Below are 56073 nucleotides of genomic sequence, written 5' to 3'. Positions count from 1 at the left end.
ACCCCCGGTCGTCGAGCTTCGGGTAGAGGAACTTCGGCTCGCGGTCGTTGAGCTGGACGAACACGGTTTCGCCGTCGAGTGCGGCGAGGCGGTTCATCGTCTCCGTGAGCGGTTCCGGCGGCGGCAACTCCCGCACGTCGAGGAAGTCCACCGGTCGCTCGCTCGGTGCGTCGAGTCCGTCGAGGTACGCTTCGTGCTCCATACGGGAGTCGTGGGGCCGCCGGAGCAGGAAGCTCACCCCGAACGTGTTCGTCTCGGTTCCCCCGGCCAGTCGGCCGAACACGTTCGGGGTGTGGCTCACCTTCCGGGCCTTCGAACCACCCGACCAGAGCCATGTCTCGACCGCCACACGCCGACATCGACGCGGGCGCGGGAAGCGACGCGGACGCACCGCCGACCGCGACCGCCCCGCCGGACCCGTCGAGCATCGACACCTCGCGGCGGCCGTTCGTCCTCATCTGGGAGGTCACGCAGGCGTGCGGCCTCGCGTGCGACCACTGCCGTGCGGACGCGACGCCCGCGAGACACCCCGACGAACTGACCACCGCGGAGGGAAAGCGCCTGCTCGACCAAGCCCGTGAGTTCGGCCCCGGACAACTCGTTGTCCTCTCCGGCGGTGACCCGCTGGCGCGCTCGGACCTCGTGGACCTCGTCGAGTACGGGACCGACTTGGGCCTCCGGATGACGCTCACCCCGAGCGGGACGTCGTCGCTGACGCCCGAGACGGTCGCCGACCTCGCCGATGCGGGAGTCAAACGCATGGCGCTCAGCCTCGACGGCGCGACGGCGGCGTCGCACGACGCCTTCCGGGGAGAAGACGGAAGCTTCGACCAGACCGTCGCGGCCGCCCGCGCGGCCCGCGAGGCCGGCCTCCCGCTCCAGATAAACACGACCGTCTGCGCCGAGACGGTCGACGAACTCCCCGCGCTCTGCGACCTCGTCGCCGACCTCGGCGCGGTCCTCTGGTCCGTGTTCTTCCTCGTCCCCGTCGGGCGCGGGCGCGTCCTTGACTCGATTTCCCCCGAGCGCGCCGAGCGTGTCATGAAGTGGCTGACCGAGGTGAGCGAAGAAGCGCCCTTCGGCGTCAAGACGACCGAAGCGCCCCACTACCGTCGGGTCGCCATCCAGCGCCGGCGGGACGCGAGCGACGCGCCCCCGACCGACGGCATCGGCCGACGGCTCGGCATCACCGCAGGCGACGGGTTCGCCTTCGTCAGCCACACCGGCGAGCTGTTCCCGTCGGGCTTTCTCCCCGCGTCCGCCGGCAACGTCCGCGACGGCGGACTCGTCGAGGGGTACCGCGAGAGCGACCTCTTCCGGTCGCTCCGGGACCGCGACGCCCTCCGCGGGAAGTGCGGCGCGTGCGAGTTCCGACACGTCTGCGGCGGCAGTCGGTCGCGAGCGTACGCCCACACCGGCGACCCACTAGCCAGCGACCCGCTCTGCGGGTACGTGCCTGCCGACTACGACGGCCCGATGCCCGCGACCCGGTCGGCGGGCGACTGACGCCTCGGGAATGGCGGCGTGCGGGAGCCGACCCGAACACGTTCGGGATAATCGCTTGCATCCGTCGCCGCCGAGGTACAGTTGATGACGCGCGACACCAACCTCACGAGACGGCGCTTTACGGCACTAACTGCGACGGCGGCGCTGTCCACGGCGCTCGCGGGCTGTTCCGGCTCCGGCGGCGACGCCGCGAACGCGGCCGAGGCGGACGGGGGCGACGCGACGACCGCCGAATCGACCGCGGAGTCGACGACCGAGTCCGGCGAAACGACCGGCGCGGATAGCGGCTCCGGTGGGAGCGCCCCGCAGTTCGACGGCTGGTTCGACAACGTGGACAACTACGACGGCGTCGCCGACGAGACGGGGAGTTCGACGGTGACGGTGACGGTGGGTGCGGAGGCCAACGGCGGCGCGTTCGGGTACGGCCCGGCCGCCGTGCGAGTCTCACCGGGCACCACGGTCGTCTGGGAATGGAACGGGAAGGGTGGCTCGCACGACGTCGCCGCCGCGGACGGCGGGTTCGAATCGGAGTTAGCGGGCAGTAGCGGCCACACGTTCGAACACACCTTCGAGGAGACGGGGACGTACAGATACGCCTGTACGCCCCACGAGACGCTCGGCATGAAAGGCGCGGTCGTCGTCGAGTAGCGTCCGACCGCGTCGTTTTTCGGTCTGTTTTGCCCGTCGTCGGTCGGTTCCCCACCGCCCGCGAACTTCTTCTCCCGGTGCGCCGAATCTCTCGTATGCCTCGGTCCTCGGTCCTCGCCGCCGCACGCCGCCGCCCGTCGCTCACGTTCGCCCTCGCGGGCGGCGCGTTCGCGCTCTGGTACGTTCTCGCCGACCCGGTGGTCGAATTGCTGACCGGCGGCGACCCCACCGTCCTCTCCGGACCGATGGCGGTGCTCGTCGCCGGGGGCTTTCTCGGCGGGGGGCTCCTCGCCAGCCTGCTCTGGCGGCGACTCGGCGGGGCGAACTCCCGGGGACGCGGCGCGCTCGTCGGCGGCCTCGTCGGCTTGCTCGCGCTCCCGGTCCCGATGTACCTGCTCGAACTCGCGGTCGTCGTGATGGAGGGGACCCCGTTCGAAGCGCCGGTCGGGATGAGTCCGGTGGCGGCGCTCGTGAGGGGCGTTGTTCTGTTTCTCGTCGTCCCGCTGTTCCTCGGGGCGCTGGGCGTGATTGCGACCCTCGGTGGAACGGTCGTCGTCGGGGCCGCGACGGGGCTGGTGCTCGCGTGGGAGTGAGTCGGCAGTCCGATGTCGGCGAAAAGCAGAGACGGTGAGTCAGTCGCCGGCTGTGCTGTTGTGCATCCGTTATCTGATGGGGTGGTGTGACACAGACAGAGGATGAGTTCAGCACACGAGCGTGATTCGCTTGCGTGGGTATCTGAATCGTTCTGGGGAAAATTCTTGAATCTGCCCACGCAATATGAGCGTATGTCCGAAGCAACGCTGGATGGCCGAGGGCGACTGACGCTCCCGAAAGAGGTTCGAGAGCGGTACGGTGAACACTACCGTATCGTCCAACTTCACGACGGTATCAAGTTGATTCCAATCGAGGATGACCCGCTCGATGCCCTTCGCTCTGAGTTCGCAGACGTCGAGAAGACGGCGGCAGAACTCCGTCAAAGAGCACGTGACGGAGCGATAGACGAGGCTGGACGCTGAATGTACGCGGAGACAGACTTCCTTCTGGCACTCATCAAGGACGAAGACTGGCTCGGTGACGCCGCAGAGGAAGTATATCGCGACCACCGGGATGAACTATGGACGTCCCAGTTCACACTCATCGAACTCCTCATGGTTGCATACCGTGAAGAACGAGATACAGAGCGAGTCGTCACAAATGCCGCTGCTCTGTTGGAAGTACGTGGTGACGTGGACACCGTTGTCACAGCTGCGACCTACGTCGAAGACCACGGGTTCACCCCGTTCGACGCGCTTCACCTCGTTGAATCAGATGGTGATACCATCGTTTCGAGCGATAAGACGTACGAATCGTTTGCTCCACGGCTCGACCTGAAGACAATCCAAGACGAGTGAGACTATGGAGTGGAATCTCACGTTCGTGCATACTGATGCGCCCGACTCAACACTCGCTAGTCGAGTGCTATTCTTTCTCGTATCGCGGGGAGCACGCGATGAATAACGTTCTACAACGCTGACCTTGCGGACCAGATTGGCCGTGAACGACTGCTGTCGGTTCCCGCTGGACACGCTGAAGAACTTTCCAACGGAGGCGTATTTCTCTATATCTGTGACAATCAGTTCGGTGGATGTCCAGAACTCGACGAAGTGAGACAGTTCCTCGAAGAGACCAAAACTGACTAACGGACGAGCAAAATCACTCTACTCGCTGTCTGTTCGTGGGTCTCGTTCCGTTTTCTCGGTATTCTTGGTTGCTAGTGGTGTTGTTGTCGGGGTCGATTCCGAACGAACGTGATGACCGACTTGCGCTTTCTGTGCAGCACGACTTCGAAAAGCTAGCAGAAAATGCGAGGTTCGACGGAGCCTCGCTCGTTAGTCGTCGCCCAGGATTCCCTCGGCGACGGCCATGTCCTCGACGCTCGGGTCGTCGGCGGACTGCCGGAGGACGAACCGCTTTCTGACGAGGTCGGCCGCGTAGATGACCGTCCCGAGGATGATGAGGGTGTCGCCGGGGAGCCGCGCCCAGAACAGCGTCTGAATCAGCGGCTGGTCGTAGAAGGCGACGCTCCGGGCGGCGGCGTAGCTCCCGGTGAACGCCGTCTCCAACTGGAGGAAGCCGACCGGGAGGACGGAGACGAACACCATCAACACGAGGCCGACGTTCCAACACCAGAAGGCGGCGCGCAGCCACGAGCCGTCCCAGCGCTCGGCGTCGATGGAGAGCTGGAGCATGTAGGTGACCATGCCGAGCGCGAGGAAGCCGAACGCGCCGAACATCGCGGCGTGGGCGTGGCCGACCGTCAGGTACGTCCCGTGCTCGTAGTAGTTGATGAGCGGGAGGTTGATGAAGAAGCCGAGCACGCCCGCGCCGACGAAGTTCCAGACGCCGCTGGCGACGATGAACATGAACGGCAGGCGGTACGGGAACGACTCGCCCGACATCGCGCGGTACTGCCCGAGCGCCTCGTAGAGGATGAACACCAGCGGGATGAGTTCGAGCGTCGAGAAGACGCTCCCGATGGGCACCCACATGTCGGGCATGCCGACCCACCAGTAGTGGTGCGAGACGCCGATGATGCCCGTCCCCATGACGAGCAGCGCCTGGAGCATGACGGCCTTCTCGGCGCTCCGGCGCGACAGGAGGTTCATCGACACCAGCGTCAGGCCGACGATGGCGACGATGAAGAACTCGAAGGCCCCCTCGACCCACATGTGGACGACCCACCAGCGCCAGAACTCCGTGACGGCGATGTTCGTCTCGGGGGTAAACAGGAAGCCCGCGGTGAACAAGAGGGCGATAGAGCCGCCGGCGTACAGAATCATGTGCGCCAGCCCGTACGGCGGCTCCTTGTCGAGAAGCGGCTTCAGGCCGCGAACGGCCAGCCCCGCCCAGATGAGGAAGCCGGCGAGGATGCCGAACTGCCAGAGCTTCCCGACTTCGAGGTATTCGAGCCCCTCGTTGCCGAGAATCCACCACAGCGAGCCGTCGATGTAGCCGTTCGCTCCCAGCCAGATGCCCGACAGGCCGCCGACCACGACGACGACGATTGCGCCGAGGAGGACGTTGATGTACGTCGACTGCTTCGGCGGCTCGTAGCCGGTCAGAAGCGGCGGGAGGAACAGCCCCGCGCCGAGCCACGTCGCGGCGATCCAGAGGATGCCGAGGTCGATGTGCCACGTCTTGGCGATGGCGAACGGGAGCAGTTGCAGGATGGGCACGCCGAATATCGACTCGATGCCGAAGAACCCGGCGCGCTCGATGTAGAAGTGCGCGAGTAAGCCGCCCAACAGCACTTGCGCCAAGAACAACCCGGCGGCGACCGGGACGAACCGGAGCGCCGCCCGCTGGCTCGGGAAGACGCTCACGTCACCCGGTTCGGGCACCGTGATATCCTCGGCCGACGGCTCGGGGAGTTCGACCGACTTGTACAGCCAGATGCCGAGGCCCGCCCCCGCGACGAGAAGCACCATGGCGATGACGCTCCACGTCATCGAGGCGGCGGTGGCGTCGTTCCCCGCGCCGGGTTGGTACGGCCAGTCGTTCGTGTACGAGTGGGTGCCGTCGGAGCGGTCGGTGTGCGAGAACCACGCCGTCCACATGGCGAAGTCCGCGAACGCCCGCGCCTCCTCCTCGGAGTCGATCATGTTCACGGGGACGCCGCGCTCGTGGTCGCCCTCGTGGTAGCGCTCGACGTACTCCTGGCGCACCTGCTCGTGGGCGTACACCTCGGCCGCGGTGTACTGAATCGCGCCGCCCTCGTAGCTGTCGTCGAGGTCTGATTTCACCACGTCGGCGACTGCCGCTTGGTCGGCGGAGTCGAGTTGGTCGTAGGATTCACCGTACCGCTCTTGGGCGTAGTAGTTCCGCATGAACTGGACTTTCAAATCCAGCGCGTCGGCGGTGTAGTCCGCGCCGTAGTACGCGCCGTTGCCCAGTATCGACCCGTGGTTCATCAGGCCGTCTTTCTGGAACACCGTCTTGCCCTCTCGAATCACGTCGCCGTTGGCGACGACGTCACCGTCGGGTCCGACCACCTCGTCGGGAATCGGCGGGGCCTCCTGGTAGGCGAACCACGCGCCCGCGCCCATCACGACGAGGTTGAAGACGAACACGACGACGATTGCCTTCGCGATGGTCTTGCGTTGAATCTCCATACAGGTCGTGGTTCACACGCCTGCTATAGGCTACACGCGCCGCTTCCCGGGGTCTCACAGCCCGGACGAACATGTTCGGATAGCCGCTCTTTGAGTCGGAAGCCGTTCCTCGAATCGTCATGACGACTGACTCGCGCCCCGCCGACCACGACCACGAAACGCCCGACTCGGCGACCGACCGCGTCCACGACACCTCGTGGTCGGCGAACCTCGAACTCCCGCGGCACGCCGCCGACCGCGACCTCGTGGTCTCCGAGGCGGTCGCCGCGGTCGAACACACGACCGCCGGCCACCACGTCAACCTCGTCACCCACGGCGACCACGGCCACCCGGAGACGTACCTGTACGACGCGCTCGCCGAGCGGTTCGACGGTGACTTGGCGTACGAGTACGTCGAGCAATGCGGCTGTGGCGGGCACGTGACGCGGGTGTACGTGGAGTAGTCGCGTCTCGGTCTCGAACGTCCAGACCGGTGCCTGCACTCGCGGCGAGCAGGCGTCTAGCTACCCCGCCGAATCCGGTGTTTCAGCGGTTCCGTCGCCAGTATCCGCTTCGACGAAGAAGTCGAACGCCAGTTCGCCGTCGAGGACGTGCGTGTGCTCGAACGTCCCCGTCTCGACGAGTTCCACGGTACTGTCGACGACGAGTCTGCGGGCCGAGTCCGGCCATTCGGTGACCGCGAGGTTGATGAACGCGGTCTCGTCGGCGAGCTCGCCGAACCGGTGGACCTCGAAGACCGTGGCCGTATCGTCTCGGAACAGCGACACAGACGGGTGGGGCTCGTGGCCTCCCTCGAATGGCCCTCGGAGTGAGAGTTTCGGCGGAGACCCGTCGCCGTCCGGTGCCACGAACCGCTGTGTGAGCGACCGGAGTTCCGTGTCGTCTGTATGCGAAATCGAGACGGCGAGCGGTCTCGGAAGCGGGCCGGAAGTGGGGTCGACGCCCACGGTGGCGAGGTCACCGTCGTCTCCGGCCCCGAATTTGAGGTATTTTCCCCTGTCTCGGGGGTTGTCGTCGGTCTCGACAAGCGGGTCCGTGTGTTCGGTCGGTGACCCGATGGAACCGCATCCCGCGGTCAGGGTGGAGGCGGCGGTCAGAGCGGACGCGAGGAACACGCGACGGCGCATACGGAGTAACACACCGGAGTGAGTAACAGTTTTCTGGACGGTGACACGCGCTGTGAGCGCTTCGGCAGCGTCCCGGTGCTGTTCGCTGTCGTCCGGTCACAACCGCGGCACGCCGACGACCGCGGCCTCGTGGTTGCGGAGGCGGTCGCCGCGGTCGCGGCGATAGCTGTACTTATTTACCGAGGAACGCGGATGACTCACCTATGGCCTCGCAACTCGTTTTGGCCCTGCTGGCAGGCGTCTTCGCCGGAGCCCTGTTCGGCCTCATAGAAACACCGATTCCGGCCCCACCCAACCTCGCCGGGATACTAGGTATCGTGGGTATCTACCTCGGCTACAAGGGAGTCCAGCGGCTGGGGTTCCACGTGGATATCACGGGGGTAATCGCGTCGCTGTTCTGAGCGCGTAATTCGAGAAAACGATTCAACACGGTATCGACTTCCCCGACTCCTCCTGCGGGCGACTTACTCCGACTTCTCCTTCGGATACGTCTCGCCCGCCGACTCGCCGCCCTCGCCCTTGAGCCACATGAACGCGCCGAACAGCGCGGGCGACGCCAGCATCGCGCCGAACGTCCCGGCCAGCGCGATGCCGCCGAGGCGCTCCGTCTCGGAGTCACCGAACGGTTCGGCCACCTGCGCGTTCGACCCGCCTTCGTCGTCGGTGACGACGACCGCGCCCTTCATCCCGAGCGTCTTGTGCGGCGTGCAGGCGTAGGTGTACGTCCCGGCCTCCTCGAAGGTGTGTTCGAACGTGTGGTCGCCGGCGCTGACGAGGTCGGACTCGAAGCTCCCGTCCTCGGCGACGACGTTGTGCGACCCGCCCTCGCCGGTCCACTCCCAAACGACGGTCGTCCCCTTCGAGACGCGAATCGCCGCGGGGCCGAACCCGAACGCGCCACCGTTAGCCTGTGACCCGACCTCGACCGTCACGCGCTGGAGGCCGGTCTGCGCGTCCACACCGTCGAAGTTCGAGGTGTTTTCGAACCACGCGTCGAGGTCCGCGTCGCCTTCGGCGGCGCTCTCGGTGGACTCCGACTCGCCCTCGCTGGCCGAGTCGGCCGCCTCGGTCGCGGTCGCGCCGCCGGCGTCGCCGACGACGATTGCGCCCTTCATGCCGAGCGTCTCGTGCGGCGTACAGACGTACGTGTAGACGCCTTCCGCGTCGAACGTCTGCTCGAACGTGTGGCCGCTGTCGCCGACGAGGTCGGACTCGAAACTCCCGTCCTCGGCGGCGACGTTGTGCGAGCCGCCGTTCCCGTTCCACTCCCAGACGACGGTCGTTCCGGGGTCGACGCGAACGGCGGCCGGGCCGAAGCCGAACGCCCCGCCGTTGGCCTGCGACCCAACCGTCACCGTCACCGTCGAACTCCCCGTCTCGTCCACCACCCCCTCGTAGTTCGAGGTCTGTGCGAACCACGAGTCGAGGTCGGTCCCCGACTGCGCTCGCGCGGAGTCGGCGACGCCTCCCAGCGCGGTCGTGGAGACGGCCGCGCCGCCGAGGAGTCGAAGTACGGTTCGCCGGCCGAGCGTCGGAGATGTGGCATCGTTCGAACTCATGATTGAGTGCGGCGAGGCGGTGGACCCGCCCCGCTCGACACTCGACGGTCGGGGTTCCGGTGAAAAACCCGCCTCGCTGGTTCCCGAAACGCGGCCGGTGCCCGAACATGTTCGGAACTATCTTTGTGCGGCGGGGACGACTTCGTTTCACTACCGATGCCCCGGGCTACACTCTCCATCACGCTCCCCGAGCAGGTCTGGGTCTCCGACCTCTCGGGCCGCTATCCGGACGCCGAGTTCACCGTCCTCGCGGCGATGCCGGCCGACGAGACGGGCGTCGGCCTCGTCGAGATACAGGCGGCCGACATCGAGCCCGTCGTCACCACCATCGACGAGTACGACTCGGTCGTCTCGGTGACGATTCTCGAAGCACAGCCGGAGCGCGCGCTGGTGCAGTTCGAGACGACCGAGCCGCTGTTGATTCTCACGCTCAGCGAGGTGGGAATCCCGCTGGAACTGCCCATCACCATCGTCGACAGCGAGGTGACAGTCGAGGTGACCGCGCCGCGGGAGAACCTCTCGGAGTTGGGCGAACAGCTCACCCAGTTCGGCATCCCGTTCGACCTCGTCTCCATCCACCAGTCGATAGACACGGAGTCGCTCCTCACCGACGACCAGTACGCCCTCCTCGAGACGGCGGTCGCCGAGGGGTACTACGACACGCCGCGGACGTGCACGCTCACCGGGCTCGCCGAAGCCGTCGGGCTGGCGAAATCGACGACGAGCGAGAAGCTCCACCGGGCCGAGGGTAAAGTCATGAAGGCGTTTCTCGCGCGGGACGACGCGACGGTCTAACCCTCAGTCGTCGGTCTGGTCGCTGACGGCCGACCACATCGTCGAGAGCTGGTCCGAGGCCGACCGCGACGGCGACGACACCGAAAGCGAGAGGTCGCCCGGCTCGCGCGTCACGACCACCTCTTCGAAGCCGAGCGCGTAGCGGGCGGCGTCGCGGCCGCGGTCGCGTTTCTCCAAGAGCCCCGCCTCGACCATCTGTTCGAGCTTCCGGTACACCGTCGAGCGCGGGAGGTCGCACGCGTCGGCGATGTCCGAGGCGGTCATCGGCCCGTCGAGCCGTCGGAGCACCGTCCGGCACTGCGAACTGGTGAGGGCGTCGAACACCGTCTCGAAGTCCGGTTCGAGCGCGTCTGAGAGTGGGTTGGTCGACATCTGCGTGAGAGTTGATTTCGCGGCGCGACCCGCGCGCCGTCGGTTCGGACCCCGATACACCTCCGGGGCGTATGAAAGTCGCGGCGTGCCAGCGTCGGTGCGGTCGAACCGATGGCCGTCGATTCGGACTGGCACGCCCGACTCGACTGTTCCCCCGCCCGGTACGTATCGACCACGCCGAACATGTTCGGACAACTCCTGTGAGACGGGAACCGCCGAGACGGTATTCCACTCCCCCGGGCCAACGACCGACTGTAATGAGCAACTACGTCGGTGCACCCGGTTCGACGGTGTCGCGTCGCGAATTCCTCGCCGCAACGGGAAGCGTCGGAGCGCTCGGTCTCGCGGGGTGTGCCGCGCCCACGAACGGCGACGGCAACGCCGCCGTCGGCGCGGACGAGACGACGGTCTCCCAGACGAGCGAATCGAGCCTGCCGTACACCAGTCCGCCGGAGGTCGTCCAGGTGGACGAACAGGGCGGGCAGGTCACCCTCAAGAGCGCGCCGGCGCGCCACGCGGCCCACCCCCTCGAAACGATGGGCGGGCCGGTCGAACTCCCGCAGGTGTGGGCGTTCAGCGCCGACGACGGCGAGCCGAGCGTCCCCGGGCCGATTCTCCGGACGACCGAGGGCAACGACATGGAGGTCACGCTGGACAACACCGACGGGATGCGCCCGCACACGGTCCACTTCCACGGCGTGCGCAAGGCCTGGAAGGACGACGGCGTGCCGACGACGACGGGCATCCGCGTCGACCCCGGCGAGAAACACACCTACACCATCCCGGCGAACGTCCCCGGGACGCACCTCTACCACTGTCACTACCAGACCCACCGGCACATCGAGATGGGGATGTACGGCATCCTCCGCGTCGACCCGGAGGGGTACGAACCGGCCGACAGGGAGTACTTCATGACCGTCCGCGACTGGGACTCGCGGCTCCCCCGGCAGATGGCCGGCGAGAACGTGGCGTACGACCCCCGGAACCGGAAGCCGGACGTGTTCACCGTCAACGGCAAGAGCGCGCCGCGGACGCTCCACCCCGAAGACGGCTCGCCCATCATCGTCGAACAGGGCGACACCGTCCGGGTCCACTACGTCAACGCGGGCTACATGAGCCACCCGATGCACATCCACAACCACCGCTTCCAGGTCGTCGAAAAGGACGGCGGCGTCGTCCCCGAGGCCGCCCGCCACGACATGGACGTGACGAACATCGCGCCCGCGGAGCGCCACACCATAGAGTTCACGGCTGACGCCCAACCCGGTATCTACCTCATGCACTGCCACAAGGTCAACCACGTCATGAACGGGAACTTCTACCCCGGCGGCATGCTCAGCGGCGTCGTCTACAAGGAGGCGATGGACACCGACATCTTCGCGAAGTTGATGGAGTACGCCGGCTACGAGGGCTGAACGAGTCGGGTCGTCGCGGCGCTCACGCGCGCCTCCGTCTCCTCACGTGAGAACGGCTGCGTCCTGTCGCTTCGGTGGGGTCGCCCGACTCGCTCGCAGTCTCTCGGCCGACATCACGTATCTGGCTCGGTACTCGCCCGGGACGCCTCCGAACGGTGCGTCTCACCGTCGAGTTCTTCGCCCAACTGCTCGCCCGATATATACACCGACGATAATGGAGGTCCGATTTCTTTTGAATAGCGACGCGAGGGGCGGCCGATGGGACTCCCAGAGATGGACTCGGCTGTGTTGTTCGGCCTGATTACGATGGTGACGTGGGGGATTTGGATCATCTTAGGCAACGCCGCGTCGGAGTCCATCGACCCGAGGACCGCCGCCGCAATCTCGTATCTCGTCGCGGCGCTTCTCGCGTTCGGCTTCATCATCGTCTCAGACGCGTCGCTCGCAGTCACCGCGAGAGGGGGACTACTCGCCGGCGTGGCCGGGTTGTTCACCGGAATTGGCCTCATCTCGATGTACATCGGGTTCACGCGTGGGTCGACGACAGTCGTCTCCACGCTCGGTGCGATGTACTTCGTCGTCGCGGCTGTCATCGGGATGATCGTTCTCGGAGACGAACTGACCGTGACGAAACTCACGGGAATCGCGTTCGCGGTCGTCGGAATCGTCTTGGTCACCCAGTAAGTCGGCGGACGCTCTCTCGGTAGAGTCGTGTGACTCGCGGCTGTCACAACTGTTATTATCTAGTTGTATCACTAGGTAATACATGGCGTCAACGCAACTCCAGCACGCCCGGGAGGGACGCGTCACCCCGGCGATGGAACGCGTCGCAGAGCGCGAGCACCGCGACCCCGAGTTCGTCAGAACGCAGGTCGCCGAGGGGCAGGCGGTCGTCCCCGCGAACCGCAACCACGACTCGCTCGACCCGATGATTATCGGCCGCGAGTTCGCCACGAAGGTCAACGCGAACATCGGCAACAGCGAGACGACGAGCGACCTCACCGAGGAGTTGGAGAAACTCCACACCGCGGTCCACTACGGCGCGGACACGGTGATGGACCTCTCGACGGGGCCGAACCTCGACGAGATTCGCGAGGCGAACGTCGCGTACTCGCCGGTCCCCATCGGCACCGTCCCCATCTACGAGGCGGTCAAGCGCGTCGACAGCCCCGAAGACATCACCCGTGACCTGCTCCTCGACATCATCGAGAAACAGGCCGAGCAGGGCGTCGACTACATGACGATTCACGCGGGCGTGCTGATGGAGCACCTCCCGCTCACCGACGGCCGGAAGACGGGCATCGTCTCCCGCGGCGGCTCCATTCTCGCCCAGTGGATGGAAGAAAACGGCGAGCAGAACCCCCTGTACGTCGCGTTCGAGGACATCTGCGACATCTTCGCCGAACACGACGTGACGTTCTCGCTCGGCGACGGCCTCCGCCCCGGCTGTCTGGCCGACGCCGGCGACGACGCGCAGTTCGCCGAACTCGACACGCTGGGCGAACTCACGCAGACCGCGTGGGACTACGGCGTGCAGGTGATGGTCGAAGGCCCCGGTCACGTGCCGATGGACCAAATCGCCGACAACGTCGAGCGCCAACAGGACGTCTGCGACGGCGCGCCATTCTACGTCCTCGGGCCGCTCGTCACCGACGTGGCTCCGGGCTACGACCACATCACGAGCGCCATCGGCGCGACCGAGGCGGGCCGCGCCGGCGCGGCGATGCTGTGTTACGTCACGCCGAAAGAACACCTCGGCCTCCCCGACCGCGAAGACGTGCGCGAGGGGCTCGCAGCCTACCGAATCGCCGCCCACGCGGCCGACGTTGCGAACGACCTTCCCGGCGCGCGCGACTGGGACGACGCGCTCTCGGAGGCCCGCTACGAGTTCGACTGGACGCGGCAGTTCGACCTCGCGCTCGACCCCGAGCGGGCACGGTCGTACCACGACCAGACGCTCCCCGGCGACAACTACAAGGAGGCGCGCTTCTGCTCGATGTGCGGCGTCGAGTTCTGTTCGATGCGCATCGACCAGGACGCCCGCGAGGCCGACGGCGAGATGGAGACAATCGCGTCCGCGACCGACCTCGACGCGTCGCCCGCGGCCGACGCGAACCTTCCCCCGGTCGGCGCGCACGACACCGACCGCGTCCCCGACGAAATCGAAATCGGCGGCGTCACGTTCACGCCCGAATCGGCCCACGGCGACGACTGACGACCGGCGACGAACGGGCCACCGACCGAAACCGCGCGCGACCACCCCGTGTCGGTGGCTTCTTTTTCCGCGTCGCTGAACGGGCTTCCAATGGTCCTCGGCAGTCTCGTCCCGTCGTCGCCGCTCGCGAACGTCGTCGTGATTCTCCTGATGACCGGCCTCATCTGGGTCGGCAGCGACTGGCTCGAAGCGTCGGCCGACCACCTCGCGGCGTACTACGGCCTCCCCGCGGTCGTGCAGGGCTCTATCATCGTCGCCCTCGGGTCGAGCTTTCCCGAGTTCGCCAGCGTCGCCGTCGCCGCCGCCGCGGGCGTCTTCGACATGGGCGTCGGCGCAATCGTCGGCTCGGCCATCTTCAACATCCTCGTGATTCCGGCGCTGTCGGGACTCGCCACCGACGGCGACCTCGAAACCAGCCGGCTCGTCGTCTACAAGGAAGCCCAGTTCTACATGGTCGCCGTCGCCACGCTCGTCGTCACCTTCTCGCTGGCGGTCATCTACTTCCCCATCCCCGACGGCCCGGCGCTGACGGGACAACTCACCCGCCCGGTGGCGCTCATTCCACTCCTCCTCTACGGTCTCTACCTATTCATCCAATGGCAGGACGTCTCGGAGTACGAAAGCGAGGACGCGGGCGTCGGCGACGGCATCGGCCGCGAGTGGGCGCGCCTCCTCGGCGGCCTCCTCGTCATCCTCGTCGGCGTCCACCAACTGGTCGGGAGCGTCGAGTCGCTCAGCGCGACCTTCGGCGTTCCGACGTTCCTCGCCGGCGTCACCGTCGTCGCCGCCGCGACGAGCCTTCCTGACACGCTCGTCAGCGTCCGCTCGGCCGCCGACGGCAACAGTGCGACGAGCCTCGGCAACGTCCTCGGGTCGAACACGTTCGACCTGCTCGTCGCCATCCCCGTGGGCGTCCTCATCGTCGGGAGCGTCCCGGTCGACTTCGCCGTCGCCGTCCCCATGCTGGGCGTGTTGACGCTCGCGACCGTCTTGCTGTTCGGCTTGCTCCGGACGGACCTGTCGCTCTCGCGGCTGGAGTGCTACGCGCTCGGCGCGGCCTACCTCGTCTTCGTCGGGTGGATTATCGCCGAGACCGCGGGTGTCACGAACCTCATCCGAAACTGACGGGCGGCGGCCGCCGCCCCCGTTGGCCGACACTTGCGCCGCCGACCTACTCGTCTCGCGGCTCTCTGACCGTCATCACCGGCACCGGCGAGGTGCGAACCAGTTTCTCGGCGACGCTCCCGAGCATGTAGCGGTCGAAGCCGGTGTGGCCGTGAGTGCCCATCACCACGAGGTCCACGTCGTGTTCGTCGATGTACGCGAGGATGCCGTGGTGAATCGACACGTCGCGGCCGACGGACTCGCGGACCGTCTCGACGCCCGCGGCGGCCGCCACGTCGCCCGCCGCTTCGACCGCGTCGCTCGCCCGCTCTTCGAGTTCGTCGATGAGAAGCGGGCCGCGGATGTCCGCGCCGAAGGCCGCGACGTTGACGACCGAAATCGCGTGAAGCGCGGCGTCGGTCGCGGCCGCCAACTCGCTGCCGAACGTGACCGCCGCAGTCGCGCAGGCGCTCCCGTCGGTGGGCGTCAGCACGTCGGCGTAGGGGTACGCGAGGTCGGTCGCCGCGTCCGGCCGGACGGTGAGCACGGGCACGTCCGACTGCCGGACGACGCGCTCCGTCGTACTTCCGAGGAGGAGTCGGCTCAGCCCCGTCCGCCCGTGGGTCGGCATGACGACGAGGTCGGCGTCCCGCGCGTTCGCGTACTCGGTGATGACCCGGTACGGTTCGCCGCGCTCGATGTTCGTCACGACCGCCACGTCGGACTGCGACGCGCGGGCCGCGGCGTCGCTCACGAATCGCTCACCGTCGGTTCGGCGGGGCTCGGCGGGGTCGTCGCCGTCGCGGTCGTCGCCCTCGTCGCGCAGGTTCGGGCGGCGCTCGGGCTCCGGCGGGGCGACGTGCAGCAGGTGGAGGGTCGCGTCGTGGGCAGCGGCCATGTCGACGACGTGGTCGAGGACGGCGTCCGCGCCCTCGCTCCCGTCGGTCGGCAAGAGGAGTCGGTCGAACATGGTTCGATATTCTCAGCGAACTCACAAAAGCGACGAGGGTGGTCGCCGCGAGGTGAGAAGTCGACCGCGTCCCCGCCGTCAGCGCCGAAGCGCCCAGACCGCCAACCCGATAGCTTCCCGAAGCGTCACGCCCGCCGCGAACACGTACACCGTCTGCAACGGCAGTTCGAGGAAGTCGATGGCCGCCACCGCGAGCGACATCACGATGGCCATCCCGACCCACCCGAGTGCGAACCGGCGCTCCGACGCCGACGTGTGTGTACCCAACTCGACCATACTTCCTGACTCGGCCGAACGTATTTAATTTCTCGTGCTGACACGACGGGGAGACCCCCGCGGCCAACCGAGGCGGCCCGCCGCTACTGGGGGTTCGTTACTCCTCTTGGGCGTCCACCACGGCGACACCGGCCAAGTTTACGATGTCTTTCACTTCGTCGCCGCGCTGGAGGACGTGGACGGGTTTGTCCATGCCGACGAGCATCGGGCCGATGGCCTCCGCGCCGCCGAGGCGCTGGAGCAGTTTGTAGCCGATGTTACCCGCTTCGAGGTTCGGGAAGACGAGGACGTTCGCGGGGTCGTCGAGGTCCGCGAAGTCGTAGGTGTCGGTCAGCATCTCCTCGACGAGGGCGGTGTCGGCCTGCATCTCGCCGTCGACCGGGAAGTCAACGTCGGGGTCGGCGTGCAGTTGTTCGACCGCGTCGCGAGGCTTGCGCGTCCCCTCGTTCGTGACGCTCCCGAAGTCGGAGTACGAAAGCAGCGCCGCGCGCGGGTCGACGTTGAAGCGCCGGGCGAGTTCGGCGGTGTGTTTCGTCACCTCGGCGAGCACGTTCTCGTCGGGGTCGAGGTTGACCGTCGCGTCGGCACAGAAGATGACGCGGTTCCGGAACGTCAGCATGTAGACGCCGGCGGCGTAGTCGGCGTCGTCGGCCGTGCCGATAATCTGCAGCGGCGGGCGGAGCGCCGAGGGGTAGTGGTGGGTCAACCCGGTCAGCATCGCGTCCGCGTCGTCCATAGCGACCATGACGCTGGCGAAGTAGTTCGAGTCGCTCCGCACGAGTTCGGCCGCCTCCGTCCGGGTGAGGCCCTTGCGCTGGCGGCGCTCGTAGAGGTGGTCCACGTAGTGGTTCCACTGGCCGCTTTCGGGGTCGGCGATAGTCGGGTCGAAGTCGAGGCCGAGGTCCTCGGCGGTCCGGAGAATCTCTTTCGTCCGGCCGACGAGGATGGGTTCGGCGATGCCCTCTTCGACCAACTGGCTCGCGGCGCGAATCATCTTCTCGTCTTCCCCTTCGGCGAGGACGACGCGCTTGGGGTTCGACGCCGCCTTGTTGAGGACGACGCGCATCATCTCGCGGGACTTCCCGAGGCGGGCTTCCAACTCCTCGCGGTAGTCGTCGAGGTCGCGCTCGCGGCGGGCCGCGCCGCTCTCCATGGCCGCCTCGGCGACGGCGGGCGTCACCTCGTAGAGGACGCGCTGGTCGAGCGGCTTGGGGATGAGGTAGTCGGGGCCGAACTGGAGCGGGCCGTCGCCGTAGGCCTTGACGACCGCGTCGGGCACGTCCTGTCGGGCGAGGTTCGCCAGCGCTTCCGCGGCCGCGCGCTTCATCTCCTCGTTGATTTCGGTCGCGCGAACGTCGAGCGCGCCGCGGAAGATGAACGGGAACCCGAGGACGTTGTTGACTTGGTTCGGGTAGTCCGACCGTCCGGTCGCCATGATAACGGTGTCCTCGCGGGCCTCTTTCGCGTCCTCGTAGGAAATCTCCGGGTCGGGGTTCGCCATCGCGAAGATGATGGGGTTGTCGGCCATCGACCGCACCATCTCCTGACTGACGATATCGCCGACCGAGAGGCCGACGAGCACGTCCGCGCCCTCGATTGCGTCTTCGAGGTCGCCGTCGTCGACGCCGCGGGCGAACGGCTCGGCGTACTCGTCGAGTTCGCCAGCCTCGGCCCGCGACTCCGAGAGGACGCCGTCGATGTCGCACAGCGTGATGTTCTCGTGGGGGATGCCGAGCGAGACGTAGAACCGCGCCGTCGCGGTCGCGGCCGCGCCCGCTCCCGAGAAGGTGACGTTCAGCGACGACAGTTCCTTGTCGGCGATGTCGGCGGCGTTCAAAAGCGCCGCCCCGGAGATGATGGCCGTGCCGTGCTGGTCGTCGTGGAACACGGGGATGTCCATCCGCTCGCGCAGGGACTCCTCGATTTCGAAGCACTCGGGCGCGCGGATGTCCTCTAAGTTGATGCCGCCGAACGTCGGCTCCATCGCGGCGACCGACTCCACGAACGCTTGGGGGTCGTCGTGGTCGAACTCGACGTCGAACACGTCGATGTCGGCGAAGCGCTTGAACAGCACGCCCTTGCCCTCCATCACCGGCTTCGACGCCTGCGCGCCGATATCGCCGAGGCCGAGCACCGCGGAGCCGTTCGAGACGACGCCGACGAGGTTGCCCTTCGCCGTGTACTCGTAGGCCGCCGTCTCGTCGTCGGCGATATCGAGACACGGCGCGGCCACGCCGGGCGAGTACGCCAGGCTCAGGTCGCGCTGTGTGTTCGTCGGCTTCGTCGTCGCTATCTCCACTTTCCCCGCGGGCGGCCGTCGATGGTAGTCCCGGGCGTCGTCTTCGAGCGTCATTGCTCGTGATGGGTACGGTCAGGTAAGTAGACTCTTCGCTCCGACAGAGACACACCCAGAAATAATCATGTGAAACTCGGTGACTCAGTACCGGAATATCGCGCCGAGGAGGTGAGCGAACGGGTCCGAACGAGGCGGGCCACAATCGGCGCGGGAGCCGACTCGCGCGCCGCGCAGTCAGCGGAGCGACTCGTGCGGCATCGTGTACAACTGCACGCTCTCCGCGATGGACACCTCCTCGAAGTGGCTCTTCGTCGCGAACAGGTCCGAGACGTCTTCGACCTGTTCGAGCGGATAGATGTGCTTCGCGCTCCCGTAGCCGTGGTAAACCTCGACCGGAACGGCGAACGCAATCTCTCCCTCGTCGACGTCGACTGTCGCCCCGAACGTCAGCCCCTCGTCGTCGTCGGTGACTGTACAGATGGTCGACGGAACGGTTTCCCCTGCATCGTATCTCTCTTTGGCCATGCGTTGACAACCCACACAATTTTTCATTACTGTAAGCAGTACCGCTCCCTACCCATACTCCGGAGTCGTACTGCTCAAGTTTCAGCCATATGTCCAACGAGCACCGTGATAATGATTACTCAACTCGCAGGACTAACTGATGAATTGATACGTTTGATTTGGGTTTGTTCCCGACTGTCGGCTCGCCGCGCCACAATCGGAGCACAGTCCCCGAGTTCTGTCTACGATCACTTGGCGCGCCGTGCGAGTCGCCTGTACGCGAACTGCTCGGTGTCGGCCGCCTCCACGACCAGTCCGACTCGATACGTTCGTCGTCGCGTGGGCGCGCATAGCTGTCGCTGGTTTGTCTGGTCGAACCGATGGTACGTCTGCGGGTTTCGGACCGTTCGGTCCATCGTCAGCTCTCGGATACTTCGACCCTGTGTTCGGCCGTCGAATGTGGCTCGCGCTCGCGGGTCGAGCACGACGCGGCGGCGAACGAGCGTGCGACCACGACCCGCTCAGCGGAGCGCGTCGTGTGGAATCGTGTAGAGCCGAACTTCGTCTGCGACCACCACCTCGTCGGTTTCACCGTTCGTGACGAACAGGTCCCAGATGCGTTCGACTTGCTCTGTCGGATAGACGTGCTTGGCGCTCCCGTACCCGTCGTAGACGTCGACGGGGACGGCGAACGTGATTTCTTCCTCCTCGGCGGGGACCGAGCAGATGTCTACTGGTACTGTTTCACCCACTTCGTAGTGTGTAGCCACCATGTTGTATGGAACGTTCCTTGTCAGCACCTACGAATCCGCACGTTCACGGAGTACTGAAGGCACTCATTCGGTTGGAAGTCCATGTAACAGCCAATAATTGTTTCTCCGAGTGACAGTCGAGAGGACGGTCTCCATCGACGAGTCGCCGAGAGACAGGATTGGAAGCCATGCTCACAGCTGGTGTAACAAAGTTAGAGTTATTATATCCATCCATTCTGCGCTTGTGAGGTCCCGAAGGCGTTCTCGCGGTGGTTCGGTCGGGAGTCGCGAGACTCACCGACGTCGCGGCCCAGTCAATTGTTTCCAGCGTACGGTACAATTATACTATTTCAATAAACACTTGCGACTGATGCGAGCACGGATAGCAGTTACACTAGGGGCAGTGCTGTTCGTCTGCTCGGTCGCATTGGTTGGGGTTAGTGCGGCAGAGGAGATTCAGCAGCCACCGGACACAGAAGTACAACCAGTAAACGAAAGCGGGGTTCTCGAGGTGGTGTTCATCGACACGGGGTCGGGCGCGGACTACCACTTCGAAGGAGGTGACGTGGACACGTCGTCGCTCCCGCGGGGGGAGTATCTCGTCGTCACCTACGCACGGACCGACGGCGGCATCGAAAAGCAGACTGAACGGGTCGAACTCACGGACGATTCGACGGTCACGGCGAGCGACACCGAGTCGTCCGACGAACTCCTCAGTTCGTTCAGTCAAAACGCGGAGCCGGAAATCGACGTGGCGGCGAGCGTCGCCTACGAGTACGGCGAACCCTCGTACGACAGCGACGGAACCGTCGACATCCGCGTGAGCGCGGTGAACACGACGACCGACGAGTACGCGCCGGCGAACACGTCGGTCACCGTCGAAATCGAGACGCCGAACGGGGTGGACACGTTCAACGCGACGACCGGCGAGAACGGGACGGCGGTCGTCGACTACGACCTCGCCGGCCGCGATGACGGCGACTACCGAGTGTACGTCTCGTCGGAGGCGAGCGGCTACTCCGGCTACGCGAGCTTTACCGCTGGCGCGCGAGCCCAGCTCGTTCCGCAGTACTACCGGCAGACGACACCGCGGAACAGCACCGTGGGCGTCGCCGTCCACACGAGCGTGGACGGGGAACCCACGACCGGTGACCCGGTTCACGTCGAGATTCGGGCACCGAACGGAAGCGTAACTGAGCGGAACGTGACGACGGGGGCGGACAGTTTCGCTCGGGTCACGCTCACGACGACGCAGACGGGGCCCTACGTCGTTCGCGCGACCGGGCCGAACGGCGACACCGAGCGCGCGACCATCGATTCGGCGGAGTACATCAGCACCGTCAACATCCCGAACTGGTGGGAGCTTCGACCGGGCGAGCGCGCGTCGATTTCCGGAACGGTTCTCACCGAGACGGGCGAGCCGCTGGCGGACGAGGAGCTGACGCTTCGCGTCGAAAACGAGAGCGACGCAGTCGTCGAGACGCAGACGCTCACGACGACCGCGAGCGGCCAGTTCGTGACGTCGTGGGACGTGCCGGCGAACCAGACGGAGTACCGCGTCCACTACGACGTCACGCTCCACGCGAACGGCGTTCGAATCGCTGAGGACGCCGAGCTCGAAGTCGAAAACCGAACGACCGTGGACGACGACCCGGTGACAGACGAGCCGGAGACTGACGGGCCGGTGGCTGAGGTGATGGTCGAACCGGCCGCCCGCGAGGTCGGTCCGAACGGGACCGTGACGGCGACCGTCTCGGTCGAGCGAAACGACACGCTGGTGAGCGATACGGACGTTCGCGTGCTCTCGGGAGTCGACGGGACGGTCGTCGATTACCAGACGGTCACGACGAACGCGAGCGGCGCGGCGACGGCGACGTTCGACCTGCCGCGTTCGCTCGCTGACTACCACGACAGAAACATCCAGATTCGGGCGACGACGACCGTCAACGACAGCACGGTCGTCGGCTACGGCTACACCGACATCACGCAGGGTCGAACCGACCTCGACGGGGAGTACGGGACGGTGCCCGGCGAATCGGCGAACGGGTCGATATCGTTCACCGACGCGGACGGTTCACCCGTCTCGAACGCGCCCGTCGCGTACATCGGTGCGCGCAACGGCTTGCGAGCCGGCGTGTTCGCGACCGGACTGGTGACGACGAACGCGAGCGGGCAGGCGTCGTTCACCTACGACGTGCCCGCGGACGCGCAGCTCTCGGTCGCGCTCGCGGCCGACAGTCGGACTCGGGACTTCAACTACTGGACGTCACCGTCGCTGAGCCAGTACGACGTGAACGTCCGCGTTGGGGACCGCGGGAACGGTTACACCGAAGTCGCACCCGGCGAGACGGTGACAGTCAACTACGACGTTCCCGACGAGACGGTCGAAGGCGGTGTGCTCACCGTCTACTCGTGGGACAGCGACGCTGAAGACCGCGTGCTCACGACCCGGACGTTCGAGCCGGGCGAGAACGCGACGGTCAGGATTCCGGCGACGACCGAGGCCGACAGCTACTCCGCGATGGTCCAGACCGTCACCGCGGACGGTCGACTCTCGTCTGACGAGGGCTACATCGACGTCAATCAGGACGCGGAACCGGTCCGTGAGACCACGTCCGTCTCCGGTCGCATCACGACGACCGACGGGACGCCGCTTGTCGACGACACGGTCGCGTTCTTCGACGGGTCGCTCGACGTTCCGTCGGCCGCCGCGACGACGAACGGCTCCGGGTTCTACAACACGACGCAGGACATCGCCGAGTTCGACCAGTCGGTGTTGCAAAACACCGAGTACCACGTCGCCTTCTACCAGTTCAACGGGAGCGAGGCCGCGCTCGGTGACGAATCGTGGCCGCGCGACGGCGTCGCGGACATCTACGCGGTCGACCGAATCAACACGTCGCAGACGACGACCGTCGATGCGGAGATTCCCGAGGGACACGTCCTCAACGTCTCCGTGACGGCCGAGAACGGGACTGCGGTCGAAGGCGCGCGCCTCCGAGTCACACACGCGAACGGCTCGGCGAAGGCGGCGTACGGAGCCCGGACGAACGCGAACGGACTGCTCACGATTAGCGAGGTGTCCCGGCCCGGGGTGGAACTCACCGGCAACGTGACCGTGGAGGTCGCGCCGCCGGCGGGGACCGACACGTACGAGGAGACGATCCAGCGACAGCGCGTCACCGTGACGAACGACACGGAACTCTCGTTCACGCTCGCCGCGAACGAGACGGGAGCCTCGGAATCGAACCTGACGGGGTTCGTTGAGGCCGCCGACGGGACCGTCCCGCCCGGCGAAGTCGCGCTCAACACCCGACTCGGCGCACCCGACGGCGACGTGTCGTCGCTCGGGGCGAGCGGCGAATACGACCTGACGGCCGCCAGCGGGGCGTATCAGGTCTCCTTCGTCCAGCCGAGTAGCCAAGTCGACGGAGTTCCGGACATCTTCCCGCTCCACCGCGTCTACGCCGACAGTTCGACGCATCTCGGGAGCGACGAGCTACCGAGCGCCAGTCGGCTCAACGTGACGGTGCTCGACCGGCAGGGCGAGCCGGCCGACGACGCGACGGTCGTCGTCGCCTACGGCGGAAACCGCGTGTTCGACTCCGTCAGCGGGGAGACCGACAACAGCGGTCAGTTCATCTTCGGCCAGACGAAGGGTATCGAAGTCGCCGGACCGAACGCGGTTCCCAACGATTACGGCGGGAACGTCCAGGTCCAAGTGTACGGCCCGAACAAGACCTTCGTCGGGACGCGACTGAACGTCACGTCGGACACGAACCTCACGCTCCGACTGACTGACCGGGTGAACGTCACCGGCCAGTTCGTCCGGCCGGACGACGAACCGGCGGACAACCGGACCGCGGTCGTCCTCGGCGATACGAACGGGACGTCCGGCGGCGGCTTCGCTCGCACGGCGGACGACGGTTCGTTCGGCGTGGCCGTCGCGAAAAACGGGACGTACAACGTGAAGTTCCGCCAGGAACGGTACGCCGAAGCGGGCACGAGCTTCCCGCGTGACGCCGTCCCGGACGTCTACGCGGCGACGTCGATTTCCGTCGGGACCGCCCCGAGCGACGTCGGAACGGTCGCGCTTCCCGAGGGGCATCTCCTCAACGTCTCCGTCGTCGATGCCGGCGGCGACCCGGTCGAGAACGCGCGCGTGACGGTCGACCACCGCAACAACGGTTCGGTCGGCTTCGTCTCCGGAAGCACGCTTCCGAACGGGACGATGGTGCTCGACGCGACGGGGCGTCCCGGCGTCGAACTCGCCGGCGACCTCCGGCTGACCGTCGAAGCGCCGCCGAACGCGACCGACCTCGAAGGCGTCGAGACGACCGAGACGCTCGCGCTCGCCGACGACCGGACCGTGACTGTCCAGTTGGGCGACGACGAGACCGACACGACGCCGGACGCGGTCGACGTCCGCGCGCTCGCGACGCCGACGACCGCGAGCGTGAACGAGACGGTGACCGTCGAACTCGTCGCGACGAACGTGACCGAGGGCGTCGGCGCGTTCGAAACGACGCTCAACCTGACGAACGGCACGGCGGGAACGATTACCGACGTGACCGTCCTCGGTTCGCCGCACACGGCGAATGTGACCTACGGCGCGGAGAACGACTCGGTCGCGGTCGACGCGTTCGGCATGGACACGGCGCAGAACGGGACCGTCACCTTCGCCCGCGTGAACGTCACGCTCACGTCCGCCGGAACCACCGAACTCGCGGTGTCGGAGACGGTGCTGGGAAGCGAGCCCGGAACCGAGTACGACATCGGCTCCGAGAGCGGCGCGACCCTCACGGCGGTGGACCTCGAACCCGTCGGCGTATCTGACGCCGCGCCGACCGACCCGGACGGCGACGGAACGTTCGAGGACATCAACGGCGACGGAAACGTGACCGTCTCCGACGTGCAGGCCATGTTCGCGAACCGGAACAGTCCGGCAATCACCGACAACGCCGACGAGTTCGACTTCTCCGGTAACGGCGAGGTCAACATCGTCGACGTACAGCGGTTGTTCGTCGAGATTCGGGACTGAACCCACCTCGCGGGGGAACGGCCCGACGGCGTTTCTTTTTTCAACTGACGACGCGGGAGCGGTCGCTCCCGCGTCGTCTCACCGACCGCCGCTACCGAACTCGCTCGACAGGATACCGGGAAGGTCGGTCAGCCAACTGACGACCGCGCAGACGACCATCACGCCGACCGCGGCCATGTAGCCCCAGACGGTGACCGCGTCGAGCACGAAGTCGATAGCGACGAACCCCGAGAGGATGACGGCACCGCTGACCGCCGCCGCGACGACGACGACCAGCGCCCCGTACGCCCGCACCGGATTGTTCACCATACGCGAACCAGTTGGCTCGCCTACATAAACGTGAAGGCCGCGTTTCGTCGCGCCGGAACGACAGCGGTCGCTCGGCGACGACGCTGCGCATCGAACTCACGGGGGCAAAGCGCGTGCTCACGGTCGAGTCCGGGGCGAAGAAGGTGGCCAGAGGCCTCAGTAGTGGTGGTGGGTCTGTGGAAGGAACACCGAGGCTCAGCTATCCTGACCAGATAGATATCTATTAGGCGTGCCTAAATACGTATCGGAGCAGCGGCATATCAGCCGCTCAGGCTGTCACGAGCGCCAGCATCCGTCCTTCCTTCACGACGATACACCGCCGAAACCGGAGTGCCGTGGGCCGGTCGAACGTCGCCGAGTGAGTGTCGAAGACCGCGCAAACAGCGGGTTTTCGAGTCCGCGTTCGGGACCCGAACGCCGCGGGAGTCGGGACGACGGGGCCAAGACGGTCCGTACTGACCGAGGTATTTTTCATTGACACGTTCGATGGCGTAGGTATGGTCCCCCAGTCACCGACGGGCATCGAACCGATTCCGAGCATCGAAGGCCGCCCCGTGTACACCGCCTCGGGGAACCGGTTGGGCGAGGCCGTCGACCTCTGTGTCGACCTCGACGCCGACCGCGTGACCGCGCTTCTCGTCTCCGTCGAAGACCCTCCCGAGGGGGTCGAAGTCGGTCCGCGGGGAGTGAGGATTCCGTTCCGGTCCGTCCGGGGGATGGCCGACATCATCGTCCTGACGGGCGACCCCGGCATCGAGGCGGCCGACTGACCGGGGGACCGCCGTTCCCGGTCGCCGCACCGCCAACGAGCACATATGTTGATATACTCTGCACGACGACCGTATAGCGGGCGGTCGTGTTGGTCAGGATGTGGACAGCACGATTGCCCAGTCACGGCGACCCGGCCCGCCTGCTTGCCTCTGACAGGTGGCCGGTGTCCGGCCGTTCGAGTCGCGGGTTGTGAGCCTCGCAACCCGCGCCGACGGCGCGAACCGTCGGATGTGACTGTTGTAGATAAGTTGATACGAGTCGGTCGAGTAGGCGGTGTATGAGCCTCTACGAGTCGATTCATCAGTTCGTCGGTGAGCACGAGACGCTCCGGTCGGTCAGCCACTACGAGGGAATGACGGTGCTTCTGACCGAGACGCGCCTCGTCCAGATTCGACACGACGGCGAGCACGCGGACCCCGACGAAGTGCGCGAAGTGCGGACGATACAGCTCAACCGCGCCATCTTCGCCGGCTGTTCGGTCGAGCTCGAATCGGACCGGACCGTCGTCGGCTTCCACGACAGCACCGGCGAGACGGTTCGGCTGGTCACGCTTCCCGTCCGCGACTTCGAGTTCGCGGCGACGTTCTCGGCCGTCGTCGGCGACGCGGAAGCCGGCGCGCCGTTCGTCGAACAGTAGTTCTCTTAGTCGACGACAGCGACGACTACGACGACCGCGACGACAGCAGAGAGGACCGTAACGACCGCGACAAGGTCGAGCTCGTCCGTTCGCGATTTCGTGACAATCTATTTACGTGATAACGACGAACGGTCGAGCGACGTGGAACGCACCGCTCGCTGTACGTATAGGCACGTCTTCGACGCCGCCGACGCGACGGGTGCCGACGAATCGCCATCGGTGTGGCGGTGTCCGCACCCCGCGAGCGGCGCGGCCGACCGCTGTCTGTTTCACCGCCCCGTCGACGAAACGCGGTCCGCGGCCGTCACCGAGGCGCTGCGCGAGGCGATTGCCGACCCCGAGCGACCGTCGGCGTTCGTGGGCGGGACGTTCGAGCGCATCGACCTCGCGGGGGTGACGTTCGCGTCCGACGCGACGCTCGACTTCCGCGGCGCGATGGTGAAAGAAGACATCGACCTGCGCGACGCGACGCTCACCGGCGCGCTCCGACTCGATCGCGTCTCGGTCGGCGGCACGGTGTGTCTGCAACGACTCGACGCGCCCGCGACGGTCACCTGTCGCAGCCTGCAGGTCGGCGGCCGCTGGGTGCTCTGCGGGGCGCGCTTCGGCGGGCGACTCGACGCGACCGGCTTCAGCGCGGGGTCCGTCGTGGCGACCGAGGCGCGTTTCGAAGGCGGAGCAACGTTCAGGAAGGGCGTCGTCGATGACGGCGTGTCGCTCGCGAAGGCTCGTTTCTGCGGGCCGGCGTGGCTTTCGCACACCCGACTGGGCGGCCGCCTCGACCTCGGGAACGTCGCGTGCGACCGTCGGCTCTCGCTCGCGCACTGTCGCGTCCACGGAGACCTCGTCGCCGCGTCGGCGACCGTCGAGGACGGCCTCTCGCTCGAACACCTGACGGTCGACGGCGAACTCGACGCGCCCCGACTCACCGTGGACGGCGGCATCGACGCGACGACCGCGGCCTTCGTCGGTCCGGTCGACTGCACGGGACTCACCGCCCGCGACGGCTCCGTCGACTTCACGCACAGCGCGTTCGGCGGCCCGGTCTCCTTCGACAACGCGACCGTCGAGGGCCGGGCGCTCCGCTTCCGGAGCGCGCGGTTCGAGTCGGGACCGGCGTCGTTCGTCCGCGCGACCGTCGCCGGCGGCTTCGACTTCTCCGACGCGGTCTGTTCGGCCGACTCGCCGGTGCGCGTGGTCGAAACCACGGTCGGCGGGAGTGTCGTCTGCGACCACGCGCGCTTCGGCGACGAGCTGTTCTGTTCGGGCGTCCGCGTCGAGCGCGACGTTGACTTCTCCGACTGCACCGTCGAGACGCTCGTCTTCGGAGTGGAAATCGAGGGGCGACTGGACTTCGCGTACACGCACGTGACGGACGCCGCGGCCTTCGGTGACACCGTCGTCCACGGCCCCGCCCGGTTCACCAGCGCCCGGTTCGACGCGGACCCCACGCTCACCGAGGCGACCCTCGGCGACACGGTCGCGGCCTACGACATGTCCGTCGAACCCACCGGCGGGCAGTAACGGGACGGCGGTGGGTCGTGAGGTCGCGAGTGGGTCGGCGCGGGCGGCGGTACGAACCCCGAACCCGGCGAACATTATATGTCGCGCGGGGGAATGGTCTGAGGTATGTCGAGTGACGGGCAGAACACCCTCATCGCCCTCTATCGGCGGTACGTCGACGCCGACCCCGACGAGACGACCGTCTACGCGGGCTTCGCGCTGTTCTTTACGGCTATCGGACTGCTCGCCGTCGCGCTCGCGGCGGTGGTGTGGAGCGGCGGCATCCCGCCCGAGAACATCTTCAAGTACGAACTCCGCGAGGTCGCGGGCGTCACCGGCGCGCTCGGGATTCCCCTCCTCCTCGTCTCCGTCGTGGTCCTGCTTCCCTCCCAGTACCGGTTCCCGACGGTCCTCGCGGGCGCTGGACTCCTCGTCTGTGCGGTCGCCGTCGTCCAGTTCGTCGGCGCGTACCCCCACAACTGGAACGTCTCCGCGAGCGCCGACCAGAGCGGCCGCATCGTCGGCATCTACTCGCTCGGCGCGGTGGCGGTCGTCGCCGCCAGCGGCACGTCGCTCGTCGGCTTCCAACTCGCCCGCGCGAGGACGAGCGGCCCCGCCGCGACCGGGAGCGACGCGGCGGCCGACGCGACCGACGAGGAAGACGAGGAAGCCGTCTCCGCGCAGGTCCGCCGCGACATGGACGAGGCGCTGTCGAACACCGAACTGTCGTGGGGCGGCGTCCGCAAGACCGAGACCACCCGCCTGAAGCTCGACACCTCCGCCGTCGACGACGTGGACCGCGCGAGCTTCGAGAACGCCAAGGTGACCGAGACGCGCGGCGGGGGCGTCGACGACGCGGTCGCCGGACTGCAGGGGCTCCGCGGCGGGAAGAAGGACACGGCGGTCGGCGACAGCACGGACGACCAAGCCGCCGCGCTGGCCGAACTTCGGAAGCAACAGCAGGCGGAGGCCGAACGCGAGGACTCCGAGGGAGTGGTCGACCGGATTCGCGGACTGTTCTCCTGAGTCGTTGCGGGACGCCGGGGTATCGGTTCGGCGTTGGATTCATCGGCGGAAGTGAATGTCAAAAGCGCATACAGATTTATGCGACAGCCCTGCGACGCGTGAGGTATGGCGAAAGGCCTTGACGTAGGTACCATGAACATCCTGTCCGCGAGTCAGGATGGAAGTGAGACCGTATTTGTCCAGCAGCGAAACTCGTTCGTCGAAATCGACTACAGCGACATGGCGGAGCAGATGCTCTCGCGGAGCGACGTGCTCCACATCCGCAAGGACGACAAGGTGTACGTCGTCGGCGACGACGCGCTCAACTTCGCGAACATCTTCGGCAAGGAGACGCGCCGGCCGATGCAACACGGCATCCTCTCCAGCGAGGAGTCCTCCGCGATTCCGATGATCAAGCTCATCATCGAACAGGTCGTCGGCTCGCCCTCCCGGCCGAACGAGCGCCTGTTCTATTCGAGTCCGGCGGACCCCATCGACTCCGACCTCTCGACGCTGTATCACGACAAGACGCTCGAATCGATGCTCGGCGACATGGGCTACGACCCCGAACCCATCAACGAGGGGATGGCGGTCATCTACAGCGAACTCGCCGACAACAACTTCACCGGCCTCGGTGTCTCGTTCGGCGCGGGCATGACGAACATCTGTCTGGCGTACTACGCGGTGCCGGTCATGCAGTTCTCCATCGCCCGCGGCGGCGACTGGATCGACCAGCAGACCGCCCAGGCCACCGGGACGGCCGTCGACAAGGTCACGTCCATCAAGGAAGACGACTTCCAGCTCGACTTCCGCACGGACGTCGGCGGCGTCGAGGGCGCGCTCTCGATTTACTACGAGAACCTCCTCGACTACGTCATCGAGAACATCGAGCGCGAGGTCGACGAGGAAGACATCGAGGAAGGCCTCGACGTGCCCGTCGTCGTCACCGGCGGCACCTCCAGCCCCGACGGCTTCGAGGAGCTGTTCGAACACCACCTCGAAGACTCGACGATTCCGTTCTCCGTCAACGAGGTCCGGAGCATCGACCGGCCCCTGTACAGCGTCGCCCGCGGGTCGCTCGTCGCCGCGCGCTCCGAAGAGGAGTCCGACGGGAGCGCCTCCGAACCCGAACCGGAACCCGAAGCGGAAGCCGCGCCGGAATCGAACTGAGCGCCGACCCGAACTGACGCACCCGACCGGACAGTACCTTACGACCGAGGTCGACGCGCCGCCGAGAGCGCGCGAGCGAACGCGTCACTCGCCGCCCGCGTGGTCGCCGTCCTCCCCGTTTCTCAGTTGCGAGTCGGTGGGCTCGCGGTCGGTGGCTTCGTCGTCCGCCTCGTCGTCACCGACATCAGCCACGTCTTCAGTCGTGTCGCCGTCGGTTGATTCGCCGCTGTCGGCTCCGCCAGTACTGCCCGCGGCCTCCTCCCGCTCGCGCGCCTCGCGGACCGCCCGCTCGTGGAAGCGGGCGATCGCGTCGTCCCACGACTCTCGGCTCGGCGCGTCGCGCTCGTGGACCGTCTCGACGCCGACGAAGCCGCAGCGCTCGCAGTAGCGCGCCGCGCGACCGTCGAACGAAAGCGTCGAGAGTGGCTGTGAACACCGCGGACAGGTCATGCAGTTTGCCGATGATTCTCACCCGGTTCGTATAGAACTACCCCGTCGGCGACGACGCGCGCCGGAGACGCGAGTCTGACAGTCCGCTAACAGAAGATTCACCACCGATGGCGTGCCACAGAGAGACGATGAAGGTCCTTTGCTTCGGAGTGGGACAAGCGGGTGGGAACGTCCTCGACGCCCTCCTTCGGTACGAACAGCGCACGAACGCCGATTACGTCGTCGACGCGGTCGCGTACAACACCGCGTCGACGGACCTCCGCGGTCTCGATCTCGTCCCCGAGGAGAACCGCATCCTCTTCGGCGCGGACGAGGTGAGCGGTCACGGCGTCGGCGCGGACAACGAACTCGCCGCCGAACTCGCCGAGCGCGACAGCCAACAGCTCCTGCGCGGCACCGACGGGTCGCCGACCTCCACGGCCGACGCGTTTCTCATCTTCGCCGGACTCGGCGGCGGCACGGGGAGCGGCGCGGCCCCCGTGCTCGCAAAGCACCTCCAGCGCATCTACGAACAGCCCATCTACGGCGTCGGCATCCTCCCCGCCGCAGACGAGGGCGCGCTCTACTCGCGCAACGCCGCGCGGTCGCTCAAGACGTTCGTCGACGTGACGGACCACGTGTTCGCGTTCGACAACGGGGCGTGGGCGCACACCGGCGAGGACGTCGCGGCGGCCCACGACTCGATGAACGAGGAACTCGTTCGCCGCCTCGGCATCCTCTTCGCCTCGGGCGAGGTGAGCGAGTCGGGGACGGTCGGCGAGAGCGTCGTCGACTCCTCGGAGATAATCAACACCCTCCGCGGCGGCGGCATCTCGACTATCGGCTACGCGGCGAGCGAACTCCCCGAGAGCGACGACGACGGCGGGTTCAGCATCAAGGGGCTCTTGGGCGGCGGGTCGTCGTCGGTGGACGAACTCGACTCTATCAACCGCATCACGACGCAGACGCGGAAGGCGGTGCTCGGGCGGCTCACCCTCCCGTGCGACGTGGACTCCGCCTCCCGCGGGCTGGTCGTCGTCAGCGGCCCGCCCGAGTGGCTCAACCGGAAGGCCATCGAGCGAAGTCGGACGTGGGTCGAAGAACAGACCGCGAGCATGGAGGTCCGCGGCGGCGACTACCCGCTTCCGGAGTCGGACCACGTCGGCGTGCTCGTCCTCCTCGGCGACGTGTCGCGGAGCGACCGCGTGGCCGAAGTTCGGTCGACCGCCGTCGAGGCCGAACGGGACCGCCGCGACCGCGAGGCTAACGATGCGGGCGCTGACAGCGAGGACGACTCGGAGGCCGTCGTCGACGACCGCCTCGACACGCTGTTCTGACCCGGCCGCGCGGGCGGCCCTACCGCCGTCCCGACATTCTGCCGCCGCACACGACCGCTGACGCCTTCTGACGTCGATTCGGGTCGGAGAAAGTGTCAAATACTCCCTCGGCGAACAGTCGGACGCGTGTCCGAGACTAGCATAGCGGCGACACCGCGCATCCTCGCCTACGGCCCGCAACCCGCGGAGCCGGCGGCAGCAACGCGCGACGTGGACGTGGCGTTCGTGGAATCGAGTCGGGAGTTGTTCGAGCGGTTAGCCGAGGGACCGGTCCATCTGGTCATCTGCCTTCACGCCCCGCCGGCGTTCGACGGCGTCGAGGTTGTCAAGGGAATCCGTCGGTTCGACGCGTCGGTTCCGGTGGTGCTGGCGTCGCGGGTCCAAAACACGATGCTCAACCTCCAAGCCATACAGTCGCAGGTCACGTGGAGCGTGAGCCTCGCCGGTGAGAGACCCGTCGAAGCGGCGCTGTCCGACCTCGTCGACGACGCGAGCGAGTGGCTCGAACGGCAGGCGGGATAGCGACCTCGCGTCCGGCGAAGCCCGTCCGAAGCCGAATCGTGGTCAGTCGTCGGTCGTCGAGAAATCGAACGGCGCCTCCGACCCCTCCGCGCGTCCCTCCACTTCGTTTTCTTCCGCATCCTCGTCGTCGGCCGGAATCGACATCCTCCCGAGTTCGTTCTGTACGGCCCACAACCGCTCGAAGAGCCGGTCGAACTCGTCGTCCGCGTCGTCCGGGAAGTCGCGAGCGCACTCCCACAGGAGTTCTTCGGCGCGGTCGACGTGGGCCGTTGCCCGGTCGAGGGCGTCGCCAGTCTGTCGTGCCGATGAGTGTTCCACCATGCCGGGAGGTAGGTCATCAAGTGGCATAGTCGTTTCAGTTTGTGTAACAACGTTATATCTATTACACCACCGTCGAGACTGTTCTCCGAACTGACAATCAGAATGATTTATATATTCGAAGTGGTTGTGTTCAGTTGGATGCAGCACCGTACAGAGTAACCCCTCGGACGCATCCACTTGACCGAACTCATCCCCCCTTCCCCCCTTCCCCTTAGGTTCGGTCACCCCTTTACGGGGCGAAACTAACGCTCCCCAGTCGAGACTGTCCTCACGCGCCGAGCGACGGGAGAACGGCCCCGAAATCGACCCCCTGACAGTCCGGTGTGTACAAGGCGCTCCGCGCCCAAGGAACCGGTAGTCTCTGGAGACCGTCACATGAATCAGAACCTGTGGTACGCCGGGATACTCATCGCGGTACTCGGCGTCACGCTCGCCGCGGTTCCGACGGGCAGTTTTAGCTCGGTCTCCGGACAGCGGCCGGTCGATGTCTCCGTCGCCGCCGACGACCGGGCCCTCGTCGCGCTCGAACCGACCGGCGAGGTCGTGACGAGCCCCGGCCGCGGCAACGCCGTGGCGGTCGGCGCAATCGTGAACAACCTCGACGCCGACGTGACGGTCGATTACAGCGCCCGCTTGGACACGAACGCCCTCTCACTCGCACAGTCCGGGGGGTCGCCGACGCTCGGACGGGGCGGCGAACACCAGCTCACGGCCTACTGCCAGCGGCCGAACGCCGGAAGCGGCGTGGCCACGCTCGTCGTCGAAGTCGACTCGGCGCAGGCGGACGGCGTCTCCATCTCCGGGGCGACGCTCGAAGCGCGGGTCGATTACGACTGCACAGCCGGGAACGGCGGCAACCCCGGGAACGGCGGTGGCAATCCCGGCAACGGCGGCGGCAACGATGGTGGTGATGGCGGTGACGGCGGCGATGGCGGTGGCGACGGCGACCCCTCGGTCCCGTCGAACGGAGTCGCGTACGTCGACACCGACGAGGACATCGCCTACGACGACGGCGAGCGCGTCCTGAGCGAGCAGGAAGTCGTGACGTTCGACGACGACGACGCGGTGCTCGTCGTCGGGACCGACAACAGAACCATCGACAACAGTTGGCGCGCTATCGATATCTCGGCCAAGCGCGTCGTCGTCAGGCACACGACGTTCACGAGCGGTGATTCGGTCGATATCGACGCGGAGACGAGCGTCGAGTTCACCGACGTCACCGTCGTCTCCGACTGGGGCGAGGTCACGGTCTCGGGCGAGTCGATAACGCTCCGTCGGTCGACCATAGACGCGAAGAACGGGAAGATCGAACTCGCGGCCGACGACGGGACGCTCGACGTGCGCGAGAGCACGGTTCGCGGGAAAAACGACAAGGTCGAACTGACCGGGGAGACGGTTCAGGCCGGGAGCGCGACCATCCGAAACACGAACGACGAAATCGACCTCGCGGCCGACGACGGCCCCGTGAACGTCACGGGAGCGACGCTGGACAACCGGAACGGCAAGGTCACGGTCTCGGGCGAGTCGATTCGGGCCCGCGGCGCGAGCGTCAGCGCGCGAAACGGGAAAATCGACCTCGCGGCCGACGACGGCGCCGTGGACATCCGCGACGCGAGCCTCCAGAACCGGAACCGCGACATCGAGGTGAGCGGGGAGACGGTGTCGGCGCGGAACGCCTCGATTACGGTCGTCAACGGACAGATTTCGCTCGACGCCGACGACGGCCACCTCGACGTCGAGAACGCGACGGTCCACGGCGAAAAACGGATTCGACTCACCGGCGAGCGCGTCGGTGCCGCGGGCGCGTCCATCGAGACGAAGAACGCTCAAATCGACCTCCAGTCAGGGGTCGGCGACGTGACGCTCGACGGTGCGACAGTCAAGACGAAGAACGCACAGCTCGTCGTCGAGTCCGCGGACGAACTCCGCGCGAACGACAGCGTCTTCGAGACGACGAACGCGGACGTGTCGCTTTCGGCCGCCGGCGACGTGTTCCTCCGCGACGCGAGCCTGCGAACCACGAACGCCGAACTCACCGTCGAACTCGGCGACGCGTCGGCGACGCTCTCGGTCGACGGCCTCGAAGTCGAAGACCGGGACGACACCCTCGACTACGACCCCGGCGGCGCGGAAGTCGCGGGGACGCCGAGCGCCGGAGCGGTTCGCGGGTAGTCGAAGTCAGGCGCACGGACGCCGGAGAACGCCCGCGTCCTGGGTCACAGATACCGTCGTCTGAACTGCTCGACGAGCGAGACGTTCCGACCCGTCGAGCGCAGCCGAATCGGACCGAGGCCGAGCGCGACGACGCTCACGAGGAGCGTCACGAACGCCAACACGGCGTCGATAGCCGCGATTGCGAGGAGCGGATGAATCTCGTGCAACCCGAGGATGACCGTCTGCGGGAGCGCGGGGACGTACAGTTGCTCGCGTATCTCGCGGTCGTACGCGCCAGTCTGGTCCGGCGCTTGGATAGTGAGCGTCGTGTTCCGCGACCCCTTTCCGGGGACCATAAACACCGACTGCCCGAACGAGACGCCCGGGTCGCGCGATTCGAGAACGGTGATGACCGGGACGTACCCGTTGTTCGTCAGGCGGTAATCGACGGTCGCCGTCTCGCCGACGCCGACGACGAGCGCGTTCTCGTTCGGCGATTCGGAACTCACGATGGTCAGTTCGGTCGGCCCCGACCCGAGGACCATGCTCAGCGTCGCGGGCGTCACGACGATGACGACGAGTAGGAAGAGGACGACGCCGCTCGTGTAGTAGTCCGGGCGACGGCGGCTGTGTGAACTCTGTTTTCGGCCGCCGCCGGAGCCGTCGAACACGAGGCTCAACGCGATGAGAATCCCGCCGATGGCGACGAGGAACATCGGCGACGGCTCTCCGTCGGCGGCGCTCTCGAAGCCCGGGAGGCTCCCGAGAAGGTCGAACGCGCCGGTTGCGAGGCCGTTTACCGCCCCCACGACGGCACCGAGTTGCGGGATGACGACGACGTTCCCGTTCACCTGGAGCGCCTCGGCGACGATTTGGGACCGCTTGACCGGCGGCTCGACGCTCTCTTGGTCGGTGAAGGGGTTGGCGTCGCCGCGCGTGATGTACCCCTCTTCGGTCCACCTGACCACCCGGTGGGTCGTCAGCCCGCCGCCGTGGAGTTCGCGCGCGTTGAACACGACCACGTCGCCGGGTTCGGGGTCTTCGAGAAGGACCGACGGCACCGCGATGAAGCCGTCACCGGGCTCCATCGTCGGCGACATGCTCCCCGTCTCGACGTAGCCGAGGAGCACCGGCTGGCCGAGCGCCTGCCCGAACAGGAGCGCGACGACGGCGATGACGACGAATCCGAGCACCGCGTATTCGAGGACGTCGCTGAGTTTCACGGCGTGTGTGAAACACTACGCGTGAATCCGTAATTACCTATCGCCGTCTCTCCACCCGTTCGGGGACCCGGAGAACGGGCGCGCGGGAGTTGGCGAAGTCCGTCACGCATCACGACGTGAGAGACCATCGCTTTCGATGTGCTAGTATGTCGTGTCCAATGGTGCCATGGTTCGAGAATCGTGTTACCAAGAGACGTGAAAGAGAACACCACGAGCGTCAAGTTCGAACGAAAATCGACAGACTGCGAGCTGATTTCGCGGTCTTAAATCCTCGCTTGAACGCCGAATATGCGCCCCGAAAGGTGGGCTTGAACGGGTGTCGCCGGGGAGAAAGCCGGGCTTGTCGAACGGAACGGCGACCGAGGATTCGTTCAAGCACCGGAATACAAAGTGGGTAGGCTCTGTTGGGAGAGATAACGACGCAGTCACCTGTGTCAGGGAGAACACAACCATGGCAATCAACAGACGTAACATCTTGATCGGACTCGGAGCACTCGTCGGCGGCGGCGGCGCACTCGTCGGAACGGGCGCGTTTACGACCGTGAGTGCGGCGCGTGAAGTGAGTGTGAGTACTGCTGGTGACGGAAGCGCGTTCCTGTCCATTACTGGTGACGGCGAATACGTGACCAATGATAGTAGTGATGGGACGCTGACAATCGACCTAGGCACGACCGGTTCAGACGCCACAGATAGCGCTGGTAGCGGCTTCAATCAAGAGGCAGTCACGACACTCAGCAACGTACTCACTATCGGAAATAACTCCGCGGAAAACCAAGATATCACAGTCGGAGTCTCTACGGTAGCACCTGATTCCTCGCCGTCAGCGAACAAGAACACGACGATGCTCATTCAAGATACCAGCCAGGATAGTCAGAACGTCGCTCTCGTCACGTTCACCGTGGGCAGTCAATCAGTCGGTTCTGGATCCACCACGGGAGTCGATGTGACTGTTAACACGATGTCGTCAGATATGGAGGACTTCACTAACAGTAGCGCTACATTCGACACCAATAGCAGCGACAATACTCCGCGTCTGACTATCGTCGCTAACGAATCTAGCAACTAATCTATGAAACGACGCAACGTCATCACCGCGATTGGAACGCTCGCAGTCGGAACCGGGACGGTCCTCGGGACGGGCGCGACCGAAGTGCTCTCGTCGAACAGCGACGGAAGCTTCCGCGTTGTCTCGCCGGGGGCGAATATCTCGATTGACGTTCCGTCCAGCCCAGGGCAGAACGTTTCCGTGTTCGAAGACGGGAATACCGACGGTGGTATCGACTTCGAAACCCTCGAACCGGACGACCTTCCCAAAGTCCACGTCATCGAGCGGTCAAGCACACTCGACGGCGACATGGTAGAGATTCAGGTCGCCGTGGAAGCGGACCAAGACAAGAATCTCGGGAACATTCTGGACATCACGAACAACAACACTAGCGACGACTACTACGTCGGCTTCGAGTTCACCGAACTTGGTACAGCTGTCACCGACGGCAGCATCACGAAACAAGAGGCGTACACCGCCTTCCAGTTCAAGCACGGCGACTCAACCACCGTTTCAACTGGCACGTCGTCCGATTCCACCGAGCCGGCGAACTACGTCACAGTACCCGCGGACGCCGGGACCGAATCTGTCGAACTCGCCGTAGATACGACGGCGAAGAATATCAAAGACGCCCTCTCACCTGGCGACTTCAGGGACAACAGTGAGAGTACCAGCAAGAGCATCACGCTCATTGACGAAGTGACCGCGGTCGCGACACAGACCGACCCGAGCGCGTAGCGCTTCGGGAGAACACGATACAGCAGCCCCATGCCCACACGCCGCCAGACCCTCTTCGTTCTCAGCAATTTCTTCATCGTCGGCGGCGTCCTCGGCGTGAGCGCCACGACGACGACCCAGTCCACGTCGGGTGCGAGTTTTCGCATCGTCGCACCCGACTATCTCTCTCTCACGGCGGCGAACGACCCGCCGATTCACGTCGAGACGGACGCCTCGGGGTACGTGACGCGACTCACGCCCGGCGGCGACAAAAACGGCGTCAACAAGCGCGCCATCACGCGTTTCGAGGATATCGTCCGCCTCACCAACGTCAGCGAGACCGACCTCGACGGCGTCTACTTCGAGTTCGACGTGACGAGCGACTCGCTTTCGGACTCGACGCTCGAAGACGTCGAGGCGGCACTCCAAGTCACCGCCGGCGACGAGGCGCTCGCCCCGGGATCGGACGGAGACGACCTCCTCGACGTGAGTCCGGCGGTATCGGGGTCGGAAGGAGTCCTCGGGCCGGGCGAGTCGGTCCCGTTCGGTCTCCAACTCAATCTCATCCCATGGACTGGGCCGAGCACGCTGGAGGACCTCCCGGACCCCGAGACGTACAGCGCCACGCTACGGATTCACGTCGAGCGGGAGTCGTCGGACTCCGGCGACTAATCGGGCATGAGCCGTTGGTGCGTCGCGCGAGGCGGTATCTGTGTGGCCGCTGACAGCAGAGGAACTATGTGTAGCGGCGCAGTATCGACGGTCGATAGATGAGTCCCAGCGGTGCCGGTGGGTTGCTCGGCCGCGCGTCAGCCTCGGAGGCCGACGACGGCGGCAAGGACGACGACGCGCTGACGCGCGACGAGATTTTCGACCTGATGAGCAACCACCGCCGGCGATACACCCTCCACTACTGCAAGCGGGCCGACGGCGCGGTCCAACTCTCCGACCTCGCAGAGCAGGTCGCGGCGTGGGAACAGGACAAGGAGATTCCGGACCTGACCTCCGCCGAGCGAAAGACCGTCTACACGTCACTCCAGCAGACGCATCTGCCGCGGCTCGAACAGGCCGGCGTCCTCCGCTACGACCGGGGCGAAGTCGAACTCACGGAGCGCATGGAGCGCCTCGACATCTACATGGATATCGTCCCCGAGAACTCGGTTCCGTGGGGCGTGTACTACCTCGGCCTCTCGGCGCTGTCGGGACTCATCATGGTGGCGCTGTGGGTCGACGTGTTGCCGACGGGGACGATTCCGCTTCTCGCCTACCCGACCGTCATCGTCGCGGCGTTCGGCCTCTCGGCGGCGTACCACACCGTGACGAACCGCCGCTATCAGTTCGAGAACCTCGAACGACCGCCGTAGGGCGCGCTGTTTTTGCCCGGTCCGGCTCAGAGGTTGAGCCCGGTCCGGCTCAGAGGTTGAGCCACGCGTGCGTGTTGGTCTCGTCGAGCGAGTAGTAGTATATCTCGCTGCTGTCGATGACGGCGTACGTCTCGATTTCGGGGTCGAAGATGACGCGCCGGTTCGTGTCGATGGCCACGTCGACGAGGTCTTCGAGGGTGAGAATCGAGATGTACGGCTTGTTGGCGTCGGTCGGGAACTCCCCGCGGGAAATCCACTCCTCGTGGCGGCTGTGCGAGATTCTCGTGCGGAGTTCCTCGGGGTCGCTGCGGTACTCGGTGCGGATGACGAGGCCGGCGAGTCCGAACAGCACCAGCGCGGCCGCGGCGAGGCCGCCGTACTCGACGGGGCGCGGCGGTCGCGTCACGCTCCGCGCGACGGTGGTCGAGTGACGCCGGTCGTCGGCCAGCGACCGTTCGAGGTAGTAGGCCCGCCCGGAGAACACGAGCGGCGTGCTCGCTTCGAGCGTGCCGCTGTACGACCCCGTCTGGTACGTCACCGTGAGGTTGAGGCTCGTCCTGAACTGCCCGACGCCGCCGGTCTCGGTCCGCTTTTGCTGGAGGTCGCGGTCGAGCGTGGAGACGTTGAGCGAGGGCGCGCTGACGGCGGTTCCGTCGGCGACGACCGTCTGTTCGTCGAGGAGGACGGTCTCGTTCTCGTAGAACGGCGTGCCGTCTCGGACGCCGACGGTGCGAAGGACCAATCGCTGTGTGACGTTGACCGATTGATTCGCTGGAACGTCGGTGTGGACGCGGAACGACACGTCGGGCGAAATCGTCATGAAGTAGACGGAGCGGTTCTCCAGCGTCGACCCGCGCTCGTAGAGCGTCGTGTTCTGGGTGACGACCGCCCGCGTGTCGACGCCGGTCTCGACCGACTGCACGTTCGTCTCCTCGGTCACGGTCTGCGTCGTCGGCGTGAGAAAGACGTAGCCGGCGGCGACCAGACACGCGACGCCCGCGATGGCGAGCACGGCGACCAGCACCCGAGCCTGCTGCGTGACGAACAGCTCGAGGCGGTCGTCAAATGCCATTATCTGACGGCGGACGCGACACTCGCGGGACGTACATACGGTGGGATAGTCCGAGGCGCAAGAAAACTTTTGTCCTAGCGACCGATATGTTTTCCGAGGCGGTACAGTACATGGTCTCCGACCCCGTCGACAACGACCGAGCAGACGACATTCTGTCGTCGTTCGAAGCCTGGCTCGACCAGCGGGTGCGCGAAACCGGGAAGTCGCGTGAACAGGTGTTCGAGGAGTTGCTCGCGTCGCACTGGCAACTCAACGAGATTGCGGAACTCGTCGGGCGGGACCGCCGCACCTCCAACGAGATACCCAGCGAGGCGGAGGGTGAAACCCCACCGCCGAGAGACGATACGGAAGCGAACAAGCCCGTGAGTGACGACGAACTGACCGAAGTCCTCGAACTCATCGAGGGACTCCAAACGAAGGTCGAGACGGAAGCACAGCGGCGGGCGCGCCTCGAACAGTCGGTACAGGCGCTCACGACGCGGCTGGACGAACTCGAAGCCGCGCTCGACGAGGTCGAAGACCTGCCGGACGAACTCGACGCGGTCGAATCGACGCTCCGCGAGCGACATCGGACGCTCGACGCGCGGTTCGACGACGAGTTCGAGAACCTCCAGACGATTCTCGAACACCTGGTCGAGACCGACGACCGCGTCGAGACGAAACTCAAGGAAATCGAGACGCAGTACGGGGCCGAGATACGCGAGATACGGGCCGAACGCGAGCAGTTACGCCGAGTGAAGCAGGCCGCCAAGGAGGCCGATACCCACGAGGGCGACTGCGAACACTGCGGGGAGACGATAGACCTCACGCTCCTCACCAGCCCGGAGTGCCCGAACTGTCAGCGCCCGCTACACGGGGTCGAAAAAGAGACCAAGTGGCTCGTACTCACCGACTACACCGTGACGGTGGCGAGTAGCGACGGGGGCACGCGGCGTGGGGGCGAGGCGACCGGGCGACCCGAGAGAGCGAGCGGCCGCGACGCGGCAAGCGACCGCGACACCGCGCGGGACTCCGCAGACACCGACGGCCAACCGCCCGAGTCGAAGCGCGGCGCGCCCGGAACGTCCGACCGCTCGATGAGTCAGAGCCGAGCGGCGGTCAACGAGATAATCGACTCGTTCGACTCGGTATCTGCCGGCGACGACGGGGCGACCGACGCCGGCGGCGAAACGCCGGACGCGACGGGAGCTATCGACCCTGAAACGGCGATAGACACCGGTGAGAGTTCGTTCGAGTGGAACGAACAGAACGAACACGACGACACGCGGTGAGACGCCTCGGCCGCCTCACGCGAGCGACAGCGAGCCGTCGGCGTCGAACTGTATCGTGGTGTCGAAAAGCGACTTGAAGGTGCGGAGCGTCTGGTCGTCGTGTCGCGCCGGGTCGACGTGGTAGTGTGCGCGAGCGCCCGCCGAGTCGATGCGGTTCGTGAGGATGTGGAGGAACCGAAAGACGCGCTGGTCGTTGTCCACCGCGGCGATGAGGTTCGAAAGCGAGTGGACACAGAGCGTCGATTGGACCGGCGACTCGCCCCACTCGTTCAGCGATTTCGTGATGAGGAGGCCGATGCGGCGCAGGTCGGTCGCCTTCGTGACGTTCTTGATGGTTATCGGGAGGTCGGCGGCGTCTACCGAGCCGGACGCGTCGTACGATTGGACGCTGATGAGCGTCTGGTTTTCGACGCTCCCGACGCGGTAGTTGTTGAGGATGTTGAGCTGTTCTTCCGGCGTCGTCTCGACGGAGACGAGAAGTTGGTTTGCGGACCCCGAGTCGCCGGTCATGAGCTTCGTACAGAGGCTGTACTCCGTCGCGGTCTCCGCCGGGCCGACGATGAGGATGTTGGACTGCTCGGCAACGAGGTCGAACACCGCCGCCGCCTTCTCGTCGAAATGCGCTTCGTCGAACGGCGCGTCCGGACGGTCGCCGACGAGGTCCCACTCGGAGGCCTCGTCGTCCGGCGGCGATGCCGACGAGCCCTGTTTTCGCCGAATCGACGCCGCGAGGTCGGAGAGCGTCGACGACGGTCGGTCGGTCGTCGGGTCGTCGTCTCCCGCGGCCGAGGCGGTGCCTCCCGATTCATCGGCTGTCTGCGTCCCGTTTTCGACGCGGTCCGCGAGGTCGGATAACGACGGCGAGTCCTGTATCTCGGTGTCGGAGTCTCCCGACTCCGCATCGTCACGGTCTGCCATATGGGCCGAGGGGTATGAACATGGGTACGAGGGAGTTTGTGAACCGGTAGCGGCTGAGCGGGACCAAGAGAAATACCGTACCTTGCTCCCAACGATGTACTGTTTTGAACTCGCAGGCGGTTCACTTAATGCATGGGGCTTTGCTCGTGAGAGGCGGTAGTCGCCCAGAGAACGCGTCTTGCGAGAGAGACAACCAGGACGTGATAGATTCTGTACTGAAACTGAGAGTAGACATTGAGAAATCGGTTCTTCCTCTCGGGTTGTGTTAGGATACGAGCCAATAATATTGTTGGAAATGAGCAATTTTGATAGTGCTGAGGGAGATCCTGAGTGCCATCATTTCGACGAAGTCCAGAAGACCTATTGAATCTAATATCTCCAACATTTGGGCCTAATAATACAATTATCCAGAAATATATTTGTTTATACAATTATTTTCTCTATATAATTTACTTGCAATCATAGAAATGGTTACTCAACCAATAGGAACACAGACAGATTTCGTTCCAATTTCTACATGTTTTGTAGAGATAGTATTGTATATAGTAATCAGTTCTATCAAGGAGAGAAACGCATCACAGTCCAGAAGTCAGACAATCAGGTCAGAAAAGCTAGTGTGTTAGCTACTTGCCGAATCGGATGCCATCTTCGACCAGTCGGAGGTTCCGTTCTCGGTCGATATGCGGTTTCAGCCAGTCGTACTCCTCGATTTGGAGGATGAGGTCCGCTTGGAGGTTGCGCCACGCGATGGCGTAGATGGGCGACTGCCCCCACGCGCGGAGTTCGGGGATGAACTCGTCGTAGCGCTCGTAGTGGCCTTCGAGCCGTTCGAGGGCGTCGACGACGTAGCCGGCGGCCTCCGATTCCGTATCGGCGTCCTCGATGGCGCGGTTCAGTCGCGTTTCGAGGCCTTCGACGGCGCGTTGCATGTCCTGTCCCGCCGTGTCGTCGGCCTCCGGGAGCGCGTCGATGATGGGCTTCGGAACGCCGAGCGAGAGTGGTTCGATAGCCATGCCTCGAACTGGGTGACAAAACAGCAAAAAGGCGGCGACGACCGTACCGCGGCGCGCTCGGTGGGCGGGCGTCCGGCATCGACGGCCACGAGCGTGCGACCCGAGACGGCGTCGCCACTCCTCGTGAGGAACAGCACGCCGGGGTGCCTCCGAAGGCCGTCCCGACCTTCGGTTGCGGCGCGTCGCCCTCTGTTACGTGTCCGTCTCGTCGGTCCGTGCCCTGAGTTCGGACTCGACGAGGGCGTCGAAGTCGACGCCGTCTGTGCGGTACTGGTCGCGGTTGTCGATGACGACTAGTCCCTTTTCGGTGATTTCGTACAGCCCGGAGTTCGGCGCGGGCCCGACTCGCGCCAACAGACCGTAATCTGCCAGAATCGGCAGTCGCGTGTTGATGTACGAACGGTTCTTATCGAGGATATACGAGAGATTCACGGCGGTGTTTCGCCTCCTATCAGAGAGTGCCTCGAGGATGTCGAAGTCAGTTGGGACGGCCAACTTCATACACGGTTGTTCGTAGCCGCTGTTAAATAAACAACTTATGTGAGAGGGCGTACGCTCGGGTTCGCGCGGTGAGGGACAACAACGCGGCGGTTTCGGGTCGGCTATCGGTATTCGAGCGCGTCGCGTGCGAGGCGTAAGTCCTCGATAATCCGCGTGTGCCGGTCGATCGCGTCGTCGATGTGTCGCGCCGTCGCCTCCGTGTCGGGGCCGGCGTCACCGTGGTACTGCGCCTGCATGAGGTGTGATTCTAAAGCACGCGAGGTCGAATCGCTCGCCGACAACAGCGCCTGCGTGATCGTCCAGTCTACCGTGCCGTCGGGAACTTCGTCGAACTCCAGTCGTTCCCCCTCGTGTCGTTCTGCCATCATGGACCACGTTGGTCCGGGATACTACTTAAAGTTATAGCGACGTGATAATTCCGACGAGACCCGTCGTATAGAAAACCGGGTATACGCCCCATTTAGCGGCGTTCAAAAGCTGATTAATCCCTCGATGAAAAAGTATCAGATTGAGAGATGGTTAGGGGATTTCGAGAGGTGTCAGGCGATTTTGGGTCGGACCGGTGACGGTTCTCGGACCGGGTTCGAGTTACCGTTCTTCGACGTGGCGAATCTCGACCCCGATGCCGCGCGTGGACTCGATGAGTTCGCGGCCACCCATCTCCGCGCGACCGATGGCGAACGCCTTCGGTCCCTCGACGACGACCTCGTCGCCCGGACGGATGTCCGCGTCGGCGTCCACGACGCCCGGCGCGAGGACCGACCCGTGCGGGACGAACCCGTCGATTTCGACCGTCTTCGTCGGCGCGTCGCTGTCGCGCCACACCTTCGCGCCTTCGAGGGTGAAAGAGAGCACGCCGTACTGCGGGACCATCGTCGCTAACTGCACGCCCGCGTCGTTCCACACCTGCAGTTTGGGGTACCGGCTCGTCATCTCCAACTCCACGTCCGAAAAGAGCGCGTCGCCCGCGTCCGGGCCCAGTTGGTAGTCCGCGAGCGCCTTCACGACGTTGTGCTCGCGCTCCTCGCGGGTGAACTTGGGTTCGCCGTCGAGCGTCCGCATGAGGTTCCCGATGGACTCAGTCGTCGTCGGGTGTTCGGAGACGGTGAACTCCACGTCGAGGTCCAAGTCGTCGGCGACGCGCTCGACGATTTCCGTGTACGCGCCCGGCGGGAGGTGCGCGATGATTCGCGGGTAGTCGTTGCGCTCCAGATAGCGCCGAAGCACCTCGGCGACGAACGACTTCTCGTCTTCCGACCAGTCGCCCGTGACGACCGAGTCGTAGTGCTGGGCGGGGTAGGTGAGTTCGAGTTCCTGCGGGACGACGCCGATGGGCGAGGTCATCGACACCATGTGCGCGCGGTACTGGACGGCCTCCTGGAACTGCCGGTGGCTCTGGGACTCGCTGTAGGGCTTTTTCGCCGAGCACGGCAGGAGCACGAGCGGGTTGTCGAAGCGGTTCCGATAGCGTTTCGTCACGCGGTCGGCGAACCGCTGAATCTCCACGCGGTCGATGGACTCCTCGGAGGCCGCGGTGAGTTCCGAGTCGCGGATGACGGGGACCCGTTCCTCCATGAAGGAGTACTGCTGGTCGAACCGTCGGAACAGGGCGGTCAGCCACTGGTCGTGGCGGGCCTGCCCCTCCACGTAGTCGCGGAGCCGACCGTCGCGCACGCGGCGGCGGACCCGCGCGAGTTCGGCGCGCAGGGCGTTGGCGTTGTGGTCGGCGGCGTCGGCGCGGGTGAACTCCGAGGCTGGTTTGCGGCAGGCCTCGCAGGCGCAGGGGAGTTCGTCGAGGTCTTCGAGGAAGTACTCGCCGTCGCTCGTGAGGTAGAACCCTTCGAGGCCGCGGGCGCGGGCGAGCGTCTCGTCGACGAGGTCGACGCCCGCGTAGACGAGAAGCGAGACGTTGCGCGGCGTGGCGACGCCCGAGAGCATGAGCGCCGTGTCGGCGGGCAGGTTCTCCTTCGCCTCGATGACGTTGTCGCGGAAGGCGCGCGCGTGGCCGACGAAGCCCTGCGCGTCGGAGAGAACGTAGGCGTCAGCGCCGTAATCGTCGGCCGTGTCGGCGGTGACGACGGCCGCCGAGGGGAAATCCATGTCGGGGTAGTCCACGGCGAACGACTCGCGCACCTCGTCGGCGCTCCCGGCGGGAAGCGAGCGATGGGGGAGCACGGTCAGCACGTCGTCGGAGCCGTCGGGGAGTTCGCGCTCGGTCGCCCAGAGACTGCCGGCGTCCGCGAGCACGTCGTCCACGACCGCCGGCGTCGTCACCGAATCCGAGAGCCGCAACTCCCCGATTCGAGCGGCGCCGTCGCGGGCGTGAACCTCGAAGTAATCGGTCATACCCGCTTTCGGCCCCCGATAGGCAATTAACTTGTCTTCTGCGGGCGCGCCGAGGTGGACGGGACGCCGGGCGTCTTCGCACGCGGCGAGTCACGCGAAAAACAGCGGAGAGGGAGGGAGTTACTCGCTCGACCGACCGTCTTCGACTTCGATGCGCTGGGGGTCTTCCGTTCGCGTGTCGGCGTCGTCACCGCCGCCCAAGAGGGACGACTGCAGGTTCTTCGCGAACGACTCGACCTGGTTTCGGAGCGTCTTGACCTCCGTCTCGAACTCCTCGACGGAGCGCTCGACGTAGTGGACTCGCTGAATCGGAATCCGGCGGACGACGTCGTTGCCGCCGGCGTCCTCGTCGCGTTTCACGATCCAGTGGTCCTGAAAGTAGGCGATGTTCTCGTTTTCGACGCGTTTCTCGACGGTTCCCTCGTCGGGGTCGTCGTAGACGATTACCGCCGTACCGAGGTCTGTGTCCGTCATCACAGGGAGTTGTGTCCAGACACTTCTATGTCTGGTGGCACGGCGAACTCACCGGCGGTCGAGGTCACCGCTTCCGCCGCTCTACTTCCACCGAGCCTACCGAATTTAGCCCGTCCCGCCCGAACGACCACCATGGACGCCTCCGACCCCACCGGCCCGTGGTCGCGCGACCGCGTCGACGACTTCCTCGCCGACGCGACCGTCCCGGTTCGGCTCTCGTGTCGCACCCCGGCGGACGACCTCTGGATGCTCTCGCTGTGGTACGAGTGGGACTCCGAGGCGACCGAACTCCGGTGTGCCACTTCGGCCGACGCCGACGTGGTGCGGTTCCTCCGCGCCCACGACGACGTGGCGTTCGAAATCTCGACCAACGACCCGCCGTACCGGGGCGTCCGCGGCCGGGGCACCGCGACCGTCGAACCCGACGCGGAGAAGGACGTTCTGCGGCGACTCATCACCCGGTATCTCGGCGACACCGACTCGGAACTGGCGAAGCGATTGCTCTCGCCCGAGCGCGACGAGGTGATGATTCGGATTCGGCCCGAGCGGCTGCATACGTGGGACTACGCGGCGCGGATGCGTTCGTCGGAATAGTCGGCGCTCACGCTCGGCGGCGTAAAATAACCCCAAAGCGGGGCGCGTGCCGCGCGGGGGTGGCTTTTGGCCCGCGCGGCGTACGAAAAAGGGTGCCTCTGTGTGGTGGTGGGCCGGTGCGTCGTCAGCGGGGGGTTACCGACGCCGGGCGGCGACGAGCGCCGCCGCGACGAGCGCGACGAGGGCCACGACGAGCCCGAAGCCGGGCGCTTCGGTGGACGACTCGCTCGTCGTCTCCATCGACTCGTCGGTCATCTCGGTCGTGGGTTCGTCGGTCATCGTCTCGGTCGGCGTCTCGGTCATCGTGCCTTCGACCGTGTAGTCGGCCGTCGTGACGACCGCGCCGCCCGCGGCGACGTAGGGCCCGTCGTTTTCGCCCTCACCGGTCACGAAGTCGTAGGCCTCGTTGCCGTTGGTGTCCATGTGCGCCATCGGGACGATGGTGCCGGACTCTTCGAGCGGCGCGTCGAGGGTGATTTCGACGTTCTCGTGGGTGCCGGGTTCGAGGTACGCGGAGGTGCCGCGGACGCTCTCGAAGACCTGGCCCTCGGTGACCGTCGCGTCGTGGACCGTCACGAAGCCGCCGTCGTGGAGCGTGACGGACTCGACGGTGACGGTCGTGCCGTCGCCGGACTGGTCCATCGCGGTCACGACCGCGTTGACCGAGGTGTGGGCGCTGGCGACGACCGCGCCGCCGTCAGCCGTGAAGGGACCGTCGGCCTCGCCCTCGCTGGTCACGAAGTCGTATTCCTCGTTGTCGTTCGTGTCCATGTGCGCCATGGGGGTGAGCACCTGCGAGGAGCGAATCGGCTCGTCGAGGGTGACTTCGACGTCCTCGTGGACGCCGGCGGGCAGGTACATCGAGGTGCCGACCACGCTATCGAACACCGCGCCGCCCGACAGCGACGGGTCGTGAATCGTCACGAAGCCGCCCTGCGAGAGTTCGACCCGGTCGACCACGACGGTCGCGCCGTCCGAGGACTTCATCGTGTAGTCGACGCTGGCGGAGACGGTCGCGTTGCCGCTGTCGACGACGGCGCTGCCGTCAGCCGTGTACGGACCGTCCGCCTCGCCTTCCGACTCGGGGAAGGTGTACGTCTCGTCGCCGTCAGAGTCGACGTGCGCCATCGGGACGACGGTGGTCGTCTCGTTCAGCGGCGAGTCGAGCGTGACTCGCACGTCGTGGTGCAGGCCGGGTTCGAGGTACATCGAGGTGCCGCGGATGCTCTCGAACACCGCGCCTTCGGTGACGGTGCCGTCGTGAACCGTCACGAAGCCGCCTTCGGGCAGGTACGCCGAGTCGACGACGACGGAGTAGCCGCCGGTGGCCTTCGCGGTGTAGTTCACGCTCGCGGTGTCGGAGGGCATGGCCATCGCGGTGTCGACGACGGCGCTGCCGTCAGCCGTGTACGGGCCGTCGGTCTCGCCTTCCGACTCGGGGAAGGTGTACATCTCGTCACCGTCGGTGTCCATGTGCGCCATCGGGACGAGCGTCGTGTTCTCGGTCACGGGCGCGTCCAGTTCGACGCGGACGTTCTCGTGGACGCCGGCGGGCAGGTACGCCGAGGTGCCGCGGATGCTCTCGAACACCGCGCCCTCGGTGACGGTGCCGTCGTGAATCGTCACGAAGCCGCCCTGCGAGAGTTCGACGCGGTCGACCACGACCGAGTCGCCGGTCGTGGGCTGGTCGGACATCGAGACGGTCGCGCTCGCGTTGACCATCGCGGTGTCGACGACGGCGCCGCCGTCAGCCGTGTACGGGCCGTCCGCCTCGCCGTTGGCCGCGACGAACGAGTAGACGCGGTCGCCGTCGGAGTCCATGTGGGGCATGGCGACGAACGTGCCGGACTCGCCGACCGGTTCGTCGAGGTGGACGGTCACGTTCTCGTGCGTGCCGGCGTCGAGGTACATCGACGAGCCGACGACGCTCCCGAGGACGTTGCCGTCCGTGACGGAGGCGTCGTGAATCGTCACGAAGCCGCCCTCGGGGAGCGTGACGGAGTCGACGGTCACGGTCGTCCCGCCCGTCGCTTGGTTTTCGAAGGAGACGGACGCGGTCTCCTGTTGTGCCGCTGCGGCCGCCGGGATGCCCCCGACGACCACGACGAGTGTCATCAACACTGCGAGTGTGCGTCGCATGTCTCAGAGGGGGACGAATATTTAAAAGAAGATTTTCCGAACTGTCACCCAAATCTCTCCCCGATGTGTCCCCAGTCGCCCGATTTCGGCGGCCAGAAGCCTTATCTGTCGATCGGGGGAGCGCCGATTCGTCGGAGCGAGCGCGCCGACTGGTGGGGCCGATTCGCGCTCGGAAGTCGCGGTTCGAAGGCGGCGAATCGGGCCCGATGAGACGGGGTTAAATACCGCTCGTCCACCAACTATCGCTATCGGATGTCCTACACCTACTCGGGCGACGCGCATCTCGGGCTCGCGGCGTCCTACCGCGCCGACGACGACCCCTTCCCCACGGACACGTCGCTTTCGTTCCCGCGGCGGAACCACCTGCGAGAGGACGTGGACCTCATCAAGCGCCTGCTGTTCCCGCGCTGTTGGAACGCGGGGCCGTGGGTCGGCGACGAGGAGCTTCTCCGCGACGGCGTCGCCAACTTCGGCGCGCTCTGTCACTCCGGCATCGACCCCTACACGGACGAGGACCCCAAGCCCATCGTGGACGAGGTCGTCAGGCGACTCCCCGATATCCGCGAGACGCTGAAGAAGGACGTCGAAGCGGCGTACAAAGGCGACCCCGCCGCCCGCAGCTACATCGAAATCATCCGGTCGTACCCCGGCGTGCAGGCGATTATCGTCCACCGCGTCGCTCACGCCTTCTACGAGGCCGGTGCGCCCGAATACGCCCGCGAACTCGCCGAGTACGCGAAGATGGAGTCGGGCATCGACATCCACCCCGGCGCGACCATCGGCGACTACTTCTTCATCGACCACGGCACCGGCGTCGTCATCGGCGAGACGACGAACATCGGCGAGTGGGCGCGCATCTATCAGGACGTGACCCTCGGCGCGCTCCACTTCGAGGAGGACGAAGACGACGAACACTCGCTCAAGAAGGGGTACAAACGCCACCCGGACATCGGCGACAGCGTCGTCATCGGCGCGGGGACCAAGGTGCTCGGAGCGGTCTCCGTCGGCGACCACGTGAGCATCGGCGCGAACTCGTGGGTCACCGAGGACGTGCCGGACCACACGAGCGTCTTCATCTCGGAACACCCGACTCACGAGCGGAAACACCGCGACTGAGCGGGCGAAGGCGCGTCAAAACCGGACTGGAGCGGGAGAAAACAGCGTTTTCAGTCGAACGTAATCCACGCGAGGAACACGAGACCGACCGTCTCGAAGACGTGCAACAGCATCATCAGTCGCCACGCGATGACGGGCACGTCGGTGCTGAACCACCCCGAGAGCGTCGGGTCGAGGATGTACATGTAGAACGCCAGCGCGTTCTCGGCGAGGAGGAACACCCCGAACACGAGGAGGCCGACGGCGTGTTTAGACCTGAAGGTCAGGTAGTTTCGGGCCCACACCGCCGACAGTGCGAGGAGCACGACGACGTTGACGCCCGAGGAGACCGTCGCAACGTCCACCCAGATACTCATTCGTTCTCTCCTTTCCCCGTCATCCTGATATACGCTTTCCCAAATCTTTCCATAATCACCGCGTCCGTGGCTCGCATGCTCAGTCCATCCGCTCGACGATGGTCTCGACGGTCTCCCAGTTGGCGCGACACCGCGGCGACGGGAGGTAGACCGCGCCGTAGTCGTCGCCGCTCCGCTGGACCACGTCGTTGTCCATGAGCACGTCGAGGTGATGCCGGACGGTCTTGTAGTCGAGGTCGAGCGTCTCGGCCAGTTGGTTGGCGTTTCGGGGCTGTTCCTCTACGGTCTTGAGAATACGCACACGGTTTTCACCGCCGCGGGTTCCCGTGAGCACGTACCAGAGGACAGCCTCCATCGTGTTCGTTGATACGTCGGGTGAACCTAAGAGCATCGACCGACAGACGCCGACGCGACCGGCCGGGCCGGCACTACTCGTCTGACAGTCCGGCGGAGTCGCCCTCGACGCCCGCGTCGTCGCCGTCGCTCAGGTCGTCTTCGTCGGCTTCGTCACGCTCGTCGGCCAACCGCTCGGAGACCGTCGAAAGCGACTCTAACTCGACCGACTCGGGCACGCGAGCGAGCGCCGAGTCGGGCCAGTCGTCGTGCGCCAGCGTGAACGCCGCGTCGGGGTTCTCTTCGACCAGCCGCGAGACGCCGCGGGCGGCCTGCTCGTAGGCGTCGCGGTCGAGTCGCTCGGGCACCTCGGCGGTGAGCGGGTACGTCTCGGAGAGCGACCGCGGGAACGGACCGAACGGCGGGACGACCCGCCACGTCGCGTCGAAGTCGTCGCCGGAGGGGACGCCGCCCTCGGTGAGGAGGACGTGGCCCTCGGCGGTCAGGCGGTCCATGCGGGCGTGGTGGCGCGCGACCTCGGGGCGGTGGGCGCTCTCGTTGGAGGCGTAGAAGAACGCGCCCTTCGAGGCGGGGTCCTCGCGTTCGAGCTGGTCGACGTGGTCGAGGAGCGCGCGGTAGCCGTCGAGCATCGCCGGGTGCGAGCGGGCGCGCTCCTCGACGAGTTCCATGAGGTCGCCGTCGCGGATGGCCTGCTTGATGCGGCGGAGTTCCGCGAACGTGACGTGGAGGTTGTGCTCGGCGAGCAGTTGCTCCTGTTCTTTCGACCCCGCGGCCCGCAGGTCGTCGGGCGAGTACTCCGTGCAGATGGGACAGGTACACGGGAGGTATTCGAGGTCTTCGAGGTGTTCGGTCCCGCGGACCGTGAGATAGCGGCCGTCGCGGGCGTAGAGAGCGTAGGCGGCGGAGTCAAACAGGTCGCAGCCGAGGGCGACGGCGAGCGCGAGCATCATCGGGTGGCCCGCGCCGAACAGGTGGACCGGGGCGTCGACGCCGAGACCGCGCTTGGCGGCCGCGACGGCGTCGACCATGTCGTCGTAGCGGTAGGCGTTCATCATCGGGACGACCGCGCCCACGGGGAACACGTCGAGGTCGGTCGCGTCGGCGTGGCGGCCGGCCTCCTCGCGGAGGTCCGGGTAGGTCGACCCCTGCACGGGGGCGTTGACGAGCATCTCTCCCGTGTCGGCCGCCTCGGCGTCGGCGAGGGCCTGCCTGGTGATTTCGAGGTCCGTCTCGGCCTGCTCGCGGGCCACGTCCGGCGGCGTCGGGATGTCGACCGGCGTGGCGATGTCGGTACCGATGTCCCGCTGGAACTGGAGAATCTCCTCGGTCGTCGTGTCGATTTCGCCGTACTCGGCGAGCTGGAACGACCCCGAGTCGGTCATGATGGCCCCGTGGAAGTCGAGCATCTCGTGGAGGCCCACGTCGAGGGCCTCCTCGCGGAGGTGCTCGTTCGTCTTGATGATGTAGGAGTTGGTGATGAGGATGTCCGCGCCGAACTCGGACTCCAACCGCACGGGCGAAATCGTGTCGATGTTCGGGTTGACGACCGGCAGGAGGGCCGGCGTCTCGACGGTGACCCCCGCACGCGGGACCGAGAGCCGACCGATTCGGCCGGCGAGGTCCCCGTCGCGGAGTTCGAAGTGGTCGCGCATGGAGTGGCGTTTCCCGAGCGCGGCGGTAAGGGTTGCGTTCGCGGGTCGGCCGCGCGCCCAAAAACAGACGCACGACCGGAAATAGTCTCATGCGTTGAAATATTCTAGAAAATATACACCATGGGTATCAAACGTGATTTTTTGGGCGAACAGTTTACAAAGAGATTGGCTCAACCGAGAGGATAGATGTTAGCCGACTTATCACCACTCGAAGTAACCGCGCTCGCCGTCGCCCTCGTCGGGCTGATACCGGTTATTACGCAGTACAGAGACGAGACCAAACTGTTCGCTGCGGGGTACGTCCTGCTCGTGGTCGGGATGGTCGCGACGAACGTCGAGGTGTTCTTCCTCGGCTCGGTGTTCAACTTCATCGAGCACGCGGTCGGCATCGGCCTCGCGGGAGTCACGTTCTTCGCGGCCGCGTACGTCCGCCGGAAAAACGTCATCAAAGGCGGTGAGGGCTCGTGATAATCGACGCGCTGTTCGACGCTATCGGAACCCTCGGCTTCATCGGTGCCGCGGCGCTGGCGTGGCTCAACTACCGCGACACCGACGCGGAAGCGTCGTTCTGGCTGACGTACGCGTTCGCCTCCGTGCTGGCGATTCTGTGGATGATTAGCCTCACGATGGAAAAGCTCGGTATCTACCCCGAGATATTCAACCTCGTGACCTCGCCGCTGATGACCGCCACGGTCGCCGTCTTCGCCATCGGTGGCACCGCGACGCTCGCCATCGTCGCGGACATGAAAGAGCTCGTCAGCGACGCCGAAGAACGGCGGCGAGAACTCGACGCGCTCACGACGGACCTCGAACGGCAGGCCGAGAACTACGGTGACGCGATGCAGACGGCCGCCGACGGCGACCTCACCGTCCGCGTCGACGCCGAGAGCAACAACGACGCGATGCGCCGCATCGGGCGGGGCTTCAACGAGATGTTGGAGGCCATCGACTCGGTCATCGTCCAGATACAGACGTTCGCCGAGCAGGTCGACGACGAGAGCTCCGAAGTCACCGCGAGCGCGGACGCCGTGAAGACGACGAGCACGGACGTGGCGAACAGCATCGAGGAGATTTCGGCGGGCAACGAGACGCAACACCGGAACCTCAACGCCGCGGAGTCCGAACTGAGCAACCTCTCTGCGACCATCGAGGAGATCGCCTCCTCCTCCGAGGAGATCGCGCGGCAGTCCCAACAGACCGTCGGGCGCGCCAAGGAGAGCCAAGCGGCCGCCAGTTCGACCATCGAGAAGATGGAGCAGTTGGAGTCGCGGTCGACCGAGACCGTCTCCGAGGTCGAGGAACTCCAGCAGTCGGTCACGCAGATCAGCGAGGTCGTCGACCTCATCGACGACATCGCGGAGAAGACGAGCATCCTCGCGCTCAACGCCTCCATCGAGGCGGCGGGCGCGGGCGACGCGGGCGAGGGCTTCGCCGTCGTCGCCAGCGAGGTGAAGACGCTCGCGGAGGAGACCGCCGAGGCGACCCAAGAGGTCGATTCGCTCATCCACGACATCGAGAAATCGACCGAGAACGTCGCCGAAGACACCTTCGAGACGCAAGACGAGGTCGAAGCCAGCCGCGAGACCGTCGGCGAGACGGTCGAGGTGCTCGAAGAGATCGTCCACAAAATCGAAGACAGCAACGACTCCATCCAGTCCATCAGCAGCGCCACCGACGAGCAGGCGCAGTCGACCCAAGAGGTCGTCACGATGATGGACGAGATAACGAACCTCAGCGACCAGACGGCCTCCGAGGCGCAGAACGTCTCCGCCGCGGCCGAAGAGCAGACGGCGGCGACCCAGCAGATTGCGGCGTCGTCCTCGTCGCTCTCGGAGCGCGCACAACAGCTCAAATCGCTCGTCTCGCAGTTCGACTCCGGGCGCGCGACGGGCGGCGTACCGGGCGGCGAAACGGCGACGCCACCCGCTTCGACACCCACCCGAGCGATGCGGGCGGACGGCGGCGGCGACGACCGCCCGAACTGACCGACGAGACCGACGGCCGGCGCGCGAGCGAGCGCCCCCGACGAACGCTTTTCCGGCGACTCACCGAACGTCCGATATGGAACCTGTCAGCGAGTCCGATCTCGACTGGACGGTCCGGGACGGCGTCGAAGGTTCGTTCAAACAGAAGCGACTGGGCGCGGCCGCCGGAAGCGAGGCTCTCGGCTGTAGCCTCTACGAACTCCCGCCCGGCGCACAGCCGTGGTCGTATCACTACCACGCCGCCAACGAGGAGGCGCTGTACGTGCTTTCCGGGCGCGGGCAGGTCCGCCTCGGCGACGAGGTCCACGACCTCCGTGAGGGCGACTACGTTCCCTGTTCGACCGACGAGTCCGGAGCGCACTGCGTCGTCAACGACGGCGACGAGCCCCTCCGGTATCTGGCGATTTCGACCATGAACGACCCCGACGTGACGATACACCCGGACATCGACAAAGTCGGCGTCTACGTGGGCGCGCCGCCGGGGGGTTCGGGGGAGCGAACGGTCTCGGCGTTTTACGACCACGAGTTCGACGGCGACGACTGAGTCAGTAGTTCGCGCGTCGGAGGTGACGCGCCTACGCGCCTACGCGCCGACGCCCCAGAAGAACGCGATGCCGGCCACGGTGACGACCGACAGGAGCAACTGCAGGGGCGCGCCGACGCGGAGGAAGTCGGAGAACGTGTAGCCGCCGGGACCGTAGACGAACAGGTTCGTCTGGTAGCCGACGGGGGTCATGAACGCCGTCGAGGCCGCAAAGGTCACGGCGAGGACGAACGAGAACGCGTTGGCCCCGATTGATTGGGCGGCGCTGGCGGCGACCGGAATCATGAGCACGACGCTCGCGTTGTTCGAGATGACGCTCGTGAGCAACCCGGTCGCGAGGTAGAACACCCACAGCACGCCGATTGCGGGGAGGAACGTCGCGGTCGAGGCGACGGCGTCGCCGAGGAGCGCCGCGGCACCCGTCTGTTGGAGCGCGACGCCGAGCGGGATGACGCCCGCGAGCAGGAAGATGACGTTCCACTCGACCGATTTGTACAGTT

Annotated in this window: 58 protein-coding genes (2 of these 58 running past the window's edge); 31 read left to right on the top strand and 27 right to left on the bottom strand. The window is 65.8% G+C overall.

The window, feature by feature from the left end; translation table 11 throughout:
* Window positions 1-301 carry the 5' portion of a DUF2249 domain-containing protein gene (locus tag AUR65_RS08735; protein ID WP_084816395.1) on the bottom strand. The gene continues 59 nt to the left of window position 1, outside the view, so only the first 301 of its 360 coding nucleotides appear in the window; its start codon is at window positions 299-301; the stop codon falls past the left edge of the window.
* A 32-nt stretch (window positions 302-333) separates the two neighbouring features.
* On the opposite strand from AUR65_RS08735, the gene AUR65_RS08730 reads away from it, so the two are divergent.
* From AUR65_RS08730 to AUR65_RS08710, 5 genes are all read left to right on the top strand, one after another.
* Window positions 334-1506, top strand: a complete 1173-nt coding sequence (locus tag AUR65_RS08730) for a TIGR04053 family radical SAM/SPASM domain-containing protein (protein ID WP_058566471.1) — start codon at window positions 334-336, stop codon at window positions 1504-1506.
* Window positions 1507-1590: 84 nt separating this feature from the next.
* Window positions 1591-2154 (top strand): halocyanin domain-containing protein, encoded by a 564-nt coding sequence (locus tag AUR65_RS08725; RefSeq protein WP_058566470.1) that lies wholly within the window; start codon window positions 1591-1593, stop codon window positions 2152-2154.
* Window positions 2155-2249: 95 nt separating this feature from the next.
* Entirely contained in the window at window positions 2250-2747 is a 498-nt protein-coding gene (locus AUR65_RS08720; RefSeq protein ID WP_058566469.1) for a hypothetical protein, read from the top strand.
* Window positions 2748-2939: 192 nt separating this feature from the next.
* Complete coding sequence (locus tag AUR65_RS08715; protein WP_058566468.1) at window positions 2940-3170, top strand: AbrB/MazE/SpoVT family DNA-binding domain-containing protein; 231 nt, start codon at window positions 2940-2942, stop codon at window positions 3168-3170.
* Window positions 3171-3545: a type II toxin-antitoxin system VapC family toxin gene (locus AUR65_RS08710; protein ID WP_058566467.1), complete on the top strand. Its 375-nt coding sequence runs from the start codon at window positions 3171-3173 to the stop codon at window positions 3543-3545.
* Window positions 3546-4022: 477 nt separating this feature from the next.
* Here AUR65_RS08710 and AUR65_RS08705 read toward each other — a convergent pair whose 3' ends face one another.
* Complete coding sequence (locus AUR65_RS08705; protein ID WP_058566466.1) at window positions 4023-6305, bottom strand: nitric-oxide reductase large subunit; 2283 nt, start codon at window positions 6303-6305, stop codon at window positions 4023-4025.
* A gap of 119 nt (window positions 6306-6424) precedes the next feature.
* Here AUR65_RS08705 and AUR65_RS08700 point away from each other — a divergent pair, with 119 nt between their 5' ends.
* Window positions 6425-6748, top strand: coding sequence for a CGCGG family putative rSAM-modified RiPP protein (locus AUR65_RS08700; RefSeq protein ID WP_058566465.1), 324 nt, complete (start codon window positions 6425-6427; stop codon window positions 6746-6748).
* Between the two features lie 60 nt (window positions 6749-6808).
* On the opposite strand, the gene AUR65_RS08695 is transcribed toward AUR65_RS08700, so the two are convergent.
* The gene (locus AUR65_RS08695) at window positions 6809-7432 is read right to left on the bottom strand and encodes a hypothetical protein (RefSeq protein WP_058566464.1); all 624 of its coding nucleotides are present in this window, start codon (window positions 7430-7432) and stop codon (window positions 6809-6811) included.
* A gap of 203 nt (window positions 7433-7635) precedes the next feature.
* Here AUR65_RS08695 and AUR65_RS08690 point away from each other — a divergent pair, with 203 nt between their 5' ends.
* Window positions 7636-7833, top strand: a complete 198-nt coding sequence (locus AUR65_RS08690) for a XapX domain-containing protein (RefSeq protein WP_058566463.1) — start codon at window positions 7636-7638, stop codon at window positions 7831-7833.
* Between the two features lie 63 nt (window positions 7834-7896).
* On the opposite strand, the gene AUR65_RS08685 is transcribed toward AUR65_RS08690, so the two are convergent.
* A complete protein-coding gene (locus AUR65_RS08685) occupies window positions 7897-8991 on the bottom strand; it encodes a halocyanin domain-containing protein (RefSeq protein WP_058566462.1) in 1095 nt (364 codons plus the stop codon).
* Between the two features lie 156 nt (window positions 8992-9147).
* Between AUR65_RS08685 and AUR65_RS08680 the strand changes: the two genes are divergently transcribed.
* Window positions 9148-9786 carry a helix-turn-helix domain-containing protein gene (locus AUR65_RS08680; RefSeq protein ID WP_058566461.1) on the top strand — a complete coding sequence of 213 codons (639 nt, stop codon included), beginning with the start codon at window positions 9148-9150 and terminating at the stop codon, window positions 9784-9786.
* Window positions 9787-9789: 3 nt separating this feature from the next.
* Here the strand turns inward: AUR65_RS08680 and AUR65_RS08675 are convergent, their stop codons facing one another.
* Complete coding sequence (locus tag AUR65_RS08675; protein WP_058566460.1) at window positions 9790-10158, bottom strand: winged helix-turn-helix domain-containing protein; 369 nt, start codon at window positions 10156-10158, stop codon at window positions 9790-9792.
* A 257-nt stretch (window positions 10159-10415) separates the two neighbouring features.
* Here AUR65_RS08675 and AUR65_RS08670 point away from each other — a divergent pair, with 257 nt between their 5' ends.
* The 4 genes from AUR65_RS08670 to AUR65_RS08655 all read left to right on the top strand — a co-directional run bounded on the left by AUR65_RS08670 (window position 10416) and on the right by AUR65_RS08655 (window position 14913).
* Window positions 10416-11573, top strand: coding sequence for a multicopper oxidase domain-containing protein (locus tag AUR65_RS08670; RefSeq protein ID WP_058566459.1), 1158 nt, complete (start codon window positions 10416-10418; stop codon window positions 11571-11573).
* 258 nt (window positions 11574-11831) lie between these two features.
* Complete coding sequence (locus AUR65_RS08665; RefSeq protein ID WP_058566458.1) at window positions 11832-12257, top strand: EamA family transporter; 426 nt, start codon at window positions 11832-11834, stop codon at window positions 12255-12257.
* Between the two features lie 82 nt (window positions 12258-12339).
* Window positions 12340-13788 (top strand): phosphomethylpyrimidine synthase ThiC, encoded by a 1449-nt coding sequence (gene thiC, locus AUR65_RS08660; RefSeq protein WP_058566457.1) that lies wholly within the window; start codon window positions 12340-12342, stop codon window positions 13786-13788.
* Between the two features lie 90 nt (window positions 13789-13878).
* Entirely contained in the window at window positions 13879-14913 is a 1035-nt protein-coding gene (locus AUR65_RS08655) for a sodium:calcium antiporter (protein WP_058566456.1), read from the top strand.
* A 46-nt stretch (window positions 14914-14959) separates the two neighbouring features.
* Here AUR65_RS08655 and AUR65_RS08650 read toward each other — a convergent pair whose 3' ends face one another.
* From AUR65_RS08650 to AUR65_RS08630, 6 genes are all read right to left on the bottom strand, one after another.
* On the bottom strand, window positions 14960-15862 hold the full coding sequence (locus tag AUR65_RS08650) for a universal stress protein (RefSeq protein ID WP_058566455.1): 903 nt from the start codon (window positions 15860-15862) through the stop codon (window positions 14960-14962).
* Window positions 15863-15940: 78 nt separating this feature from the next.
* Window positions 15941-16138: a hypothetical protein gene (locus AUR65_RS08645; protein WP_004967129.1), complete on the bottom strand. Its 198-nt coding sequence runs from the start codon at window positions 16136-16138 to the stop codon at window positions 15941-15943.
* Between the two features lie 97 nt (window positions 16139-16235).
* Window positions 16236-18491, bottom strand: a complete 2256-nt coding sequence (locus AUR65_RS08640) for an NADP-dependent malic enzyme (protein WP_058566454.1) — start codon at window positions 18489-18491, stop codon at window positions 16236-16238.
* 177 nt (window positions 18492-18668) lie between these two features.
* Complete coding sequence (locus AUR65_RS08635) at window positions 18669-18959, bottom strand: hypothetical protein (RefSeq protein ID WP_058566453.1); 291 nt, start codon at window positions 18957-18959, stop codon at window positions 18669-18671.
* Window positions 18960-19186: 227 nt separating this feature from the next.
* The gene (locus AUR65_RS20185) at window positions 19187-19354 is read right to left on the bottom strand and encodes a hypothetical protein (RefSeq protein ID WP_233194338.1); all 168 of its coding nucleotides are present in this window, start codon (window positions 19352-19354) and stop codon (window positions 19187-19189) included.
* Window positions 19355-19459: 105 nt separating this feature from the next.
* On the bottom strand, window positions 19460-19711 hold the full coding sequence (locus AUR65_RS08630) for a hypothetical protein (protein WP_058566452.1): 252 nt from the start codon (window positions 19709-19711) through the stop codon (window positions 19460-19462).
* Between the two features lie 349 nt (window positions 19712-20060).
* Between AUR65_RS08630 and AUR65_RS08625 the strand changes: the two genes are divergently transcribed.
* Window positions 20061-24731, top strand: a complete 4671-nt coding sequence (locus tag AUR65_RS08625) for a dockerin type I domain-containing protein (RefSeq protein WP_233194337.1) — start codon at window positions 20061-20063, stop codon at window positions 24729-24731.
* Window positions 24732-24809: 78 nt separating this feature from the next.
* On the opposite strand, the gene AUR65_RS08620 is transcribed toward AUR65_RS08625, so the two are convergent.
* Complete coding sequence (locus tag AUR65_RS08620; RefSeq protein WP_058566450.1) at window positions 24810-25040, bottom strand: hypothetical protein; 231 nt, start codon at window positions 25038-25040, stop codon at window positions 24810-24812.
* A gap of 497 nt (window positions 25041-25537) precedes the next feature.
* Between AUR65_RS08620 and AUR65_RS08615 the strand changes: the two genes are divergently transcribed.
* From AUR65_RS08615 to AUR65_RS08595, 5 genes are all read left to right on the top strand, one after another.
* Window positions 25538-25810 carry a PRC-barrel domain-containing protein gene (locus AUR65_RS08615; protein ID WP_058566449.1) on the top strand — a complete coding sequence of 91 codons (273 nt, stop codon included), beginning with the start codon at window positions 25538-25540 and terminating at the stop codon, window positions 25808-25810.
* A 278-nt stretch (window positions 25811-26088) separates the two neighbouring features.
* Window positions 26089-26448: a hypothetical protein gene (locus tag AUR65_RS08610; protein ID WP_058566448.1), complete on the top strand. Its 360-nt coding sequence runs from the start codon at window positions 26089-26091 to the stop codon at window positions 26446-26448.
* 141 nt (window positions 26449-26589) lie between these two features.
* Window positions 26590-27972, top strand: coding sequence for a pentapeptide repeat-containing protein (locus AUR65_RS08605; protein ID WP_058566447.1), 1383 nt, complete (start codon window positions 26590-26592; stop codon window positions 27970-27972).
* Between the two features lie 105 nt (window positions 27973-28077).
* Entirely contained in the window at window positions 28078-28977 is a 900-nt protein-coding gene (locus AUR65_RS08600; RefSeq protein WP_058566446.1) for a DUF7139 domain-containing protein, read from the top strand.
* 105 nt (window positions 28978-29082) lie between these two features.
* A complete protein-coding gene (locus AUR65_RS08595) occupies window positions 29083-30126 on the top strand; it encodes a hypothetical protein (protein WP_449271624.1) in 1044 nt (347 codons plus the stop codon).
* An 84-nt stretch (window positions 30127-30210) separates the two neighbouring features.
* Here AUR65_RS08595 and AUR65_RS08590 read toward each other — a convergent pair whose 3' ends face one another.
* Window positions 30211-30576, bottom strand: coding sequence for a zinc finger domain-containing protein (locus AUR65_RS08590; protein ID WP_058566445.1), 366 nt, complete (start codon window positions 30574-30576; stop codon window positions 30211-30213).
* Between the two features lie 128 nt (window positions 30577-30704).
* On the opposite strand from AUR65_RS08590, the gene AUR65_RS08585 reads away from it, so the two are divergent.
* Both AUR65_RS08585 and AUR65_RS08580 read left to right on the top strand, forming a co-directional pair.
* Window positions 30705-31892 carry a tubulin/FtsZ family protein gene (locus AUR65_RS08585; RefSeq protein WP_058566444.1) on the top strand — a complete coding sequence of 396 codons (1188 nt, stop codon included), beginning with the start codon at window positions 30705-30707 and terminating at the stop codon, window positions 31890-31892.
* A gap of 126 nt (window positions 31893-32018) precedes the next feature.
* Complete coding sequence (locus AUR65_RS08580; protein WP_058566443.1) at window positions 32019-32414, top strand: response regulator; 396 nt, start codon at window positions 32019-32021, stop codon at window positions 32412-32414.
* Between the two features lie 42 nt (window positions 32415-32456).
* On the opposite strand, the gene AUR65_RS08575 is transcribed toward AUR65_RS08580, so the two are convergent.
* Window positions 32457-32735, bottom strand: a complete 279-nt coding sequence (locus tag AUR65_RS08575) for a hypothetical protein (protein ID WP_058566442.1) — start codon at window positions 32733-32735, stop codon at window positions 32457-32459.
* A 375-nt stretch (window positions 32736-33110) separates the two neighbouring features.
* On the opposite strand from AUR65_RS08575, the gene AUR65_RS08570 reads away from it, so the two are divergent.
* Window positions 33111-34907: a DUF4097 family beta strand repeat-containing protein gene (locus AUR65_RS08570; RefSeq protein ID WP_058566441.1), complete on the top strand. Its 1797-nt coding sequence runs from the start codon at window positions 33111-33113 to the stop codon at window positions 34905-34907.
* Window positions 34908-34951: 44 nt separating this feature from the next.
* Here AUR65_RS08570 and AUR65_RS08565 read toward each other — a convergent pair whose 3' ends face one another.
* Window positions 34952-36112, bottom strand: a complete 1161-nt coding sequence (locus AUR65_RS08565) for a signal peptidase I (RefSeq protein WP_058566440.1) — start codon at window positions 36110-36112, stop codon at window positions 34952-34954.
* A 451-nt stretch (window positions 36113-36563) separates the two neighbouring features.
* Between AUR65_RS08565 and AUR65_RS08560 the strand changes: the two genes are divergently transcribed.
* From AUR65_RS08560 to AUR65_RS08545, 4 genes are all read left to right on the top strand, one after another.
* Entirely contained in the window at window positions 36564-37178 is a 615-nt protein-coding gene (locus AUR65_RS08560) for a hypothetical protein (RefSeq protein ID WP_084816394.1), read from the top strand.
* An 84-nt stretch (window positions 37179-37262) separates the two neighbouring features.
* Window positions 37263-37895: a hypothetical protein gene (locus AUR65_RS08555; protein WP_233194336.1), complete on the top strand. Its 633-nt coding sequence runs from the start codon at window positions 37263-37265 to the stop codon at window positions 37893-37895.
* A gap of 30 nt (window positions 37896-37925) precedes the next feature.
* Window positions 37926-38546, top strand: coding sequence for a hypothetical protein (locus AUR65_RS08550; RefSeq protein ID WP_058566438.1), 621 nt, complete (start codon window positions 37926-37928; stop codon window positions 38544-38546).
* Between the two features lie 98 nt (window positions 38547-38644).
* Window positions 38645-39238, top strand: coding sequence for a DUF7344 domain-containing protein (locus tag AUR65_RS08545; protein WP_058566437.1), 594 nt, complete (start codon window positions 38645-38647; stop codon window positions 39236-39238).
* A gap of 49 nt (window positions 39239-39287) precedes the next feature.
* Here the strand turns inward: AUR65_RS08545 and AUR65_RS08540 are convergent, their stop codons facing one another.
* Window positions 39288-40310: a DUF5305 domain-containing protein gene (locus AUR65_RS08540; protein WP_058566436.1), complete on the bottom strand. Its 1023-nt coding sequence runs from the start codon at window positions 40308-40310 to the stop codon at window positions 39288-39290.
* A gap of 86 nt (window positions 40311-40396) precedes the next feature.
* On the opposite strand from AUR65_RS08540, the gene AUR65_RS08535 reads away from it, so the two are divergent.
* A complete protein-coding gene (locus AUR65_RS08535; RefSeq protein ID WP_233194335.1) occupies window positions 40397-41581 on the top strand; it encodes an AAA family ATPase in 1185 nt (394 codons plus the stop codon).
* A gap of 15 nt (window positions 41582-41596) precedes the next feature.
* On the opposite strand, the gene AUR65_RS08530 is transcribed toward AUR65_RS08535, so the two are convergent.
* The 6 genes from AUR65_RS08530 to AUR65_RS08505 form a co-directional block, all read right to left on the bottom strand.
* Window positions 41597-42499 (bottom strand): DUF7504 family protein, encoded by a 903-nt coding sequence (locus tag AUR65_RS08530; RefSeq protein WP_058566435.1) that lies wholly within the window; start codon window positions 42497-42499, stop codon window positions 41597-41599.
* A 623-nt stretch (window positions 42500-43122) separates the two neighbouring features.
* On the bottom strand, window positions 43123-43512 hold the full coding sequence (locus AUR65_RS08525; RefSeq protein ID WP_058566434.1) for a hypothetical protein: 390 nt from the start codon (window positions 43510-43512) through the stop codon (window positions 43123-43125).
* Between the two features lie 192 nt (window positions 43513-43704).
* Window positions 43705-44013 carry a hypothetical protein gene (locus tag AUR65_RS08520; protein WP_058566433.1) on the bottom strand — a complete coding sequence of 103 codons (309 nt, stop codon included), beginning with the start codon at window positions 44011-44013 and terminating at the stop codon, window positions 43705-43707.
* A gap of 101 nt (window positions 44014-44114) precedes the next feature.
* Window positions 44115-44381 carry a hypothetical protein gene (locus tag AUR65_RS08515; protein ID WP_058566432.1) on the bottom strand — a complete coding sequence of 89 codons (267 nt, stop codon included), beginning with the start codon at window positions 44379-44381 and terminating at the stop codon, window positions 44115-44117.
* A 220-nt stretch (window positions 44382-44601) separates the two neighbouring features.
* Window positions 44602-46359 carry an archaeosine synthase gene (gene arcS / locus AUR65_RS08510; RefSeq protein WP_058566431.1) on the bottom strand — a complete coding sequence of 586 codons (1758 nt, stop codon included), beginning with the start codon at window positions 46357-46359 and terminating at the stop codon, window positions 44602-44604.
* Window positions 46360-46479: 120 nt separating this feature from the next.
* Window positions 46480-46833 carry a hypothetical protein gene (locus AUR65_RS08505; protein WP_058566430.1) on the bottom strand — a complete coding sequence of 118 codons (354 nt, stop codon included), beginning with the start codon at window positions 46831-46833 and terminating at the stop codon, window positions 46480-46482.
* Window positions 46834-46965: 132 nt separating this feature from the next.
* Here AUR65_RS08505 and AUR65_RS08500 point away from each other — a divergent pair, with 132 nt between their 5' ends.
* A complete protein-coding gene (locus tag AUR65_RS08500; RefSeq protein ID WP_058566429.1) occupies window positions 46966-47427 on the top strand; it encodes a pyridoxamine 5'-phosphate oxidase family protein in 462 nt (153 codons plus the stop codon).
* A gap of 135 nt (window positions 47428-47562) precedes the next feature.
* Here AUR65_RS08500 and AUR65_RS08495 read toward each other — a convergent pair whose 3' ends face one another.
* Window positions 47563-49542 (bottom strand): DUF7282 domain-containing protein, encoded by a 1980-nt coding sequence (locus AUR65_RS08495; RefSeq protein ID WP_199180593.1) that lies wholly within the window; start codon window positions 49540-49542, stop codon window positions 47563-47565.
* Window positions 49543-49818: 276 nt separating this feature from the next.
* Here AUR65_RS08495 and epsC point away from each other — a divergent pair, with 276 nt between their 5' ends.
* Window positions 49819-50682 carry a serine O-acetyltransferase EpsC gene (gene epsC / locus AUR65_RS08490; protein WP_058566427.1) on the top strand — a complete coding sequence of 288 codons (864 nt, stop codon included), beginning with the start codon at window positions 49819-49821 and terminating at the stop codon, window positions 50680-50682.
* A 50-nt stretch (window positions 50683-50732) separates the two neighbouring features.
* On the opposite strand, the gene AUR65_RS08485 is transcribed toward epsC, so the two are convergent.
* The 3 genes from AUR65_RS08485 to tgtA form a co-directional block, all read right to left on the bottom strand.
* Window positions 50733-51038: a hypothetical protein gene (locus AUR65_RS08485; protein WP_049916523.1), complete on the bottom strand. Its 306-nt coding sequence runs from the start codon at window positions 51036-51038 to the stop codon at window positions 50733-50735.
* Window positions 51039-51117: 79 nt separating this feature from the next.
* The gene (locus tag AUR65_RS08480) at window positions 51118-51393 is read right to left on the bottom strand and encodes a winged helix-turn-helix domain-containing protein (protein ID WP_004041883.1); all 276 of its coding nucleotides are present in this window, start codon (window positions 51391-51393) and stop codon (window positions 51118-51120) included.
* A 73-nt stretch (window positions 51394-51466) separates the two neighbouring features.
* Entirely contained in the window at window positions 51467-53044 is a 1578-nt protein-coding gene (tgtA, locus tag AUR65_RS08475) for a tRNA guanosine(15) transglycosylase TgtA (RefSeq protein WP_058566426.1), read from the bottom strand.
* A gap of 186 nt (window positions 53045-53230) precedes the next feature.
* Between tgtA and AUR65_RS08470 the strand changes: the two genes are divergently transcribed.
* From AUR65_RS08470 to AUR65_RS08460, 3 genes are all read left to right on the top strand, one after another.
* Complete coding sequence (locus AUR65_RS08470) at window positions 53231-53512, top strand: hypothetical protein (RefSeq protein ID WP_058566425.1); 282 nt, start codon at window positions 53231-53233, stop codon at window positions 53510-53512.
* A complete protein-coding gene (locus AUR65_RS08465) occupies window positions 53509-55029 on the top strand; it encodes a methyl-accepting chemotaxis protein (RefSeq protein WP_058566424.1) in 1521 nt (506 codons plus the stop codon). The genes AUR65_RS08470 and AUR65_RS08465 overlap by 4 nt, the downstream gene beginning before the upstream one ends.
* 76 nt (window positions 55030-55105) lie before the next feature.
* Complete coding sequence (locus AUR65_RS08460; protein ID WP_058566423.1) at window positions 55106-55573, top strand: cupin domain-containing protein; 468 nt, start codon at window positions 55106-55108, stop codon at window positions 55571-55573.
* A gap of 39 nt (window positions 55574-55612) precedes the next feature.
* On the opposite strand, the gene AUR65_RS08455 is transcribed toward AUR65_RS08460, so the two are convergent.
* Window positions 55613-56073: the 3' portion of an SLC13 family permease gene (locus AUR65_RS08455; protein ID WP_146047391.1), read on the bottom strand. The gene runs 1411 nt beyond the window's last position; only the last 461 of its 1872 coding nucleotides appear in the window; its start codon lies beyond the right edge, outside the window; its stop codon occupies window positions 55613-55615.

This window comes from Haloferax marisrubri, assembly GCF_001469875.2.
Classification (GTDB): Archaea; Halobacteriota; Halobacteria; order Halobacteriales; family Haloferacaceae; genus Haloferax; species Haloferax marisrubri.
Note: the sequence above shows the minus strand (reverse complement) of the source record. Positions and strands in the feature narration are given on the sequence as shown.

Bases quoted from the DNA above. Each gene is read 5' to 3' on its own strand.
- AUR65_RS08600 (WP_058566446.1), top strand. From the start codon at position 28,078: ATGTCGAGTGACGGGCAGAACACCCTCATCGCCCTCTATCGGCGGTAC.
- AUR65_RS08710 (WP_058566467.1), top strand. From the start codon at position 3,171: ATGTACGCGGAGACAGACTTCCTTCTGGCACTCATCAAGGACGAAGAC.
- AUR65_RS08690 (WP_058566463.1), top strand. From the start codon at position 7,636: ATGGCCTCGCAACTCGTTTTGGCCCTGCTGGCAGGCGTCTTCGCCGGA.
- AUR65_RS08640 (WP_058566454.1), bottom strand. From the start codon at position 18,491: ATGACGCTCGAAGACGACGCCCGGGACTACCATCGACGGCCGCCCGCG.
- AUR65_RS08535 (WP_233194335.1), top strand. From the start codon at position 40,397: ATGTTTTCCGAGGCGGTACAGTACATGGTCTCCGACCCCGTCGACAAC.
- AUR65_RS08460 (WP_058566423.1), top strand. From the start codon at position 55,106: ATGGAACCTGTCAGCGAGTCCGATCTCGACTGGACGGTCCGGGACGGC.
- AUR65_RS08530 (WP_058566435.1), bottom strand. From the start codon at position 42,499: ATGGCAGACCGTGACGATGCGGAGTCGGGAGACTCCGACACCGAGATA.
- AUR65_RS08525 (WP_058566434.1), bottom strand. From the start codon at position 43,512: ATGGCTATCGAACCACTCTCGCTCGGCGTTCCGAAGCCCATCATCGAC.
- arcS (WP_058566431.1), bottom strand. From the start codon at position 46,359: ATGACCGATTACTTCGAGGTTCACGCCCGCGACGGCGCCGCTCGAATC.
- AUR65_RS08585 (WP_058566444.1), top strand. From the start codon at position 30,705: ATGAAGGTCCTTTGCTTCGGAGTGGGACAAGCGGGTGGGAACGTCCTC.
- AUR65_RS08545 (WP_058566437.1), top strand. From the start codon at position 38,645: ATGAGTCCCAGCGGTGCCGGTGGGTTGCTCGGCCGCGCGTCAGCCTCG.
- AUR65_RS08495 (WP_199180593.1), bottom strand. From the start codon at position 49,542: ATGACACTCGTCGTGGTCGTCGGGGGCATCCCGGCGGCCGCAGCGGCA.
- tgtA (WP_058566426.1), bottom strand. From the start codon at position 53,044: ATGCGCGACCACTTCGAACTCCGCGACGGGGACCTCGCCGGCCGAATC.
- AUR65_RS08695 (WP_058566464.1), bottom strand. From the start codon at position 7,432: ATGCGCCGTCGCGTGTTCCTCGCGTCCGCTCTGACCGCCGCCTCCACC.
- epsC (WP_058566427.1), top strand. From the start codon at position 49,819: ATGTCCTACACCTACTCGGGCGACGCGCATCTCGGGCTCGCGGCGTCC.
- AUR65_RS08630 (WP_058566452.1), bottom strand. From the start codon at position 19,711: ATGGTGGCTACACACTACGAAGTGGGTGAAACAGTACCAGTAGACATC.
- thiC (WP_058566457.1), top strand. From the start codon at position 12,340: ATGGCGTCAACGCAACTCCAGCACGCCCGGGAGGGACGCGTCACCCCG.
- AUR65_RS08500 (WP_058566429.1), top strand. From the start codon at position 46,966: ATGGACGCCTCCGACCCCACCGGCCCGTGGTCGCGCGACCGCGTCGAC.
- AUR65_RS08615 (WP_058566449.1), top strand. From the start codon at position 25,538: ATGGTCCCCCAGTCACCGACGGGCATCGAACCGATTCCGAGCATCGAA.
- AUR65_RS08595 (WP_449271624.1), top strand. From the start codon at position 29,083: ATGGCGAAAGGCCTTGACGTAGGTACCATGAACATCCTGTCCGCGAGT.
- AUR65_RS08520 (WP_058566433.1), bottom strand. From the start codon at position 44,013: ATGAAGTTGGCCGTCCCAACTGACTTCGACATCCTCGAGGCACTCTCT.
- AUR65_RS08730 (WP_058566471.1), top strand. From the start codon at position 334: ATGTCTCGACCGCCACACGCCGACATCGACGCGGGCGCGGGAAGCGAC.
- AUR65_RS08670 (WP_058566459.1), top strand. From the start codon at position 10,416: ATGAGCAACTACGTCGGTGCACCCGGTTCGACGGTGTCGCGTCGCGAA.
- AUR65_RS08540 (WP_058566436.1), bottom strand. From the start codon at position 40,310: ATGGCATTTGACGACCGCCTCGAGCTGTTCGTCACGCAGCAGGCTCGG.
- AUR65_RS08645 (WP_004967129.1), bottom strand. From the start codon at position 16,138: ATGGTCGAGTTGGGTACACACACGTCGGCGTCGGAGCGCCGGTTCGCA.
- AUR65_RS08485 (WP_049916523.1), bottom strand. From the start codon at position 51,038: ATGAGTATCTGGGTGGACGTTGCGACGGTCTCCTCGGGCGTCAACGTC.
- AUR65_RS08625 (WP_233194337.1), top strand. From the start codon at position 20,061: ATGCGAGCACGGATAGCAGTTACACTAGGGGCAGTGCTGTTCGTCTGC.
- AUR65_RS08685 (WP_058566462.1), bottom strand. From the start codon at position 8,991: ATGAGTTCGAACGATGCCACATCTCCGACGCTCGGCCGGCGAACCGTA.
- AUR65_RS08700 (WP_058566465.1), top strand. From the start codon at position 6,425: ATGACGACTGACTCGCGCCCCGCCGACCACGACCACGAAACGCCCGAC.
- AUR65_RS08635 (WP_058566453.1), bottom strand. From the start codon at position 18,959: ATGGCCAAAGAGAGATACGATGCAGGGGAAACCGTTCCGTCGACCATC.
- AUR65_RS08480 (WP_004041883.1), bottom strand. From the start codon at position 51,393: ATGGAGGCTGTCCTCTGGTACGTGCTCACGGGAACCCGCGGCGGTGAA.
- AUR65_RS08575 (WP_058566442.1), bottom strand. From the start codon at position 32,735: ATGGTGGAACACTCATCGGCACGACAGACTGGCGACGCCCTCGACCGG.
- AUR65_RS08505 (WP_058566430.1), bottom strand. From the start codon at position 46,833: ATGACGGACACAGACCTCGGTACGGCGGTAATCGTCTACGACGACCCC.
- AUR65_RS08620 (WP_058566450.1), bottom strand. From the start codon at position 25,040: ATGGTGAACAATCCGGTGCGGGCGTACGGGGCGCTGGTCGTCGTCGTC.
- AUR65_RS08680 (WP_058566461.1), top strand. From the start codon at position 9,148: ATGCCCCGGGCTACACTCTCCATCACGCTCCCCGAGCAGGTCTGGGTC.
- AUR65_RS08470 (WP_058566425.1), top strand. From the start codon at position 53,231: ATGTTAGCCGACTTATCACCACTCGAAGTAACCGCGCTCGCCGTCGCC.
- AUR65_RS08725 (WP_058566470.1), top strand. From the start codon at position 1,591: ATGACGCGCGACACCAACCTCACGAGACGGCGCTTTACGGCACTAACT.
- AUR65_RS08655 (WP_058566456.1), top strand. From the start codon at position 13,879: ATGGTCCTCGGCAGTCTCGTCCCGTCGTCGCCGCTCGCGAACGTCGTC.
- AUR65_RS20185 (WP_233194338.1), bottom strand. From the start codon at position 19,354: ATGGACCGAACGGTCCGAAACCCGCAGACGTACCATCGGTTCGACCAG.
- AUR65_RS08550 (WP_058566438.1), top strand. From the start codon at position 37,926: ATGCCCACACGCCGCCAGACCCTCTTCGTTCTCAGCAATTTCTTCATC.
- AUR65_RS08720 (WP_058566469.1), top strand. From the start codon at position 2,250: ATGCCTCGGTCCTCGGTCCTCGCCGCCGCACGCCGCCGCCCGTCGCTC.
- AUR65_RS08650 (WP_058566455.1), bottom strand. From the start codon at position 15,862: ATGTTCGACCGACTCCTCTTGCCGACCGACGGGAGCGAGGGCGCGGAC.
- AUR65_RS08705 (WP_058566466.1), bottom strand. From the start codon at position 6,305: ATGGAGATTCAACGCAAGACCATCGCGAAGGCAATCGTCGTCGTGTTC.
- AUR65_RS08675 (WP_058566460.1), bottom strand. From the start codon at position 10,158: ATGTCGACCAACCCACTCTCAGACGCGCTCGAACCGGACTTCGAGACG.
- AUR65_RS08590 (WP_058566445.1), bottom strand. From the start codon at position 30,576: ATGACCTGTCCGCGGTGTTCACAGCCACTCTCGACGCTTTCGTTCGAC.
- AUR65_RS08570 (WP_058566441.1), top strand. From the start codon at position 33,111: ATGAATCAGAACCTGTGGTACGCCGGGATACTCATCGCGGTACTCGGC.
- AUR65_RS08665 (WP_058566458.1), top strand. From the start codon at position 11,832: ATGGGACTCCCAGAGATGGACTCGGCTGTGTTGTTCGGCCTGATTACG.
- AUR65_RS08515 (WP_058566432.1), bottom strand. From the start codon at position 44,381: ATGATGGCAGAACGACACGAGGGGGAACGACTGGAGTTCGACGAAGTT.
- AUR65_RS08610 (WP_058566448.1), top strand. From the start codon at position 26,089: ATGAGCCTCTACGAGTCGATTCATCAGTTCGTCGGTGAGCACGAGACG.
- AUR65_RS08560 (WP_084816394.1), top strand. From the start codon at position 36,564: ATGGCAATCAACAGACGTAACATCTTGATCGGACTCGGAGCACTCGTC.
- AUR65_RS08715 (WP_058566468.1), top strand. From the start codon at position 2,940: ATGTCCGAAGCAACGCTGGATGGCCGAGGGCGACTGACGCTCCCGAAA.